Consider the following 57,671-nt stretch of genomic DNA (forward strand, 5'->3'; position numbering starts at 1 on the left):
ATTTTTCTTAGCACTGTGCGATGTGCTCAGTCGTTATGTAAATTATCCATACGAAACGCCAATTGGTGTATTAACAGCGCTAGTCGGTGTCCCATTCTTCTTATACTTAGTTCGTAAGCACGGAGGTGAAAAGCATGCATAAAAAAACTTCCCGTGCAGTCATTACGACTGTCGCTATCCTTCTATTATTTATATTAGGGGCAAGCTATCTCCATATTACGAATGGCGTTTTTGATATGTCAGTATTAGATGTACTAAAAACACTTTTACGTATTGAGCCAAACCCGAAATATGATCTTGTTATTTTTGAATTTCGTTTACCTCGAATTGTAATAGCAGCACTTGTTGGTGTGGGGCTAGGCATGGCAGGGGTTGTGCTGCAGGGCATTACACGAAATGGCTTAGCAGACCCAGGAATTTTAGGTATTAATGCTGGAGCGGGTGCAGCAGTAGTTATTTTTATGTTTTTCTTTCAATTCCGTCTTGTAACAGCGGATATTAGTAGCTGGTTATCTATTTTAATCATGCCGATATTCGGTTTTGTGGGCGGTACGATGGCCGCAGCTTTAATTTTTTCGTTTGCCATGAAAAATGGCCACCTAGATATGCAGCGACTGATCTTAACAGGGATTGCTATTAATAGTGGATTTGGTGCATTATCGCTATTTCTATCGTTGAAAATGAATGCGCAAGATTATGAATCGGCAGCAGTTTGGATGGCTGGTTCTATTTATAATGCCAATTGGATTTTTGTCGTGTCGATGTTGCCATGGCTCCTATTGCTAGGTTTTTATGTATATCGTAAATCGTATTTACTCGATTATTTTCAACTGGAAGAAGACAGTATTACAAGCTTAGGCATAGCGCTAGAAAAAGAGAAAATTAAATTATTATTGGCGAGTGTAGGCTTAGTGAGCGCCTGTGTATCTGTCTCTGGAAGTATTGGTTTTATTGGATTAATGGCGCCACATATTGCTAAACAACTTGTCGGTATTCAACATCGTTATGTAATGCCGGTGAGTGCCCTAATAGGTGCATGCCTGCTTGTATTCGCGGACTTTATTGGTAAAACTGTCTTTGCACCTTCAGAGCTAGCAGTTGGTATTGTTGTTTCAATTATTGGTATTCCGTACTTCTTGTATTTACTAGTGAAGTCAAAAGCATAGGAGGAAGTAGTGTGCAAACTGCATTTAGAATGGAAAATCTGTCTTCAGGTTATGAGCATGTTCGTGTATTTGAAGGATTGAACTTAACGATAGAAGAGGGAAAAGTGACAACTATTATCGGTCCTAATGGTTGTGGAAAATCTACCTTATTAAAAACAATAGGACGTATTTTAAAGAAACAACAGGGAACGGTTTATTTACAGGAACAAAATATGCAAAATTTGTCGACGAAAGAAATTGCGAAAAAGTTAGCAATCCTATCACAGACACCAATTGCACCAGGACAGTTGAAGGTAGAGGAGCTAATTGCATACGGTCGTTATCCACATCGTAATAATGTCAATCGCTTAACGAAAAAAGATGAAGAAATGATTGAATGGGCCTTAACGGTCACAAATACATTGGAGTATCGCAACCGAGAGCTTGCACAGCTTTCTGGAGGTCAACGCCAACGTGTTTGGCTAGCAATGGCATTAGCACAAGAAACGAGCATTTTGCTGTTAGACGAGCCAACAACTTATTTAGATATGGCGCATCAGTTAGAGGTTTTAGATATCGTAAAAAATTTAAATGAACAACACGGCTGTACGATTGTCATGGTTTTGCATGATATTAACCATGCAGCAAGATATTCTGATCATTTAATCGCTATGCGTCAAGGTGTTATTGTGGAAACGGGAACACCACAGGAAATTTTATGTGCGGACGTCATGCGTAAAGTGTTCAATATTACGGCAAGAATTATGGAAGACCCAGCAACAAACACTCCTGTATGTTATGGCTATGATGTTTTAAAGGAGGAAGATAAATGACTGTAGAACAAGCAATTAACGTAACAGATTTTATTTCTTATGAAATGAATTCGAAGTTTACTGATTATACGTATACAATAAACATCTATGTACCTCAAGGGGAAAAACCTCAAGGCGGCTTTCCAGTTTTATATGTATTAGACGGATCGTCATACTTCAATTTGGTGAAGGAAGCAATTCGCCTGCAAAGTCGTAATGCGCCCAAAACAGGCATCGTACCTGCTATTGTCGTCGGAGTAGGGCATGGGGCTGATATGCATGAACGACGTTTTTATGATTTTACAGCACCAGCCGAAACGTATAGCTATCCTGCAAGATTTAAAGGAAATGGATATGATAAGCATGGAGGTGCAGTGAGTTTTAGTCGCTTTTTACATGAGGAATTAAAGCCACAAATTCAGCAACAATTCCATGTAAATGAACAGCATCAAACTTTATTTGGGCACTCTTTAGCAGGCTATTTTGTGTTGTGGCAATTATTGAATGAAAAACATAGTTTCCAACGTTATATAGCTATTAGTCCTTCCATCTGGTGGAATGAACATGAATTGTTCCATAAGGCAAGCGTATTTATGGAAGAGCACAAGCAAGTGAACGAACAATTATTTATCGGTGTAGGGGAACTTGAAACATTTATGGTAGATGACGGACGACAAATGGCCAATGAGCTAATGCAAGTAATGAGTATTGAATTTTATGAAGCATTGAATGAAAATCATGCGTCTGTCGTACCCACTGTAATGAGTAGAGCAATACGTTTTGTGAATAAATATTAATTCAGTAACCGCATTATCTTTGGTAATGCGGTTTACTTATGGATAAAAATGCAATAATATGTATTTATAATTAAAAGGATGTGACTTAGATGGGAATTATTTTGGCAAATAGTAAGGATGCACAAGTAGTGCATAAATTAATGCTTCAGGCTTTTAAAGAATATGAACATGCAACGCCACCATCCAGTGCATTAAGTGAAACGGTAGAATCAATTGAACAGGCGCTCAATAATGGCGAGCAAGCGTTTATTAGTTATATGGAAGATCAACCTGTAGCAATGGTTCGATTTACGTTGAGTAATCAAGGCATTTATTTCTTTCGGTTATCTGTAGTTCCAGAAAAGCAAGGGCAAGGTTTGGCAAAAGCATTAATAGTTGAACTTGAAAATTATGCACGTGCACAAGGGAAAATGATTAGTGAATGTAAAGTCCGTATGAATGTACCACGTAATATTGAGTTATACCGCTCGTTAGGATATGTTATCACTAAAGAAACGATAGGAGAAAATCGTAATGGCTTTTCTCTTCCGATTGTAACAATGGAAAAGAAACTTTAGGGGGAGTGCATTTGAAGAAAAGAATAGGCTGTTTGCACGCACACTATTCCAATATAGACTACATAGAGCAGGCATTTAATAGCATACATGAATTAGAGCTTGAGCATTTTGTTGATCCGGGACTTATTCAGCATGTGGCAAAGGGTACTAGTGGTTTGTCATTAAAGGTGAAGGAGCAAGTAGAGTGGATAGCAAGTTGTAATGTCGATGCCATTTTAATTACATGTACAAATTATATTGCGTTGTTAAAGGAAGAAGAGTTGTCATTATCTATTCCAATTATTAAAATAGATGAACCCTTTTTTCAATCACTTTGCGAAGTGACGCAACCACAAATAATACTTTTTACAAACCCTGCAACGGTGGATGGCACGATGGAGAGACTCTACCAATATGCTAAGCTCCATGATAAAGCGATAGACGTTCAGGCGAAGGTTATAAACAATACATTTGAGCTTATTATGCAAGGGAAAAAGCAAGCATACAACAATGCAATTATACAATATTTCCGGGAAATAATGAGCGAAGGTCGGCTAATTTCTGTTGCCCAGCTATCGATGGTCGAAGCGGCACAACAATTTGAAAAGGATTTCGGGATTCCAATTATACATCCTTTGAAATTATTAGTTGGATTTGTTATGAAATAGGAAAATCGCCGATAAAAATGCCCGAATCGCCGATAAAAGTCGAGCAATCGCCGATAGAAGTGCTCAAATCGCTGATAAAACTCACGCAATCGCCGATAGAATTTTAAATTTAAATGAAATGAAACTTCTAAATTGGTAGTATAATGAAATTAGAAAGAGAAACGGGGGCGAGCTAAATGAACGATTTACGATATCCGATTGGACAATTTCAATTTCCAGAAGTAGTAACGGCACAGCAAGTACAGAAATGGATTGATGATATCCGTCTATTGCCGAGGCAATTAGCGGAGGCAATAAGTGGAGCAAGTGAACAATCATTAGCGAAATCCTACCGAGAGAATGGTTGGACTGTAACACAATTGGTCCATCATTTGGCGGATAGTCACATGAATAGTTTTATTCGCTTTAAATTAGCTTTAACCGAAGATACACCGACTATTAAGCCATACAATGAAGAGGATTGGGCAGTGCTTCCGGATTCTGATATGCCTGTCGCCACTTCCTATAAGTTACTTGAAAGTTTACATGAACGTTGGGTGTATTTGCTGACAAGCTTAACGGATGAGCAATTACAACGGGCTTTTCAGCATCCAGACAACGGGCTAATGACGCTTGAAAAAGCACTCGCTCTCTATGCATGGCATGGAAAGCATCATCTTGCCCATATACAAAATGCTCTTGCAAAATAAATAAAAAAGGCGACTTATCCTCACTTCTGAGGAAAGTCGCCTTTTAAAATTTTGACTATTCAAATGTGTGTGGATTTTTTAGTCGAATAAACTGGGACGTTAAAAAATAATTTATTGAATTGTAATGCCAGCACTTGCTGTACCAGTAAGTACTTGTGCAACAGCTACACCAGCTGTAGTCATAGAGTAGATCATTACTAATTTGTCACCAGCAGTGACTGGAACTGGTGCAAAACTGCCTGAACCAAATGCTGTAGTACCTATTGCTATTAAGCCTGTAAATGGTGGAGCTAAATTAACAGTAGCAGTTGTAGCTGTATACACCGTGCTTCCAGCAGGCGCACGATAGATTGTAGCAGTAACAGTAGTACTACCAACTAAAGTAACGGCAAGCGTAGCAGAGAATGATGCAGAAAGGCCTGTAATACTACCTGCGCGTGGTACAGTAAATGCCTCTGTTAATACGCCAGATAAATCAACTGTTTCTCCAACGAGCGTAACACCAGGAATTGCAGTACCGAATCCAATAAGGGATGGTGTAGCGATTAAACCAGTTACTAAAGAAGTTAACACAACAGGTGTAACCCCAGAAGAGAATGGAATAATGGAACCGTTAATAACAGGTTGTGATGGAGTGATACATGCAGCATCAATTGCTAAAAATGGGCCGAAATTTTGGCATTCCATATTGTTTGATCTAGATGAGCAACCACATCCACTATTAGACATAGGGTCAAATAAGAACATATTTACACCTCCTTTCTTCATTATTCTATTCATAGAAGAATAAAGAAAAAGGGCTATCAACTACATTCATAAAGCTATTTTTACAATACAAGAAAAAGAGAAAAATGCCTGTAAGTGCTACGGGTTAGTCTATTGTCTACTAGTGAAAATTTGAAAAACCACTATTACATGTTCACCGTGCTTAAAAGTTATTAAACGATACTTGCAAGCAGAATTCTAATATTATTGGACGTAAAAAAGTCCAATATGTATTTTTGGATACTTATTGGACATTTATCTATAGGAATAATGATGGTTGATTGTATAAGGTTTAATTGTTTTTCCTCCGAGAATTTCAAGCTAATTGCGTCTCCGAAATAGATTAAAAAATAAAGAATTTTTTTCTTTCTTCACTTCTTCCTCCACTACTTCTTTTATATCTTCAGTTTGGTTATTGAACTCCATTTGTGCAATGCTTTCTTCCTTTACTAGTTCTATGTTTTCATTCGATACGCTTAAAGAAGAAGGCTCAGCTTGAATAATTGAAGATGTAGGAACTATAGAAGTAGAGGTTTCTGTTATGTCCAAGTCACTTGCGTTAGGAGCGGAGGTTTCTGCTATGTCCACGTCGTTTGCGTTAGGAACAGAGGCTTCTGTTATCTCTAATTCATTTGCGAGAGGAGCAGAGGCTTCTATTATCTCCAAATCATTTGCGTTAGGAGCAGAGGCTTTTATTATCTCTAAGTCATTTGTAGTAGGAGCAGAAGCTTCTGTTATGTCCGAGTCATTTGTGATAGGTGTAGGGACTTCTTTTATTTCCAATTCATTTGTGGGAGGAGCAGAGACTTCTGTTATGTTCATGTCAGTAGCAGTAGGAGCAATAGCTTCCGTAGTCTCCTCTTTTGCTATAGGAGCTGTTAAACTATTTGCTTCTACAACGCTTACTGGGATTCCTTGCGTGTCTGCTGCATTTTTAAAATGAAAAGTTGATTCTGCTGTGGTGTTTCTATATAAACCGTTATAAATCTGACTTGGGTGTGTATTGATTGATTGAAAATAGTGCTGGTTAAAATGGCGTTCTTCTTGTTTTTGTACAGGATTATTATTAGGAGGAAAAGGTACTCCATTGTTCATATTAAAAGCTTTACCAGCCAAATCTTGAAGGAATTTATAACTTGGTTCAGTGGTAGGTAATGGTGGTTGTACAGTAGTTTGTTCTATTTTTTCTAGAAGTTTTCTCGAAGGAAGGGCTATATTTTTTACTGAACTTTCAACAACATTTGTTGGGAAATTGTCTGTTGGTATATTGGTTTCAACGGTTATTAATTTATTTAATACGGCTAAAATTTCTTGATTCATTTCCTCAATTGCTTGATTGAGGGATTCAATATGAATAGAAAGCTGTTTGACTTGCTCTTCATATTCTTTAATTTGCATACTGTGTTTACCATCAATTGTTTCTGTGAGTCCTTCTAAATGTACAATTTGTTTTTTAAGATCCTCAAACTCATTTTTCATAAATAAGTAATCCTCGATTGAAGTACCCATTTTTAATGTTGTTAACGTTTCTTTATAGCTATCAATTTTTTCTTTTAATTTTTCAATGTCTTGAGTGGAGTACAACTTTGAATCTTCCATTGCATTTCACCCCTTTCAGTCCATTAGTATTTTATTAAAAAACCCCACTTTCTGTTACAAATCATTTAATCCAACTCGAAAGGGGAGAAAAGTGTTCTTTAATAGTAAATAGCAATAACACTTGTTGAATAATTATCATGGTAAATTATTTGTTAGCCCATGCACTTAACGCTAAAAATCATATGCTACAAACGAAAGATAAAAAACTTATGGAGGTGTCAAAAGGATGCAAGATAATATGCCATCCCAGGCGCGCGAACTAATTTGTATAAACGTCGATAAAGTATATGACTGGATTGTAAAGGAAATGTCATTTGATATTTCTCCAACTGGTGCAATTACCTTCCCAGGCGTAACACCGGCGACGGTTTTAACAGGTGCAACTGTCACATGTAGAGTAACTCCGGCTGCGACAAACCCAATCGTAATTTTAAATCGTGAGAACCGTCAATTTTCTATTGATGGAGCAACAGTTTGTCTACAACACTTAAATATTCAAAAGAACTTCATTCTTACGATTGTTGTTACTTTACCAACTGGAGCTGTATTAACAAGTAGTGAGATTCCGGTATCACGTTGTGAACAAGTTACATTATGCGCACCTCAAGGAACAGATGTAGAAATCCTTTATACTGATTTAGATTGCTTCGTGTGTACAACGGGTACGCTTACTGCTGGTACTGGAACAATTACGTTTTCTGCGTTGACAATAACAGTAGCAGTTTGTCAAAGTATTCAATCTACATTCCCAGTTACTGTGGAATTCTTAGCGAATTACTGCGAGCCAAGAGCAGATTTACCATTCTCATGCCCGTCTACGGTTCGTCCAAAGCAATGCTCCGTTATTTTCCCAACTATGGGTTAAGAGTGCTAACACATAAACATATGTCATACCTTAAAGAGAGGGTTATCCTCTCTTTTTTTTATTTTTGTTACATATTATATAGGCAAGGGGGCACTAATTATGAGTACTCATAAAGATTCTGTCGAAGAAAAAATAAAGAATCTTAAAGAGCAAACGACGTTTTATGTCCGTGAAATAAAAAAGCTAGTGGAGGAACAAAATTTTCAAAAAAATGTAAGTGTTATTAGTTATTTTACGACTTCTCTTAATATTTCTTATGATTCAGAACAGGAGAGTCTATGTCTTGGTTCTTATCATATTCGCAATATAGGTAATCAACCAATAACAAATCCTTATTTGTGCATAAAGCTACCTGAAGATTCCCCGTTTTCCTTCTCAGGTAGATATGTATATGAGCATTTTAGTCAAAATTTAAAAACCGCGGGTAGCTGGGAACGAATAAATGATAGCTCTAACAATACAGAATTTTGGCTTAAACCAATAGGCGAAACAACAATTGAACCAAATGAGACGATTTCATTTACTAATTTCCAAATTAAATGGTCCCATAATTTATCCTATGCTGGTACAATAACGGGCTTTACATATTGTGATGAGCTACAAGACGGTGTCTTCGTACTAAATCCTATTAATCTCAATGGAATTAACGTTGTACAGGAGGATCAAGATGAGTGAAATAGAAGAACAAAAACTAGAGGCAGGTTTAGAACAAATCGTTCGTCATTTTATGAAGGATCAACTTAGTAATGTCACGGACTTTAGAAAGGGGGGAGATAATAGCTTTGCATTTCTTGAAAAAAGTACGTTGCATTTACTGCTTTCCTATTTATTATCTGGCGACAAGAGAGCACCAGAAGAGAATATAACTGGACAGTTTGAATTGCATCTCATAAAAGAACTTGATGATTTACTAGCTGATAATAAAGTGCAATTTGAGGAAATAATAGATTATTTGAAAAGCTAACGTGATAGGAGGTACTAACGTGGATAATCAAAGCGTTAAAAATAACGATCCTATACAGCTCCAGCAAATGATTATTTTTTTAAGAGCAGAACTTGCTAAATATAAAAATGAAATAAATAGACTTAGAGATAGCGATTATTATTCACTCGTACTTAGACTAGAGCGGGAAAATGTTCAATTGACGAAACGTAATAAAGAGCTTGCGATGGATCGGATGAAATTAAAAAGAACGAATGAAAAGGAATTAAAGGCTTATAATGAGGATATACAGAGAAGGGAAATTCAACGAAAAAAACACATTTCCTCGATAGATACATTATTAAGAGAAATTGAACATTTACGTTCTGAGAATAAAGAATTACGGCAAACTACAAACGCTAATAATAATGAACTGCTCGCTATTAAAAGAAATTATGTAGCGGAAGAAAAGCAGGCGATTGAAAGTCTTGAAATACAGCTAAGTACATTTACAAAAGCAGCGAATGAAAAAATGAATGCTATAGTCGAAGCCATACAGAGACATGACGAAAATAATGTACATGACTATTTAGTTAAAGAGTTAGTAGAAAGAGATAATGAAATAAATAGATTGTCCTTTGAGTTAATGGATATTAAAAACAACAACACAAGTGCTGTAGGCTTAAATGGCGAAAATATGGCTGTCAATTCGAAGGTGCTTTTAAATCTAGATGCTAAGATACAAAAAATAATAGCACAATCCAATGATTTTGAGGAGCAACTAGAGAAGAAAGTTCGTATCCTAGATGACTTAGAGCACCAATTGACTCAGCTCGCTATGGAGATTAATGTGAATAGGTCTATGTAAAACCAGGCTGTTTATAAGGATGGTATGAAGAGAAAAAGTGTTAGATTGACTACAATCAATCTAGCGCTTTTTTTTGCTGTAATCGTTACTTCGCTACTGCGGGCGCTTTCCGCTCAGCTCAACGTAAGGCGCAACACTCGAAAGTTTGTAGTTTGTTGCGCCTTACGTTCTGAGCAGGTGCTCCGAACTACTAGTGCTCACTTCTAAACTATATTGAAGCAAAATATTGAATTTTTTTATCTTACATAGCGGAACTTTTAAAACCTTTGTCAGGTTTGTTTAGTTGACGATGAATTTTATTATTTTGTTTCTCTGTGTAACGTTACGCGCTTTAAACGAGGAGAATATTTTTTTAACTCCAGTCTTTCTGGATTATTTCGTTTGTTTTTTGAAGTAATGTAGTTTTTATCTCCAGTTTCTGTACAGGCTAAAATAATTTGAACACGCATCCTATCACCTCTTTTTAAATAGTAATCATTACGCTTTATACAATATTATTTTTATTTTCTATTGTCAAGATGTAGCTACACAAAAAGTTAAGCATTGCATTTTCAGCTTTTCTATGATTAAATTACAACTTGTAAATAGTAATGATTACGATTTAAGGAGGTTGGAATATGACGACAAAGAAAATCCCAGTGACAGTTTTAAGTGGTTATTTAGGTTCAGGTAAAACAACGATGATGAATCATGTCCTACAAAATGAGAAAAATATACGGGTGGCTGTTATTGTCAATGATATGAGTGAAATTAATATTGATGCAGAACTTATTGCAAGTGGAAGTGGTATTTCTCGAACGGAGGAAAAATTCGTAGAGCTTTCCAATGGTTGTATATGTTGCACGTTACGTGAGGATTTATTACAAGAGGTTAAACGCCTCGCGGAGCTTGGAAATATAGATTATATTTTAATTGAGTCGACGGGTATTAGTGAACCTATTCCAGTGGCGCAAACGTTCAGTTATTTGGATGAGGAGCTTGGAATTGATTTAACAAAGTTTTGTCAACTCGATACGATGGTGACTGTAGTCGATGCACACCGTTTTTGGCATGATTTTCAGTCAGGCGAAAGCTTGTTAGAGCGTAAGGAAGCTGTTGGTGAATTAGATGAACGAGATGTGGCAGATTTATTGATTGACCAAATTGAATTTTGTGATGTTTTAGTATTGAACAAGTGTGACCTCGTAACAGAAGACGAACTTGAACGATTAGAACGTATTTTGCGTGCATTACAACCTGAGGCAACGCTAATACGTACAATTAATGGTGTAATCGAGCCAAGTGCAATTTTAAATACAGGACGTTTTGATTTTGAGCGAGTATCAGAATCTGCTGGCTGGTTAAAAGAGTTAGAACTTGGGCATGAAAATCATACACCGGAGACAGAGGAGTATGGCATTGCTTCATTCACGTATAAGCGTAAAATGCCTTTCCATCCGATGCGTTTTGTTGAGTGGTGTGATAATATGCCTCAATCCATTGTGCGTGCAAAGGGTATTATTTGGAGCGCAAAACATCAGGAAGTAGCGTTGTTATTGTCACAGGCAGGTTCCTCTGCAAAAATTGAACCTGTTTCCTATTGGGTAGCGGCATTACCAACAGCGCAGCAAAAGGATGTTTTTTTACAAAGCCCAGAGGTTTTGGAGGATTGGGATGAGGAATTTGGTGACCGTATGACACAGCTAGTCATTATAGGCATCGATTTAGACAAAGAAGCAATAACAAAGGAGCTAGATGCATGCTTATTGACGACTAATGAATTTACAGAGCCGTGGGGCAAGCTAGAGGATCCCTTTCATTGGGAGTGGAGTTAATGTAGTGCTGCTTGATTGTGAGTTAAGCCGCGCTAGCAAAAAGTAGTCAATTTGTAATGAAAATCGACCTTATTTACGATTTACGTAAAAAAGAATCTACCACATTATTTTTGTGGTAGATCCTTTTTAAATACATGATTATAGTTTGTCGCATCACGTAATGCTTTTTCCTCAATAGGAATCCGTACTGAAAGCATTGTAATGTTTAAGAGCGTAAAGCAAAATGCTGTGAAATAAGCTTGGAACATAATTGGTAGTAGAAGAATCTCCAAGCTAACAACGGCATAATTTGGGTGTCGCATAAATGTATAAGGGCCTTTACGTACAACTTTTGCGCCAGGTAAAATCAGTATTTTCGTATTCCAAAATGGTCCTAATGAACGGATACACCAAATACGCAAAGCTTGCACCATAAGGAATAATAAGAAAAATAACGGGAATAAGGACGATGGACCATTTTTATTTGAAACTACTTCAACAATTAAAAATAGAAAAAAGCTAACATGCATAGCAACCATATAGGGATAATGTGAAGCGCCGACTTCATAGGCTCCTTTTGCAAACATCCATTTTTCATGACGTTTTGCTATTAAAACCTCTGCTAATCTTTGTAGAATAACAAGAATTAAAATAATGTAAAAAAGCATATTACTCCCTCCATTTAAGTAATACAGCCTCTGCACAGAAGCCTGGACCGAGGGCGACTAGCAACCCAATATCATCTATTTGCCCTTCGTTTAACATAAACTGCTCTAGTACATACAAAACAGTAGGAGAAGACATATTACCGTGTTGACGTAATATTTCCCGAGAAATGTCGGTTTTTTGTTCAGCAAGATATAACGTATCCTCATACGCTTTTAACACTTTTTTTCCCCCTGGATGTGCAATAAAATGATCAAGCTGCTCACTGTAAAGTTGTTGTTCAACTAAAAATTGTTCAATGAAAGGACCAAGCCAATTTGTAATAATGGATGGAATACTTTTCTGGAAAACGACATGAAGACCATTGTTTTTTATATTCCAGCCCATTACATTTTCTGAATCGGGCATCCACTTAGAACCAGTTGAAACAATTGAAGGAATTGGTTTTTTTGTCGGAATTGCAACATCGTCTCCACAAACGAGTATGCAGGCAGCGCCGTCAGCGAATAGGGAGGCGCCGATTAAATTACTTTTAGAAAGATCGTTTTGCTGAAAAGTTAGGCTACAAAGTTCGACACATACAACAAGTACCTTTTCTTGAGGATGCGCTTTGCAATAATCATAAGCACGACTAACTCCAGCAGCTCCCCCTGCACAGCCTAACCCCCACAATGGTATGCGCTTTAACCTATCAGAAAAAGGCAGTTGATTCATGATACGAGCATCTATGCTTGGTGTAGATATGCCCGTACTACTCACGAAAATAATAGCATCAATATCTTTAGGGGAAATAGGTGCTTCTAAAAAAGATTCATTTTGTAAACAGGCTTGAATGACTTCAACGCTATATTGTGTTGCTAGCTCTATATACAGATTGTTACGTTCTTCGAAAGTATGCTCACTACGGTGCCACTCAGCGGGTACACAGAAATGACGAGTATCGATGCCACCATTATCAAATACTTTTAAATAACGCTCTAACTTTGGAATTTTTTCATAAAAGAGCTCCTTTGTTAACGCCTCTGCGTTCGCTTGTTGCAATGTGTAAGGTGGTTGATATGTGCTGATAGAAATAATTTTTGACAATTCAACATCTCCTTCGCAAATAGTGGTCTTGTACATTGTATGCAGATAGGAAGGGCGTACATGCTTCAATAAATTTATTTGACAATTATGAACAATTTAGATATATTGATAACATCTAAATTGGAAGTAGGTGATGTGACATGATGAATAGATCCGTTTTTAACGAACTGCAATTCGGTTTGTTCAATTTCACACGCCTAAAATATGCGATTTGACCTTGCCCGTAGAGTTAACGACTACTATGTGACAAAGGCTATTTGTGTATTCCCTTAAACGTGCCTGTGAAACCTTGTAACTGCCGAATTGCAGTTGCAAGGTTTTTTTATGCTTGTTTCGCACTTAGAGGCGTAATTGATAGACACATTTAGGAGGAATAACAATTGAAATTAACAACATTAGGGTTTTCAACTTATTTTGAAGAGCAAGTAACTGCGTTTAAAGAGGAATCAAAGTTAGCGAACTGTGTACCTGCACGAGTTACTTTGGAGCATAAGCATTCATATCGTGTACTAGCTGAAGAAGGTGAATGGTTAGCTACAGTCGCTGGACATTTTGCATATACATCGGTAGCAAGAGAGGACTATCCAGCAGTTGGAGATTGGGTATTAGTCGAGAAAATGGCGGGGGAAGAAAAGGCGATAATTCATAAATTATTTAACCGAAAGTCCGTTTTTTCTCGTAAGGTTGCAGGACAGGAAATAAAGGAACAAATTGTAGCATCAAATGTTGATATTGTGCTACTTGTAATGAGCTTAAATGCAGATTTTAATATTCGTCGTTTAGAGCGCTATTTAGTAGCCGCTTGGGATTCCGGTGCGAAACCAGTAATTGTACTGACAAAGGCTGATTTATGTGAAGATATTTCGAGCATGGTACGGGAAGTCGAGCTTGTAGCTTTTGGTGTGGATATTTTTGTAACTAGTGCACGATCAGGCGAAGGCATAACAGCTATTCAGAACCTCTTTACAGAAGGGGTGACAGGTGCACTGCTCGGTTCATCGGGTGCAGGAAAATCCACTTTAATGAATGCATTAAGTGGAGAAGAGCTTATGAAAGTTTCAGGTATTCGGGAGGATGATGCCAAAGGGCGCCATACGACAACACACCGAGAATTAATTGTATTGCCAAGTGGTGGCTGCTTAATCGATACCCCAGGAATGCGTGAGTTGCAATTATGGGATCAAAGTGAAAGTCTATCTTCTAGTTTCCGCGATATTGAAGAATTTGCAGCCGCATGTCGTTACAGAGATTGTACGCATCATATGGAGCCACACTGTGCGGTGCAACAAGCTATTAAAGATGGAGCACTTGAACAATCACGTTTGCAAAGCTATTTCAAGTTGCAAAAGGAGCTTGCTTTTATTGAGCGAAAAACGAATATGCAGGCAAAGCTGAATGAGCAACGCAAATGGAAGCAAATTGCGAAAGGCATGAAGAAGGGCAAAAAATAGTTAACAAGCTTTTAAGGGCAACTTCGCCATCGTGTTGCGAAGTTGCTATCTAATAAGCGAGTTAATCGGTAAAGGAGATGTACTATGGCTATACAAAATATTAACCATTTTTTATTTTCAGTGTCTAGTCTAGAGCAATCAATAGTATTTTACCAAAATGTTTTTGATGCCAAGCTATTAGTGCAAGGGAGAAGCACTGCTTATTTCGATTTAAATGGGCTGTGGCTTGCACTAAACGAGGAAGCGGATATTCCACGTAACGAAATACATCGCTCCTATACACATATTGCTTTTTCTATCGATGAAGAAGATTTTGAGAAAATGTATGACAAGCTTGTACGTTATAAGGTTAATATTTTAGAGGGCAGACAAAGAGATGAACGAGATAAACAGTCCATCTATTTTACTGATCCAGATGGTCATAAATTTGAGTTCCATACAGGTACGTTACAGGATCGCCTAGAGTATTATAAAAACGAAAAAACACATATGGAATTTTTCAATGATTAACAATGACTAAGGGGGTTATATTATGAAAAAAGCAATTATTTTCGATATGGATGGTACTTTATTTCAAACGAATCTTATATTGGAGCCAGCACTGACAGCGACTTTTGATGTGCTACGTACAAAGGGGTTATGGCAAGGGGACACACCGATTGAACAATACCGTGAAATTATGGGGGTTTCATTGCCTGTTGTATGGGAAACTTTATGTCCTATGCATACTTTAGAGGTCCGTGAAGCAAGTAATGCCCTATTTCATGACAAGCTTATTGAACTGATAATAAATGGCAAAGGCGCATTATATCCGAATGCAGAGCAAGCACTTGCTACGTTAGCAAACGACTATCATTTATACATAGCGAGCAATGGTCAAAAAGAGTATTTGCAAGCAATTGTAGATACATATAAGCTAGATCGTTATATAGAAGGGACGTATAGTATTCAGTCTATTCCAAGTGGTCATAAATCCGATTTAGTAAAAAGTGTAATCGAAGAAAATAACATTCAAACCGGTGCTGTTGTCGGAGATCGTGCATCTGATATCCAAGCGGCACTGGATAATCATCTATTTTCCATAGGTGTACGCTTTGATTTTGCGCAGGACTCTGAATTACAAAAGGCACATGTCGTGATAGATAATCTACATGATATTTCAAAGCATTTACCTACTATTTCTCACTAACTCGAAGCGAAGATAAATGTTTACATTGCATTTTATAAGGGGAAAGAGTAAAATAGTGCCAAACTATAACAAAGCGTTGAAAAGGAAAAGTAAATTGGACAAGCATTTAATAGAGAGCCTCTGTTGGTGGAAATGAGGTAAATGAACCCTTTTGAAAATGACCTTTGAGCTTCGTACCGAAAGCATTTTTGTGAGTAGATTACGACGAGATGGGCACTCGTTACAACAGCGGCAGTATCTCTTATATGAATGCAAGACGTACTGATTGAGGCAAATAGTGTGAGCTATTTGTAAATATAGGTGGTAACACGGGTATACTCGTCCTAATCAGTCATGATTAGGGCGTTTTTTTTATCTTCAAAAACGATGGATGCTAGGGAATATTTCTATTGTCCATTGAATGAAGAGAATGCCGCTGATAGCTGTCCGATTTTTTTCCGACAGCTTAAGAGTAGAATTTAATAAATTGAGGGGAGCAACTTAGGATGACAATAGTAATTGGAGGAGCTTGGCCATATGCCAATGGCTCATTGCATTTAGGGCATATTGCCGCATTATTACCAGGTGATATTTTGGCTAGATATTACCGACAAAAAGGTGACAAAGTATTGTATGTTTCAGGTAGTGATTGTAATGGGACACCAATATCGATTCGAGCTGCACAGGAAAATACGACGACAAGTGCGATTGCAGATCGGTATCATCAAGAATTTACGCAATGTTTTCATGATTTAGGATTTACTTACGATTTATATACGAGAACGGATGCTCAGCATCACCATGAAGCTGTACAGACAATTTTTTTACAGCTGATGGCAAATAATTATTTATACAAAAAGAAAATTGAGCAGGCTTATTGTGAAACGGACAAACAGTTTTTACCTGACCGCTTTGTGGAAGGTGTTTGTCCAAATTGTGGGGCAAAGGCACGTGGAGATCAGTGCGATAATTGTTCGAAAATTTTAGACCCACTTGAATTAATCGACAAGCGTTGTAAAATCTGTGGCAATGAGCCTGTTATTCGAGAAACTGAGCATTTTTATTTTACTTTTAGTCAATTTCAAGGAAGGCTAGAAACTTTTGTAGCTGAAGCAAAGGCGGAAAAGCGCTGGCGAGATAATGCAATAGGCTTGACCGAACGTTACTTAGCAGAGGGCGTCCCTGATCGTGCTGTTACAAGAGATTTGCCAAACGGTATTGATGTACCAGTACCGGGCTTTGAAGGGAAGAAAATTTATGTGTGGATCGAAGCCGTTGCAGGTTATTTAACAGCAAGTATGGAATGGGCAAAACAACATAATATTGCGATTGAGGATTTATGGAATGAAGAAACAATTTCTTATTATGTGCATGGCAAGGATAACATTCCATTCCATACAGTTATTTGGCCAGCGATATTGATGGGTATTGGTGCGAAATCATTACCAACACATATTGTCTCCAATGAATATTTGACTTTAGAAAAACGAAAATTATCAACTAGCCTAAATTGGGCAGTTTGGGTGCCATATATTTTAAGTCGTTATGATGCAGATTCTATTCGTTATTTTTTAACAACAAATGCACCTGAAAATCGTGATACGGATTTTTCTTGGCGAGAATTTATTTATAGTCATAATGGAGAATTGCTAGGAGCTTACGGCAATTTTGTCAATCGAACGTTGAAATTTATAGAAAAATCATTTGATAGCCAAGTGCCACAGGTCGATGTAGATGGGGCTGTAAGGAAACAGACGATACAGTTGTTTAGTGATGTTGGTGTGGCGATTGAAGCGGGACATTTTAAGCAAGCGTTAGAAGAAATTTTTGCTTACATCCGTGCGGCCAATCGATATTTTGACGAGCAGCAACCGTGGTTACAGGTGAAGGAGAATATAGCTGATTGTCATGAAACGCTTACAACGTGCGTCTACATGATTGCAAATTTAGGACAAGTGTTGCAGCCATTTTTACCGTTCTCCACAGAGAAAATTCGAGGCATGTTAGGCATAACAGAATTGATGTGGTATGAGCAAGTGGAGCTACCGAAAAGCATTGGCGAAGTGACACCACTATTTGAACGACTTGATGTGGGGCTAATTGAAGAAGAATACCAGAAGTTAGTTAATGACAGTCACTAGCAGCCGTTGATTTCTAGCATATTCAAATTGTGTGAGTGCCTGTCACTTTTTACTGCTCCGGGTGGTCGTTTATCGTGAGCACAAAGTAAGCCGCAACTCTCGCTAATGCACGGATTGTTGCGGCTTACATTTTGTATGTTCCCACAGGCGTCGACCCTGCGCTTTAAATCAACTAGTAGCGCATTCAAATTGTGTGAGTGCCTGTCACTCGCCCTAAGTTCCAATTAACGAAACAAAAGGCATCAAGAAGTTTATTCTTGATGCCTTTTATCGTTATACAGCTTTTTATAATTGCTTTTGAAATGTTAGTTCATAACAGGCGTTAATTTCGCCACAACAATGCTGTTGATTGCATTAATGTATGCAAGCGCACTAGCTTTTAAAATATCTGTATCTGCAGCTTTTGCGATATATTTTTCGCCCTCATGCTCAATCGTTATTTTAACTTTACCAAGTGCTTCCTTACCGCGCGATACGCTGTTAATATTATACTCTACTAGCTTCACATCAATTTTCACAATATCTGCAATGGCAGAATACAATGCATCAATTGGGCCTGAGCCAACAGCACTTGCTTTCAATACTTCTTCACCTTTGCGAATTTTTACACTAGCGGAAGGGAAGCTTGCGTTGCTGACGACTTGTAAATCTTCAATGTCAAAAAATTGCTCGCTATAATGAGTAGCATTGGCATGATTTGCGTCATGCTTTTCATAATAACTTTCTACAATAACATATAAGTCATGGTCATAAACTTCTTTTTTCGCATCAGCTAATTTGAGGAAACCATCGAAAATGCCTTCAAATTCCTCAGTAGAAAGATTAGAAAAACCTAACTTTTCAAGTGCATTTTTTACGGCATGGCGTCCTGAACGAGCTGTTAAGACAAGTTCCATATCATCTAGACCTACATCTTCTGGATGAACGATTTCGTAGGCATCGCGAGATTTAAGTAGACCATCTTGATGAATTCCTGAAGAGTGTGCAAATGCATTGTCTCCAGTAATGGCTTTGTTTACTTGTACGTCTAAGCCCATAAAGCTAGAAACAAGGCGTGAAGTGTTCATGATTTCTCTTGTATTAATGCGCGTCTCTGCATTATAAACAGAACTACGTGTTTTTAGTGCCATCACGACTTCTTCTAGTGCAGCATTTCCGGCACGTTCTCCAATGCCGTTAATTGTACATTCCACTTTGTCTGCACCGTTTTTAATGGCTGCAAGTGTGTTAGCTGTTGCCATACCAAGGTCATTGTGACAGTGTACACTTAATAAAACACTGTCGTTTAAGTTTTTCATACGGTCATTAAGCTTATAAATCATAGCGCCAAATTCCTCTGGTTCAGCGAAACCTACAGTGTCCGGCACATTTATCATTGTTGCGCCGGCCTTCATAACGGCTTCAATTGTTTTCCATAGGTATTCAAAATCTGAACGGGAGGCATCTTCTGTTGAATATTGCACTTGTGGTAAAAGAGTTTTTGCATATTTCACAGCATCTACGCCAATTTGTAGTATTTGGTCTTTAGATTTACTAAATTTCTTTTCAACATGTATATCAGAAGTGCCAAGCACCATATGAATCATTGGATTTTCTGCATATTTTACAGCGTTATAAACGGAATCAATATCAGCTTTTACTGCTCGTGCTAAAGCTGTAATCATAATGTCGTTCGTATTACCGACCTTTTGTGCGACAGCTTTTACCGCATCAAAGTCACCTTGTGAAGAAGCCGGGAAACCAGCTTCGATAATATCGACGCCTAATTTTTTGAGTTGCTGTGCAATCTCTACTTTTTCGTATAAGTTCAGTTTTGCTCCCGGCACTTGCTCGCCATCACGTAAAGTTGTATCAAACACCCAAATTTTTCTTCCCATTTTCAAACACTCCTTTTGTTGTAATAAAATAAAAAAAACCCGCCTCTATATAAAAATATAGAGACGAGTTATTTGCTCGCGGTACCACTCTAATTGACCTTCCCTTTAAAGAAAAAGCCCCCTTATCGACAGCTATCACTGTCTATCCCAATAACGGTGGAAACCGACATCCCTTACTTTTTAAACGGCATTCAACTCACTGCTTTAGGAGCAGGAGAATTGTACTGACTCGTTTTGGTTCAGGGAGTAGCTCATGGATGAGTTCAAAATGTGTGCCTACCGATTTACACCAACCATCGGCTCTCTACAAGTACACGGGCATTTTTACTATTTCCAATCTTTGCTTAACAATGTGTTGTTGAAAGCTATAATACGTTGATATTGTCAGTATGTCAACAATATTCTAAAAATTAATTGTTTTCAGTTTTAATCATTATAGTTTTAACGGTAGCTAGTAAGATGGAATGTTAAAATGTATATTTCACAAATATAGGCATTTATTTATGAGATAATGAGGATGGATTTTATACATAGAAAGTAGGTAGAACGGTGAAATTTGTATTTGATTTAGATGGTACGATTTGTTTTAAAGGTCAGCCTTTAAGTGCAGGAATAACGGCTGCATTAGAGGATTGTCTAAAGAATGGACATGAAGTTATTTTTGCTTCAGCTCGCCCGATTCGAGATATGTTACCAGTATTGCCAGAGTCAATGCGCACGTTTCCAATGGTTGGGGGAAACGGAGCTTTTATAGCCAACAATGGCGATATAAAAGAAATCGCAGCATTTGATGGAGAAATTATAGAAGCAATCAAACAAATTATAACAACCTATCAATTAGCGTATTTAGTAGATGGTGACTGGGATTACGCCTACACAGGTAGTGAATCACATCCGATTTATCAAAACTTAGATCCACTACAGCTTGCAAAACGAGTGGTACTGGAGGAACTAAAAGACATTGTTAAAATTGTATTATTCCCTGGTGAGCACCATCAAAATATTTTGGCACAGCTACGAAAGCTACCAATTTCGTTATATGAACATGCATCTGAAAACATTTTAGATATGAGCCCCAGTGGGATTGATAAATGGACAGGCTTAACGAAATTAGGGGTATTACAAAATCAGTTTATCGCGTTTGGCAATGATGCAAATGATGCTGCAATGTTTGAAAAAGCATTAGCGAGTGTTTGTGTTGGTGAGCATCCAGTAGGTCAGCATGCCACTGTACAGGTGCCATCTGAAGAAACAGCAGTAATCGAAATAATAAAGTGTCAGGCACTCAAACAATTTTGAATATTTTAACCAAGAAAAAACCCACTTAGACTCCTGCGGGAACGCACAAGAAGTAAGACGCAACAAGTCGCGTGTTTGCGACTGCTGCGGCTTACGATGCGCCCGCGGAAAGCGAAGTGGGTTAAAGTGCCAGGCACTCAAACAATTCTGAATATTGTAAGGTCAGTCGCTTAGCTATTGCACTTTAAAGCGAGAAACTTGTGTTTGCAACTCTTCAGCCATTGTCGATAAAGTTGCCGCAGAAGCTGCAACTTCTTCAATTGTCGCAAGCTGCTCTTCGGAAGCAGAAGCTACATTTTGAAGGTTAGAAGATGACGTTTGTGCAATTGTAGCTATTTCATCGAAGGATGCATAGATTTGTTCAGCACTAGAAGACATTTCCTCAGAAACAGTTGTTGCTTCTTGTATTTGTTTTGACACTTGCTCAATAAGGTCAACGATTTTTGAAAAACCTTCCTCAGCCACTTTAACAACCTGCATACCAACTTGAACCTCTTGTGTACCAGTATCCATTACTGTAACAGCACGGTTTGTTTCCTGTTGGATTTCTGAAATTAACCCTGAAATTTGTTCTGCTGACTTTTTAGATTGCTCAGCTAACTTTTTCACTTCGTTAGCTACGACTGCAAAGCCTCGACCATGATCACCCGCTCGAGCAGCTTCAATAGCAGCGTTCAATGCTAGTAAATTGGTTTGCTCAGCGATGTCAGTAATAATACTAATAATATTCCCAATCTCAACAGAATGGTTACCTAAATTTTTAACAACGTTAGCAGATTCTAAAACTGCTGTATTAATAGTATCCATCTGCGAAATGACGCGATGTAGCGACTCATTCCCCTTGTTTGCCTCAGTATTCGTTTCAATGGCAAGTTCAGAAACAGCAGCCGTTGTTGATGCTAATTGCTGAATGCCGTTAGTCATATTTTTCATAGCTTGTGAGCTTTCTGTAGCATTTTTCCCTTGTGCCTCTGAGCCACTAGCGACTTCTTGCATAGCAGATGTAATTTGTTCAGTAGCTTGGATTGTTTGATCTGCACTTGCAGTTAATTCAGCAGCTGAAGCACTTACTTGTGCTGTGTTTTGACTAACATTGGTAATTAAACTTTTTAGATTTAGAGCCATTTGATTGAAGGCAAGGGCTAAATCACCAACTTCATCGCGATTTTTAATGCGAATTTGTTCAGCTGTTAAATCACCCTCAGCAATTTTTTGCGCTGCTTTTGCCATCCCTTTAATAGGTCGAGAAATAATAGTTCCCATAATCATGGCAATTATCAGACTAATGATGACGGCAAACACACCAAGTGAAATCATGTTTAATTTAATAGCATCAATATCTTTTGAGGTAGTAGCTATTTTTGCTTCTACAGCTTCACTTTGATAGTTGGCAAGGTTTTCAACACGCTCGTCGAATTGTTTAAGAATAAGTCGACCTTGAGAGCTGTCTAATTTCTCATATTGTTCTGTTTCGCCAGCATCCTTTAAAGCAAACATACGATCAGCAAATTGCTGAACATTTTGCTCACTTTTATTGACAGATTCTAATAATTCAATTGATTTTTTTGATTCTAATGTTGCCATTAAACTTTCGGATTTTTCTTTAAATTCTTCACGAGCGGATTTATTACCATCACGATTTTGTTTATCTCCAAGTAAAAGATATCCACGCATACTTACAATTTCCTGTTTTGCAATTACTCTTAGCTCTTGAATGCTAATAGATTTTTTTGTCTGTTCTTCGAGTAACTCTTGATAAGTCCCGTTTACTGAATTAAGCTGCTTAAAGTTTAGAGCTATAGTGCCAATTAAAACTAAAATAACAATAAAAAAACCGAGAATTAATTTTTTGTAAATCGTAAATCGCATGTATTGTAAGTCCCTTCCTAGTAATTTAGTAGAAATGTTACAAAAAAGTGAAATATGTATATATACTTATTTATAGCAGATTATATGTATTTTAAAAAGCATTATGAGTTTATTCATAGTGAAAAATATGAAATAAGAGGGAATTTAGTTATAGTATGGACTCTTATAGGTGGCAATTTATGCACTATGTACTATGTGTTTACTTATGAAGAAGAAACTAAATTGTATCATGAAAAACGCGATTTATATAATGTTTGAAACCTAATTGTTGGAAGTAACGTAAATACAATTAACGATAAACGAGGATGTGGAGCAATGTATAGACCGGTTTTGAAATTACCGAAAACGAAGTATGAAAAATTTTTGGATATAGTTGGTGGCGGAATATTTATTGTATCCATCATATTTATTATTTCTCAATGGAACACCTTACCTGAAGAAATTCCAGCACATTTTAATGGTGCGGGAGAGGTGGATCGATGGGGTTCGAAAATAGAACTATTCATTTTACCGGGTATCGGAATTTTTTTGTGGATATTTTTAGGACTTCTTGAAAAAGTACCATATATGCATAACTACCCAGCACGTTTAAATGAGAGCAACGTCGAGGCCTTTTATTTAAATAGCCGTAAAATATTGAATGAAATAAAAAACCTTTGCTTAATTTTATTTGCAGTCATCTCTTTTGAAATTGTACTTGTTGCATTAGGAAAGGTAGATGGATTAGGTTGGTGGTTCTTGCCAGTTGTACTAATTGGTACAGGTATTCCGATTGTTAAAGGCTTAATTGCTTCATCGAAGATTAAGTAAACCGTATCCAAAGTGGGGAATTTTAAAAAAGTAACGATATGAGCAGGAGAATGAAGACGTAAATAGAATAACTTATATATTTACAAATACTGGAGGTCGCATTTTGTTACTATTCTTTTGATTTCTAGCAGCTAACTAATAGTTAAATAATATTAGGAGTTGATAGAAAAATGATTTATAAAAATTCACTCGAAGGTATTTCTTCAGATATGTTAAACGGTTTTTTTGTAGACTGGCCGAGTCCACCTAATCTACAAACGCATTTACGTTTATTGGAGAAAAGCAGCAAAATAGTTTTGGCGATTGATGATAATACAAACGAAGTGATAGGGTTTATTACCGCAATTAGTGATGGTGTTCTGTCTGCCTATATCCCCTTACTAGAAGTATTACCACAATACAAAAATAAAGGTATAGGCAAGGAGTTAGTAAGACGAATGCTTATAGAACTCGATAATATTTATATGATCGATTTATGCTGTGATGATGACCTCGTACCATACTATGAAAAATTCGGAATGACAAAAACAAACGGTATGGTTTATAGAAATTATAAAATGCAATCAGGAAGTTTATGAAAGACTAAAACGCTTGAGAATGTTCAAGCGTTTTTTGTATATATTTTGGACAATTAGAGTTAAATTAAAATTTTTTATGATAAATTTAATGTAAATAAATGCAAAAGGGTGCTGAAAAGATGCAGAAGAAATTCAAATTAAAGGATGGACTTTCTATTACAATTCACAATTTGCCAGACAAAGTGCTATTAGAGGAGATTTCGGATGTAGGACACGCACCTTACGATCGCGTCATTTCTTTTGTGTTTACAATTGATGAAATGTTAACGTATTTAAAAAGCACACTTAAACAGAACATGTTAGCAGAGCAAGGCTATTTATTTTTTGTTTATCCGAAAAAAAATAATAAAAAATACAAAGAATATATTCACCGAGATGACATTTTCCCAGCAATTCAGGTGGACGAGGCAAAATATATTGCGGGTAGCGATTATAAATTTTCAAGTCTTATGTCTTTGGATGATACGTTTTCCATTGTATGCATTAAACGGGATGCAAAGGGAAGAGGAAAGAAAAAAACAGCAAGTAGTCAATGTGTAAGTGACTATGAAAGTATGGTTCCTTTATTGCGAGATGAACTTGCAGAACATCCAATTGATTTAGCCTTTTACGATGCATTAACGCCAGGATATCAAAAGGATTGGGCTCGCTACATTTATAGTGCGAAAAAGCAAGAAACGCAGCTAGCTCGTTTAGTGGAGATGCGTGAAATTACAAGGGCTGGCTTTAAGACGAAGGAGCACTATCGAAAAGCGAAAGCGGAAGGCCAAGTATAAGAATATTTTCAGATGTAGTAGTTATCTGTTAAAACTTTTGTCGAATGTTGTAACAACGGAGCTTACGCTATTGCTAATAAATAAGCTTCATACTACTATTAAGGAATATTTTTAAATCGTGCAATGACACATTTTTAAAAAGTGGGGTGGAAGTTATGGAAGCATATATTGAACTGGTAGATGAAAAATGGCGTGATAGTTTTGCCAAGCTTGCGGACGTTATAGCAACGAATATTCCTGCTGGATTTGAACAAACAATGAATTACGACATGATAAGTTATGTAGTTCCGTTAACGTCATATCCAAAAGGGTATCATGTAACACCTAATACGCCCTTACCATTTATTAGCTTGGCAGCGCAGAAGCGACATATAGCTGTTTATCATATGGGCATTTATGCAGACAACGCTTTATTGTCTTGGTTTCAAGAGGAGTACGCCAAGCGAGTGCCAACAAAGTTAAATATGGGGAAAAGTTGTATTCGTTTTACTAGTACAAAAAATATTCCTTATGATTTAATAGGAGAGCTCGTTTCGAAAATGACTCCTGGGGAATGGATTAATAGATATGAAGGAGAATTAAACAAATGAAAAGTGCTACTACATTTTTAATGTTTCAAGGACAAGCTCATGATGCCTTGGAGCAATACAAGCAATGGTTTCCAGAATTAGCGGTTGAAACTTTGACATATGTGGAAAACACACAACAGGTTGCTATGGCAGAAGTCGATTTAAAAGGTTTGAAAATCAAGTTGAATGACAGTCCAATCAAACATAACTTTTCATTTACTCCAGCGATATCAATCTTTTTAGAGTGTGAGACGAAGGAAGAAATTGAAAGCCTTGTTGAGCAAATATTGGACGGTGGTCAAGCGTTAATGCCATTGGATAATTACGGTTTCTCTAAACAGTTTGCTTGGATTCAGGATCGCTTCGGTGTATCGTGGCAACTTACGTATAATTAATTATCAGGGGGAGTATATATGAACCGATGGATGGAGCGAGCAGTGGAGCTAGCTCTTCAAAATATAGAACAAGGTGGTCAACCATTTGGGGCTGTCTTAGTAAAAAATAATGAAAACATTGGTGAAGGTGTAAATGAACTGCACCTACGACCAGATAGTACGGGCCATGCCGAGCTGCTTGCTTTAAGACGAGCGCAAGAAAAGCTAGGCTCCACAGATTTACGCGGAACGGTGATGTATGCAAGTGGGGCACCTTGTCCGATGTGCTTTGGCGCGATGGCGATGGCCGGAGTGGATAAGGCTTATTTTGCAAACTCTTTAGCTGATGCCATTGCAGTAGGTTTAAGCCGCTCAAGCGAGGTCTATGCAGATTTACAAAAAATAGATGAAGAACGCGAGTTTCGAATGATTCATATGCCAGTAGAGGATGAAGGTAAAAATCCAATGCATGTTTGGTATAGTAAAACTTAATTGCGTAAAAAGGAGAAAAGGGTATGGCAGTAACTTTAGTGAAGCATGACATTAAATATGCTGAAGCAATGCATGCATTGTCTTCAATGCCACAGGTTCGGGATGCTCTTGGGTTACCTGCTGGGAAAGTAGAAGATACGATTAACTTTATAAAACGTGAATGTGTAGACGAGGAAGAGGGGAAAACTGTTCCTCGCGTTGTGCTCAATGAGGAAGGGCGACTCATAGGTGTAACAGCACTAATGTATATAGATCATGATAATAAAAACTGTCATATAGGATCTTGGTTAGGTCATGAGTTTTGGGGCCAAGGCTACAATGAAGAAGCGAAAAAGGCAATTTTAGAAATCGCTTTTTTTGATTTAGGACTTGAACGTGTTTTCGCAGGAGCTAGAAAGGTCAATATTCGCTCACAAAAGGCACAAGAAAAGTTGCCATTTATTCGTATTGGGGTAGAAAAGGATTTTCCACAGGAACATTCTTGGTTAGAACTGAAGGAAAAGCAACCGTGTGTATTAAATGTTTTTGAACGCAAGGATTTTGTTCGATACCATACATCTATTGAAAAGGTGCAGGGTGATCGTGAAAGCTATATGTCCTATCTATTACTAGCAGACGAAAGTGAAGTTGCCGTTCGTCAATATATGAATGACGGTGAATTATACGCAATTACATGTGGTGAGAAATTAGCAGGTGTCGCATTACTTATTGCACAGTCTGATACAACAGTAGAATTAAAAAATATAGCTGTTGTGCCAGCGTTTCAAGGTAAAGGTATCGGTAAGGAAGTTTTAAACAAAATTTATGCGGTTTGTGAAGCGCAAGGTTTTAAAAATATTATAGTAGGCACAGCCAATTCTAGTATCGATAATATTGCTTTTTATCAAAAATCGGGTTTTCGTATGGAAGCCATAGAGAAAGATTTTTTCAGTAATTATCCTGAGCCGATTTATGAAAATGGTATACGCGCATTGGACATGATTATATTTTCAAAGGCACTATAAAAGATACCGTAAAGTATTAATTATAAAGAAATACCCGACCAACAATTGTTGAGCGGGTATTTTTATTTGCCAAATAATAAAGCCATTAATTTTTCCTTTGAATGTAAAAAATCATCAAGGGAGTAACGATCAAGGACAGCCATATATGCTTGTAAGGCTTCATAAAGAACACCTTTTAATTGACATTCTGGTGCGATTTTACATAAGTTATTTTCTTTGTCGAAGCATTCAACAAGGTGAAAATCTTCTTCTGTATGGCGTACAATTTCACCAATAGTAATTGATTTAGGGTCAATTGCTAAACGGATGCCGCCACCTCTGCCTCGAATTGTTTCGATGTAACCAAGTAGCCCCAATTGGTGTGTCACTTTCATAAGATGGTTTTTTGATATATTATAGGCATCTGAAATTTCTTGAATGGTTGAGAGCTGACCCTCTTCTTTTGCTCCTAGATAAATGAGTGTCCGAAGGGAGTAATCTGTGTATAAAGTTAATCGCATTGGAACACCCTACTTTCTATATTGTCACTATAATAATTATATCATTTCTACAATAATTTATAGTAATACATTACTTTTTTAAAAGATGTATTTAAAATACATCAAATATGTCCATTTTGTTAAAGATGTATTTTAGATATTGCTTTAAGGAAATGAAAGCGTTATATTGTAATCACGAAAGGATGGTATGCGATATGTTAAAACAAGAAACAGTACAAATTATTAAAGCGACAGTACCCGTATTAGAAGTTCATGGGGTAGAAATTACGAAGACGTTCTATAAAAATTTGTTTCAAGCTCATCCAGAATTATTAAATATTTTTAACCACACAAACCAAGAAAAAGGTCGTCAACAAACTGCGCTAGCAAATACAGTTTATGCAGCGGCAGTTCATATTGAAAATTTAGAAGCCATTTTACCGGCAGTTATGTTAATAGCTCATAAACACCGTAGTTTAGGAATTTTACCAGAGCATTACCCAATCGTGGGTGAGTTCTTATTAAAAGCGATTAAAGAAGTTTTAGGTGATGCAGCTACAGATGACATTATCAATGCATGGGCTGAAGCTTATGGCGTCATTGCTGATGTTTTCATTCAAGTAGAAGAAGAGCTATATCAAAAAGCTGAAAATAATGGTGGCTGGCGTTTATTTAAACCATTAAAAGTAGCGAAAAAAGAAGTTGAGAGCGACCTCGTTACTTCTATTTACTTTGTAAATGAAGATGGCTCACCACTTCCTGAATACGAACCTGGCCAATATATTAGCATTCGTGTGAAAGTACCTGGTGAAGAATATTTATTGAACCGTCAATATACGCTTTCACAGGCTAGTGCAGAGGACGGCTACCGTATTTCAGTAAAACGTGAAAGTGAGCATACTCCGAATGGTAAAGTATCTAACTTCATTCATAATGTGTTACAAGTTGGAGATTTAGTAGATGTAAGCGTACCTGCAGGATTATTTGTTCTACAAGAAAGTGCAGCGCCAATTACATTCGTTAGTGGAGGTATTGGTGTAACACCATTAAACAGTATGCTGCAATCATTAAAAGATAATGCAGCAAATGAAGTTAATTTCATTCAATGTGCGCGTAATGAAAATGTAGTAGCTTTCAGTGATGACATTAAAGACAAAGTAAACATGCTTCCTAATGCATCGTATACTGCGCTTTATTCTGATGAGGACAAGTTACTGACAAAAGAATTATTAGCTGAGCAAGTAACGAACAATACGGACGTTTATATTTGTGGTCCGATCGGCTTTATGGAAGCAGTAATTAAAAATCTCCATGAAATCGGCGTAAAAGATGAAAAGATTCACTATGAATTCTTTGGTCCAGCTATGCAATTAGCAAACTAAAAAAATAATACCTAACTCTGTTATAAGCCACATTTTGTGCACTTGTAGCAGAGTTTTTTTATGTAAAAAAGTAAGAAAAACAATAATTAGATCTTTCGTGTTGACAATATACCTACAGGGGTATATTATAAAGCACGTAAGCAAGATGGATTATTAAATTGGAAGGGAGACGTGCACATAATGGCGTACGATGCTAAAACAGCCAATCGTATAAAGCGAATGGAAGGCCAATTGCGGGGAATTTTACGCATGATGGAAGAAGGTCAAAACTGTAAAGATGTGATTACACAGCTATCCGCCGTGCGTTCTGCAGTTGATCGGACGATAGGGGTTATCGTCAGTGAAAACTTGTTAGATTGTGTAACGACTGCCGATGGAGATTCAGAGAAAATGAATACTGCCATCCAAGAAGCGATGGATTTAGTTGTGAAAAGTAGATAATTTCATTATACCCTTTATAGTATGTGGATAGGAGGTAGTACACTTGGAAACATGGATTATTATTGCGATTGTTATTGGTTTTTTAATTTGGCGTATGAAGCCAGCAAAAGGGGTGCAGTCAATTTCAACAGCACAATTAAAAAATATGCTGAATGATAAGGATAAAGTATTTATTGATGTGCGAACACCTGCTGAGTACAAAGGTCAAAACATTCCTCAATTTAAAAATATTCCCCTTGGCTCTGGATTCGATAAATTACCGAAGGACAAAGAAGTTGTTGTTATTTGTCAAAGTGGTATGCGTAGTAGTCAGGCGTGCAAGCAATTGAAAAAACTAGGATATGAGCGTGTAACTAATGTCCGTGGTGGCATGAGCGCTTATTAGGAGGTAACAATCGTGAAAGAAATAGCAGTAAAAGAAGTTCAAGAGGCTTTGGCACAAGGCAAAACTTTAAAATTAATTGACGTACGTGAAGTAGATGAAGTGCAGGAAGGTCATATACCTGGTGTTATTCATATTCCGCTAGGCTTGCTGGAGTTTCGTATGCATGAGTTAAATAAAAATGAAACATATATTATGGTTTGCCGATCAGGTGCTCGGAGTGGTCGAGCTACTCAATTTTTAGAAAGCCAAGGCTTTGATGTGACAAATATGGTTGGTGGTATGCTTGCGTGGGAAGGTGAAGTTCGGTAAAAAATGTAGTGAAGGTTATGCAATGGCCAACTCTATATTTTTTTATTAAAAATAATACCCCTATAAGTATAAGGAGGAAGTTATGACAATTAAAGCAGATTTTCAGCTAGATGCTAAAGGGCTATCTTGTCCAATGCCAATCGTAAAAACGAAAAAGGCAATGGCGGAATTAGCAGATGGCCAAATTTTAGAAGTATCAGCAACGGATAAAGGTTCGAAAGCGGATATTGCTGCTTGGGCTGACTCTGTTGGGCATCAGTATATTGGAACGATAGATGAAGATGCTGTGCTGAAACATTATATTCGTAAATGTGCACAAGATGCAGTCGGTGAAAAAACGTTTGAATCCACAATTGAGTTGCAGCAAATACAAGGAAGAGATGGGCTTATTCTTGATGTGCGCGAGGAAGCGGAGTTTGCTTTCGGTCATATTGAAGGTGCTAAGTCGATTCCGATGGGTGAGCTTGAAGCGCGACTTTCTGAACTAGATAAAGAACAAGAAATTTATGTAATTTGCCGTACAGGAGCGCGTAGTGACTTAGCGGCGCAAAAACTTGAGGCAAATGGTTTTACAAAAGTATTTAACGTCCTACCAGGTATGACATCTTGGACGGGCGAATTATTCAAAACTATTTAAATTGGAGGAATTTATTATGTCAAACAAAGTAGCAATTATTGCAAGTAACGGTGGTCTTTTCGATGCGTATAAGGTGTTCAATATCGCGACAGCAGCGGCGGCTTCTGACAAGGAAGTAGCAATCTTTTTCACATTTGAAGGGTTAAATTTAATTCATAAGCAAGGGATGCATGCTTTACCGATGCCTGCTGGAGCAGAGCATTTTGCTGAAGGATTTGCAAAAGCGAATGTCCCTGCAATTCCGCAATTAGTGGAAACGGCACAGGAATTAGGTGTTAAATTTATTGCGTGTCAGATGACGATGGACGTCATGGGCTTAACGATTGAAGATTTCGTAGATGGTATTGAGGTTGGAGGGGCTGTTACATTTTTAGAATTTGCTAAAGATGCAGCACCATCATTAACGTTTTAACTTGCTTAAGATGAATGCTCATGATGCACGAATATTTAGTAGTGCTCAAATCTCGACTGAAGGAAGTTAAAGGTCACAGATTATAAGAGGCGTTTTTCAAGCGGGCTAGGGAAATAATGAATGCAATTATATCGTTGGGTAAATGATTTTGCTCAATAAAGCAAGTAAGCGGAGAGGCATGTCCTTTCCGCTAAAAAAATAAGTAATATAATACCTTAGGGGGTAATATTAATGTCACTATTAAAATGGAACGCTTCTGATGTAGCGAAAAAAGTAATCGAAAATGATGATTTATTTATTTTAGATTTACGTAATGCAGATGCATTTGCAGATTGGAAAATTGATGGGCATAAATTTGAGTACCTAAATGTTCCGTATTTTGCGTTATTGGATGGTGTTGAAGAAATTTTACCTAAAATCCCAGCGGATAAAGATGTATTAGTCGTTTGCGCAAAGGAAGGTTCATCGATGATGATAGCTGAGATGCTATCAGAAGCTGGACGTTCAGTTGCTTATTTAGAGGGTGGTATGAAAACGTGGAGTGAATATTTAGAGCCAATTAAAGTAGGCAATTTAACTGGTGGGGGCGAGTTATACCAGTTCGTCCGTTTAGGTAAAGGATGCCTATCATATATGGTTATTTCGGAAGGTGAAGCAGCAATTATTGATGCTGTTCGTTTCACAGATGTATTTACAAACTTTGCAAAAGAAAAAAACGTAAACATTAAACATGTCTTTGATACGCACTTACACGCTGATCATATTTCAGGTGGTCGTCATATCGCAGCTGCAACAGGCGCTGCCTATTACTTACCTCCGAAGGATGCAGAAGAGGTCGTATTTGATTATACGCCATTAATAGATGGCACTACTGTGCAAATTGGTGCATCGAAAATTGATGTAGGTGCACTTTATTCACCAGGTCATACGATTGGCTCGACATCGTTTGTTGTAGATGGTAAATATTTATTAACAGGTGACATTTTATTTATCGATTCGATTGGTCGCCCTGATTTAGCAGGACTTGCAGAAGACTGGGTTGGTGATTTACGAGAAACGCTTTATAAGCGCTACCGTGAATTATCGGATGATTTAGTTGTGTTACCTGCCCATTTTATGATTATTGATGAATTAAACGAAGATGGTACTGTTGCGAAGCGTCTAGGCGAATTATTTGCAGAAAATCACGGCTTAAATATTGATGATGATGAGACATTCCGCAACATTGTAACAAATAATTTACCGCCACAACCAAATGCATATCAGGAAATTCGCCAAGTGAATATGGGGAAAGTAACACCGGCATTAGAGGAACAAACAGAAATGGAAATCGGGCCGAACCGCTGCGCAGTTAGATAGAGTGCCAGGCACCCACACAATTTCCACACAATTTAAAAGGAGATTAACATGAACGCGAACTTACAATTAGATGCAAAGGGCTTATCTTGCCCAATGCCTATCGTGAAAACGAAAAAGGCTATTGATACACTGAAATCAGGTGAGGTTTTAGAAGTACAAGTTACGGATAAAGGAGCTTTAGCGGATATTCCTGCATGGGCTAATGCGGGAGGTCACACGATTTTAGATAAATCGGAAGAAGCTGGCGTCATTACATTCTTTATTCAAAAAGCGTAATGCGGGGTGAGTGTTCAAATGAGGACACTCACCTTTCATCTTCATTCTAAAATTCATTGGGATATTTGCCTTGATATGCCTCGTAATTAATAGAGGACAAGGTGTAAAAGACTTGAAAGAAGGAAAACTGAATGGCTATATCGTGGGTAATTACAATATTTATAATTGGCTTTGTAGGTTCTTTTGTATCAGGTATGCTAGGAATTGGAGGAGCCATTATTAAATATCCTATGCTTCTGTATATTCCCTCCTTACTCGGATTTACGGCATTTACAGCGCATGAGGTATCGGGTATTAGTGCTGTAGAAGTTTTGTTTGCTTCGATTGCGGGTGTATGGGCATATCGTAAAGGTGGCTACTTAAATAAATCGCTTATTATTTCTATGGGCGGAGCCATTTTAGTTGGTAGCTTTATAGGTAGCTTTGGTTCCCGATATTTATCGGAGGCGGGAGTCAACATTGTATATGGAATATTGGCACTCATTGCTGCAATTATGATGTTTATTCCTAAAAAACAAATTGATGAGAAGCCGATGAATGAAGTTACATTTAATAAGTCAGTAGCAGCTATTTTAGCATTTATCGTCGGTATTGGTTCTGGCATTGTGGGGGCAGCTGGTGGATTCCTTCTTGTACCAATAATGCTTGTTGTACTAAGAATTCCAACACGTATGACGATTGCTACAAGTTTAGCCATTACGTTGATCTCCTCCGTTGGGGGGACAACAGGAAAACTGATAACGGGTCAAGTCGATTATTACCCTGCGGCTATAATGATTGTAGCTAGTTTAATAGCAGCACCATTGGGGGCAAAGGCAGGTAAGAGTTTGGATACGAAAGTATTACAAGGAATATTGGCTGTCCTGATTTTAGCTACTGCAGTGAAAATTTGGATGGATATTTTATAGGAGGGATACTATGAAAATTGAAGTGTTTTCAGATTTCTCATGTCCATTTTGTTATATCGGGAAAAAAGAATTAGAGCACTCAATAAAAGAGGCAGGCTATACAAATCAAGTAGAAATAGAATATAAATCTTACCAAATTGATCCGGGCGCATCCAAAGAGGTTGGTCAAAATTATTATGAATATTTCATGGCACACCAAAAAGTAACGTTTGAAGAAGCCCAGCAAATGACTGAGGGCATAATAGACCGAGCGAAAGAAGTTAATCTAGCATATAATTTTGCTGAGATGAAAAAAGTGCATACTGAAAACGCCCATCGACTAGCAAAATGGACGAAACAATTTGGTAAAGAAGCGGCTTATACGGAGGCTTTAATGGCTTCTTATTTAATAGAAGGTAAAGATTTAAATGATGAGGCTGTTTTACTAGCAGTTATTAAAGAATTAAACTTGAATGTTGCTACAGCAAAAGAAGTGCTGACTAATCCAAACGATTTTATGGAAGAGTTGGATAAAGATCGCTATGATGCACAACAGATTGGCGTACAAAGCGTACCGTTCTTCGTCTTTGAAAATCGTTACGGCATTAAAGGTGCTGAGCCAAATGAAGTGTTCGTGCGTACATTGCATCAAGCAGCAGAAATTGCAGGCATTAAACCAACATTTAACCTAGTTGGTCATGGAGACGCTACCTGTGCTGATGGCGAATGTAAATACTAAGTAAGTGTCAGGCACCGAAACGATTTTGAATTTTCAGATTATTAACTTGTGAGTATGTAAGTAAAAATCACGTAGACTCCAGCGGGAACTACATAAGATGTAAGACGCAATAGACCAAGCGTAGCAAGGGTTGCGGCTTGTGCCCGACAGAAAGCAAAGTGGTTTTTTACAATATAGGAGACTATAGTATGCCAAGTGTTCTTGGCATACTATTTTTGTTGTTTTCTTATCGAAAACAGTGGGTTTTGCTATGTAGACAGCACAGTTTTTAGCAGAAAAAATTAGGTACTTCAAGAGGTATTAAGGATTGTTTCTATTGTTATAGAACAAAATATTTTGTATAATAATTCCATTTTTATCGTCTTTATGGTTCTATTCCTGTGAAGTGTGAGAAAAGTCACATCGTGCCATATATTATCTTGCTAGAATAAAATTAACATTCAAAGGGGGTATTGGTAATGAAGAAAATGGCTACTGGTATAGCGGGAACAGTCTTATTAGCCGCTACACTTTTTGTTGGGGCAGTGATCAGTGACGAAATTTTAGGTGATGCAAATGGTGAGACGCAAGAAGCGGCAGTACAGACAAAAATTCCAACAACGGCGGCTTCTCAAAAGGTAGTCTACGCTCCACCGAGTATCGAAGAAGTACCTGATGGACCGATGAAAGAAGCTATTTTATTTGGTTATGAGCTTGTAAATAATACGCACGTTGCTGCGGATGAATATGTAGGAAATCAGTTATCTTGCACAAGCTGTCATGCAGGTGCAGGCTATGATGAACAAGCCTCTTCTTTAGTTGGCGTTATGGCTAACTACCCACAATATATCGCTCGTTCTGGAGGAATTGTGACGATTGAAGAACGCATAAATGGCTGTATGGTAAGAAGTATGAACGGCAAAAAGTTTGAAATGAACAGCGACGAACTTGAAGCTATGGTTGCCTATTTTGCTTATATTTCACAAGGAGTACCGATTGGAGCAGAGCGTGAATGGGCAGGTACAAGTAATATGAAAAACATACCTGTTCCAGATGTAGCGAACGGAGAAGAATTATACGGACAATCTTGTATTGCTTGTCATGCTGCAGATGGCTCTGGTACTGGCGCTAACACAGGTCCAGCATTATGGGGCGATAATTCCTTTAATGATGGTGCGGGGATGGCGCGTATGTCCAAAATGGCTGGCTACATTAAAAATAATATGCCAGTTGGAGCGGGTGGAACATTATCTGATCAAGATGCTGCTGACTTAGCTGCCTACATTTTATCGCAGGATCGTCCTGAATGGGCCAACCACGATAAAGACTGGCCAAAAGGTGGTCGTCCTAACGACTTAATGGATAAAGAGAAGCGCGATCAAGTAAAAAATGGCACGATTGATTGGGTGCAAGTGCTTTCTACGAATTAAAAAAAAGTGCCAGGCACCGAAACAATTCTGAATATTGTCAGTGAAAATCCATGGAGATTTCTGCGGCTTACGAAAAGCCCGCGGAAAGCGAAGTGGATTTTTACGTTATAAGAAGTCCTATTATGCGTAAAAGAAAATAGTGGAACTGCCTCCAACTTATCTTGCTGTCCCTAGTAGTTCGGAAAAGAAAGTTAGTACATGAATTTGGTATACTAGCAGTATTAGGAAAAACAACGGGAGGTGGCGCTTGTTGATTTACTTGAAGTTACTTATTCAAATTATATTTGTTGCAGGAATTATTTATTTTGTAAGTGGTCGTTTAATAGGCTCAAATATTAACTTTGTACGAAGAGTACTGTCTGTTGTTATTAGTGTTACACTTACGTCCTTTGTTTATTGGTACTCCTATTTGCGTCATCGAGATTTTTTATCGGAGTCGATGATGCAAACCGTTACCGAGGTAAGTACGCTTATTTGGATAGGTAGTATGTTGCTTATCTCGATGTTACTCTATCTCGTATTCGAACTGTTTGATCCAATAGGGATTAAAGGTGGAGAGCGACGTAATGGGCAAAAATCAATATTGTTGAGATTACGTAGCTACTGGCGTCAGCAGAAGAGATTGCGTCAGGTGCTAAAAATAGCAGTAACAAATGGTATAGTGCAAACGATTAAATATGCAAGGCAGCGGGAAAATGAGAAGGAGCTTGCTGTTGCATTACGTACAACTTTGGAGCAATGTGGCGGGATATTCATTAAATTCGGGCAAGTACTTTCAACGCGCAAAGAATTATTTTCTCCTATTATTATAGATGAGTTAAAACATTTACAGCAAAGTGTAAAGCCTTTACCTCAAGAGCAAGTTACAAAGATTTTAGAGGAATCCCTACCAATGTCTGTAGATGATGTATTTACAAACTTTCAAATGGAGCCATTGGCAGCAGCTTCTATTGGACAAGTACATAAGGCACGACTGAAAAACTATGAAGAAGTCGTAGTCAAGCTATTGCGTCCAGAAGTAAAAGGAATTATGCGTGATGATCTTGATATTTTAGAGGAATTTGCAAATTGGTTTGCAAACAAGTCTACTTGGGCAGAGTCTTTAGGCTTCCGAGAATTAGCTGGAGCATTTGCAGATGGCTTAAGGGAAGAAATTCATTTAGATATTGAAGTACGCAATACTTTACAGGTAACGAATGCTCTTGCCAAAAGTGAATATAAAGTACGTATACCTAAAATATATACAGAGTTTTGTGATGAAGACATCATTGTAATGGAATACGTTCGTGGTAAAAGTGTGGCTGAGGGTTCATCTGAATTTAGACGATTGAATATTGATCGCAGACAATTTGCACGAACAATTTTGTATTCCTTTTTTGAACAAATGTTATTTTCAGGAATATTTCATGCAGATCCGCACCCAGGAAATATTTATATTGATGAGACAGATGGGGGACCAATTCTCCTCGATTTCGGAGCGGTGGGACGCTTAGGAGCTACTCAACAAGAGGGATTAAAGTTATTTTTATTAGGTATTCAACAAAATGATTCCAGTATTTTATACGATGGCTTAATGTTGCTAGTAGAAAATAAGGACCATGCGGATCGTGGTAGGGTAGAACAGGCAATGGACCAAATATTACTTAAAATATCCTATGTAGATCGTATTCCAACTGAAGAATTGATACATTCGTTGTTTACTGTCGTACGGGATTTTGGCCTTGCGTTTTATCCTTCTGTTGGTTTAGCGCTTCGATCATTAGTAACATTAGATGGGACATTACGTGTAATTGATTCGCAATTTGATATTTTTACAGAAGCTAAAGATTTTTCCGCATCTTATATGAGAGCTGCATTTTTAAGACCATTTAAAGAACCGATGGCGACAAAAGATCGAGTGCAGGAAGAACTGTCGATGCTGATTCCTACTTTACGAAAAATGCCAAGACGTATTGATCAGCTTATTCAAAGAGTAGAAAGCGGAAAAATTATATTGCATCATGATATTTTTTCAGATGACCATAACTCACGTTTCATTACCCAGCTATTTGCACGTTTTGTTTTATTACTTGTCGGCATTACATTTGGTATTATCTCGGTCGCACTACTAGCAATTTCTCAATTCATTCATGAGTCGTATGCAGTGTATTTGAATACTGCCGCTTATCTAGGGTTGTTCTTATGTGCAATTTTATTAGTAAGACTATCTATTCAAGCGCTACGCTCAATGAGGTAGGAGAAGACACTACAAAGTGCTGATTAAAGTATAAAGAAATTCACTATTACTGCAATTTGTCATTTAGTAGGCATTGGCTGCAATGCAATTTTGTTAAGCAACTTAAAGTCGTCGATCGCATATTTCCTAGTGTTCTTCACAATGTACATTTTCAGTTGATTGGAGCGGCAAGCGCTCGCCCGCAGCAGAAATCAATGGTAGTAGTTTAATTCTATGAGTTTGGATACAGTTTGAGGTAGGGGATGATTCTCCTACCTTTTTATATTACAAAAAGATTACAAATAACCAAGGCACAAGGTGCTGTTTAGAGAAATTTGTAGTAATTTGTAGCGTTATATTAACGTTTTGTAGAAAAATGTCGTATTAATTACAATGTTACAATTATATTTCGAGTTTTACTAAACTATTAAAACGGTCGGAAATAGTATAAAAGTTACGGCAATAATGCTAAACTTTAAAAGGCTAATAAAAACATAAGAATTTAAATTGATCGTTCATGTATTTACATAGGAAAATAAAGAGCGAAATTGATAGATGAAGGGAAATGAAGACCCATGGGTAAGCGTAATAAATGGCGTAAGTCGATGGTGCTAGCATTAGCACTTGCAGGCGGCCTATTATTTAATACAGTTCAACCGATTGAAGCACACGCTGAAGAAACGTCTCAGCATATGATAGATAAAAAAGCGAAAATTGATGCAGAAGTTAAAAGTTTAGAAAAAGAGTTAGACCAACTTCAACAAGAAATTGATCAAAAAGTTAAAGTATTTAACCAAGTACAAGCAGATATAAAAGAAGTAGATGCAGGTATTGTTGAAACTGAAAAACGTATTGAGCAACGTTCAACTATTTTAAGTGAGCGTATGGCTGCATACCAAGCACAAGATAACACAGTGGGTGTATACTTAAGCGTTGTTCTAGAATCGAAGAGCTTTGCAGATTTAATGGACCGTGTCGTAGCGGTAAAAACATTAATGGATGCTGACCAAGAGCTAGTAAATCAACAAGAAGCAGACAAAGCGAAATTAGAAGAACAAAAAGCAACATTAGATGAAAAACAAAAAGAGCTTCAAAAACAATTCCAAGAGCTTCAACAAAAAGAAAGCGAAATGGAAGTAAAAAAAGCTGAAAACCAAGCAAAATCACTTGCATTAAAGGCACAAATTGCAACGAAACAAGAAGAAGAGCGTCTTGAAGCAGAGCGTAAGGCAGCGGAAGAAGAAGCAGCTCGGTTACGTGCACTTCAAGCAGCTACACCTGTAGTTCATGTCAACAACAATAACAACAACACTAACACTAGCGGTAAAAATAACGGTGGTAGCAAACCTCAACCAATCATAGTTGGATCTGGTTCAGGTACTGCATCTTCAGGTGATGCTATTTCTACAGCGAAGCAATTCCTAGGTCGTTCATATGTTTGGGGTGGCAGTAATCCTACAACAGGCTTTGACTGCTCAGGTCTTGTACAATGGTCTTACAAGCAAGCTGGCGTATCATTACCTCGTACAGCATCACAACAATATTTATCAACAAAACGAATTTCAGCAAGTGAAGCTCGTGTTGGTGACTTAGTATTCTTCAGCTATGGCTCAGGCGTAGCGCATGTTGGTATTTACCTTGGTAATAACACAATGATTGATGCTCAAAATAAAGGGGTAGTCATTGAGTCACTTGATTGGTGGAACCAATATTTAGTAGGCTTCGGTCGTATTCAATAAGTCTATATTAGTTAGACGATTTTAATAGCAAAAAAGTTAAATAAAATAGCATTCATTATCAAGTAACGATAATGGGTGCTATTTTTATTTGAAAATCTATAAACATAAATCTGTATAACAGTTTTAAAAACTGTAACAGACACTAAGGAATTTAGTCCAAACAATTAAATTACACGGATAAAACGATTGCGCCAACTGCTTACATTACTTGTGTAGAAGAAGCAGTAATAATCAAACGCTTCTTAAAGAAAGCTGAGTCAATCAATTTATAACTTCATATTCTAGTAGTTGTAAATAGACAAAAATGTAAGGCACCCTCTGTTTAAAAAGAACCGAGAGTGCCTTTTGGTATTTATACGCCCATCAAATAGAATATCCCTAACTGCAGTATATTTTTTTCAATCTTATATTAAATTTTAAAATTGAATTTGATAATCCCTGTTTCTTTTAAGGCGAAGAGGAAGATGATAACAAATGGTCCTACGAGTAAGCCGATGACGCCAAACAATTGCAAACCGATAAACATCGCGATTAATGTTGGCAGAGGGGGTAAGCCGATATGTGCACCCATTACTTTAGGCTCGACAGTTCGGCGAATAATTAATAAAATAGCTGCAAGAACAAAGAGCTTAATGGCAATCGCTGTATTACCCAACAGGAGGTGATAAGTTCCCCAAGGTGCTAAAATAATAATTGAGCCAAGGAACGGGATAACATCAATAATCCAAATAATTATGGTCATTACTATCACATATTTCGGTTGAATAAGTAGTAAACCTACAAGTGTAACCCCAGCTATAATAAAGCTAACAAGAATCTGAGCCTTCATAAAACCGAAAAATGCATCTTTTAAACGATTAGTAATAATTTTCAATTTCTCTTCAGTTGTAGGCTTTAAAAATTTGTAAGTTGACTGTTTTAATTTTGGTAAATCTAGCATAAATAGAAATAGGGCGATCATATAAACAAGAAGACTTATAAAGAGGCTTGGAATTTGTGAAAAGAAGGTCGTAACTTTGGTATAATTAAAGAAGTTTAAAAAAGATTCTTCAACTTTCTCAATGAAGTCGGTTGTCGTTTTTTGAAGTGAAGCACTCACTTCAGTTGGAAAGTCTTCTGTATATTTTGAAATATTCTCTTGCATATGACCCCACATCTCGGATAATTTAGAAATATAGTAAGGTGCTTGCTTTGAAATGGAAATAATTTGCGACATTAGTTGCGTAATAGTAAAGTAACAAATAATAGAAATAAAAATAACACTTACTATGTATATAAAAGCAACAGCTATTTTTCGCGACATTTTCCATTTTCGTTTAAAAAACATAACAATGGGTTCTAATAAAAAAGCTGTAATACCTGCTAAAATAATTGGCACGGAGACAGGAATGATAAAATATAAGGCTATAAGTAGGCATATAATCGCTAGAGTTCGTATAGTCAACTTTCGAGTTATAGTTCTATTCATAAGCTCTCCTTTTATCGTTATTTTTAAGTAAAGTGTAACATAAAAAAATTAAAATTTGAAAACGTTCTGAAAGAATGAAGGTAGGGATAAATCATGGAAAAAGAGATTTTGCAACTTTTTAGTAATTTAACAGAGCGTGACCGTGAGATTGAATACGAGTCGTATAGAAGATTGATAAAAATTATGCAAGAACCAGTAGATTGGACATATGCAGTTTGGGAACAGCTTATTAAAGCCCTTACATATACAGATGGACATGCTCGTGCACGGGCAGCACAGTTTTTATGTGCATTAGCAGCAAAAAGTGACCCGGAAGAACGTGTTCTGGATGATTTTTTAAAAATTTGGGCCGTAACATACGATGAAAAAACAGTAACTGCAAGGCATGCTCTTCAAGCAATTTGGCAAATTGGGCTTGCTGGACAAGTTCAAAGGGATTTAATTGTTTCGTATTTAGCGAAAAGGTTCCAAACATGTATCGATGAAAAGCAACCATCGCGTATTCGATATGATATTATTGTCTCCTTCAAGAAATTGTTTGATGCTACGAATGATCAAAACTTACTGGATATTGCAAAGAGATTAATAGAAGAAGAGCAGGATATAAAATACAAAAAGAAATATAAAACAGCCATCCGTTAAAATAGCGAGATGGCTATTTTTATGCCCAAGTGTGTTATTTTGAAGAAAGAAAAGTTATTGATTATAATGAAAACAGGAGGATGGATTCAGTTTTTGATAGGTCTTATATACTGACGTAAGCTTTAGTATAAGTGAGAGCCAGAAACTATCTATAAAGAGGAAACACGTAAATCTGCAACTGTATATAGCATAGTAACAGTATAATTTTTGTAAATAAGAAAGGGTCGGGTCGAGAAAATGGGGATTTATAATTATTTAGTGAAAAAGCCAAATGGTGAAATTTTATCAATGGAGACATTTCGTGGAAAGACAATGTTAATCGTCAACACAGCCAACCAATGTGATTTTACATATCAATTTGAAGATTTACAAAAAATGTATAATAAATATGACAAGGAAAATTTCGTTGTTTTAGGTTTCCCATGTAATCAGTTTGGACAGCAGAACCCAGAAGATGGAGTTGAGACAACTCAACTTTGTCAACTTAACTACGGGGTAACTTTCCCGATTTTTGAACTAGTTCAGGTTAATGGAGAAGAGACACATCCGTTATTCAATTATTTAAAGCATGAAGTAGATTTTCGTGAATTCGGAAAGGCGAATATGCAGGAAAAGATGTTAGCTGAGGCTATTATCCAAATTGCACCTAGCTTTTTAGATGGACGTAACATTCGTTGGAACTTTACGAAATTTTTAGTAGATAATCAAGGTCATACAGTTGAGCGCTTTGAACCAACAGATTCACAATTAGATATTGAGCAAGCTATTGAAAAAATTTTATAGCTAGCTATTTTAATCAGAATTTTTAGGCTGGAATAACAAATAGCGGATCACTATGTAGAAATAGTGCTAAGTTTTGTATAAATATATTCGAATATTCCACAATCTCGCAACTACTCTTTCAAATCAATATATGATAAACTGCTAATCAAGTGAATAATTCTTGCAGAATAATGGTGCTAACTTTAGCATAATCGGGAATTCGGTGTAAAACCGAAGCTGTTTCCGCAACTGTAAGTACAAGAATCATAATAAATGCCACTGTCGAAAAGGGGAAGACCCAAGATGGGAAGGTTTTATGATATCGCTACTGCATTGGGTAGTGAGCTGTACGAGCCAGGAGACCGACCTTTATTTAATGTATAAAAACTCTTCGGAAGCTAGGAGGATATACGGCAAATACATAGGCAATGTCGCGTGAGGCGGCACTATATATGCTATTTTCGTCGTTCCCTAGGGAGCGGCGTTTTTTTATGCACCTGTAAAGCAAAATCTGTTCATGAAAGAAAGAAGGGACTAAGTATGAAAAAAGATGCCCGTTATTCTTGCTACCCGTTCATGCGTGAAAAAATATCTACAGTAGATTTTGAGATTCGTACGGATAGTTTAACAACTCATGTCGGTGTAGCATTGACGGCTGTAAAAGCTGAAAAAGTTGAAGTAGTGGCGACAGATTTATTGACTATTTTGCCAATGGCCTACCATGTAAATGGCTCAGTACGTGGCAAATTAGCGGTAACGGAAGAAGATTTGTTATGGCTTAGCGAGCGCTATGATTTTTATGTGGGGCATGTAAAGGAAGAAATCCAAAACTTTGTTTTACCACAAGGTACGGGGGCTGCAACTGCGCTTCATTTATGTCGTAGTGAGGCAAAAAAATCATACCGTGTTCTACATAAAGTTTCTGAGGAAAGAGAAGTACCAGCCATCCTTTTCGATTACTTAGGATTATTAGCTAATGTATTTTTTGTAATGGCTGTATACATGAATCAACAAGCTGGTATTGCTGAAATACCGTTTATAAGCAAATCATATCCGATGAAGAAAAAGAAGGAGAATGTGTAAAGTGAAGAAACTATTTAAATTCCAATGGCTTACAGTGTTAATGTTAGCACTTGTATTGGCAGGTTGCGGCACAGCAAATGAAGCTAAAAAGGACGATACATCGAAAACAGGACAACAAGCTGAGCAAACAGGCTACAAAGTGACAGATGATCGCGATGTAGAAGTAGCATTTGATGCAGTACCAAAAACGGTTGTGTCATTACAACCGAGTAACACTGAAGTTCTATTTGCACTAGGTGTTGGCGATAAAGTAGTTGGGGCAACTGAATATGATACTTACCCAGAAGAAGCAAAAAAAATCGAACGAGTGTCAGATTCTGTAACATTCAATAGCGAGAAAATTGTAGCGCTAAAGCCAGATGTTGTAATTGCTTATTACACAGGTAATGACGAGACACTAGATGCCCTTAAAGGTCTTGAAGATGCAGGCGTGAAAGTATTTGTTATTAAATCAGCCGCATCATTTGAAGATGTTTATGGAGATATTCAACAAATTGCTGAAGTGATGGGTGTTCAAGATAAAGGTGAGCAATTAAACAAAGATATTAAAGCGAAAATTGCGGATGTGCAAGCAAAAGTAAAAACTGTAGAAACACCGAAAAATGTTTATTTAGAAATTAGCCCTAAGCCAGATATTTATACAACAGCAGCTGGTACTTTCCAACAAGAGATTCTTGATGCAGCGAATGTGAACAATGTATTTGGTGATCAAACAGGATGGGTAAAAGTTTCTGAGGAAGATGTTATCGCGAAAAATCCTCAAGTTATTTTAACAACAGTAAACTATGTAGAAGACTCAGTAGGCGAAATTCTTGGGCGTGATGGATGGAATACAATTACTGCTATTCAAGATAAAGCAGTAAATTATATTGATACTGATATTTCCAATCGTCCAGGTCCACGTATTGGTGAAGCTGTTGAGATGGTAGCAAAAGCAGTATATCCCGAATTATTTAAATAAGGATAAATGGTGAAAGCCAACCATTAAAACTTGGGCAAAAGAGATAAAGTGTTAGATTGACTGCGATCAATCTAACACTTTTTTGCTTGTGAATGTTGTTGTCCGCTAAGTACAGGCTTCACGGTCTTCAACCTCCGATATCTTCAAGACAACCGATGATTCATAGACTTTGAATCTCTACTAAAAGGTTTTGTGAATAATTGGTATTATCTTCAGTTGTTCTATAAAATAGAAATATAAATGATTGCTTAAATAAGGGAGGCGTAGTGGATGACACAGTTTGACATGAAGGTTATTCCGTTTGAGGCAGTCTTAAATTTCCGCGATATGGGTGGCTATAAGACGCGAGATGGCAGAGTGGTTAAGAATGGATTGCTATATCGTTCGGCTGCACTAGGTAAGATGACACCGGCGGATAAGGAGCGCTTTGAAGCACTAGGAGTAAAAACAATATTCGATTACCGAGATCAACAAGAGGCTCAAAATAATCCTAATCCCACATTCAAGGGCGCAAAGTATATTCAAATTCCTGCAAAAGGCAACCACGCATTTGAGATGCCGACAAATACCGGCGGCCACAATTTTTATAAGGTTGTAAGCCCAGAGATGTTCCGCGATTTTTATGCACAAATGCCATTTAACAATGCTTCATTTAAAAAATTAATGTCTACAATTCAAAATCCAGATAATTTAGGCCTCGTCCATCACTGTGCCGTAGGAAAAGATCGAACGGGAATTGGCGGTGCGCTCATTTTGCTCGCATTAGATGTACCCGAGGAAACCATTATGCAAGACTATTTAGATACGAATATTTATTTACGCCCTATGGTAGAACGAATGGCACAGGCAATACAAAATACTTTTAATGACCAAGAGTTACAACAGTTCCATGCATTAATGTCAGCACGTGAGGATTATTTGCAAGCTGCCTTCGATGCTATAGATAGTCGTTATGGTTCGAAAACAGTATTTTTAGAGCAAGAGTTTGGTTTAACAACAGAAAAACGCCAGCAATTACAAGAAAATTGCTTATGCTAATAGGACGCCCTTTCACAGTAAGTTAGTGAGAGGGATTTTTTTGTAAGCTATTCAAAATATTTTTGTATTAGCTATCCTTTACAGTAGTAAATCTGTGATAAGATACAATAGATTTTTATGTAATATAGAGAGAAGTGAAGTTGTTGGGAAATGCGATTAGAGAGAAACATTCGGCAGACCAATTTAGTCTATTTCATTTAACATGGCCGATTTTTTTAGAAGTTTTTTTATTTATGTTGATGGGATTAGCCGATACATTTATGTTAAGTGCCTTATCGGATAACGCTGTATCAGGTGTGGGCGCAGCAAATCAATACATTCATATTGCGATATTAATTCTTGAAGTGGTAGGCAATGGTGCTGCGATAGTTGTCTCGCAATATTTAGGTTCAAAAAGATTATTAGAGGCTACAAAGATTTCAGCGTTAGCAATTACGATGAACTTAATTGTTGGGCTTATTATGAGTGCTTTGTTTTTCTTAGGCTCAAGCCATTTAATGACGATGATGAATTTGAAGGGCGATGTCTTACAATATGCCCAAAGTTATTTAGTCATAATTGGTAGTTTTATTTTTTTACAAGCTATTATTAATGCATTAGCGGCTATTATTCGTGTACATGGTTGGACGAAGCAGACAATGTATGTATCACTCGGTATGAATGTCGTTCACGTCGTGTTAAACTACGGTTTGATTTTTGGTAATTTCGGATTGCCGGAATTGGGTGTGAAAGGTGCTGCGATTTCCTCCATTATTAGTCGTGGACTTGCGGTTATTGTATTTGCATGGCTGTTGTATCAGGTAATGGAGATCCGTGTGAAAATCGAATACTATTTCACTTTTTCAAAAGAGTATGTTAGAAAAATTTTAAATATCGGGTTACCGTCTGCATTTGAGCAAGTGCTTTATCAATTTTGCCAAATTGTCTTCCTCTATTATGCAACTTATATAGGATCTGAAACGCTTGCAGCAAGACAATATGCAATGAATATTTCGATGTTTACGTATTTGTTTGCGGTTGCAATCGGTACGGGGACAGCTATTATTATTGGCCGCTATGTAGGCGCGGGTAAAAAAGATGAGGCTTATCATCAATTATGGATAAGCGTGCGCTCAGCTTTTATTTTTACAATACTAATGGTAAGTGTAGTGACGATTTTTAGAAAACAGTTAATGAGCATATTTACAGATAATGCAGAGATTATAGCCATTGGTGGGTCTGTATTAGCATTAAGTATTTTATTAGAAACAGGTCGTACGATGAATATCGTAGTTATTAATTCATTACGTGCTTCAGGCGATGCAAGATTTCCCGTGAAAATCGGCTTTTTATCGATGGTCTGCATGAGTTTGCCACTTGGCTATTTATTTGTATTTGTTTTAGATTGGGGACTAGTAGGGATATGGTTAGCTATTTCAGCAGATGAATGGATGCGTGCCATTATCGTATACTTTAGATGGAAAAGTCGAAAGTGGGAGCGTTTTGCAATTGTCTCACCTACTGAACAAAAGGAGGCGAATTAAATGGGAGCACTTTCTAAACGAGCTGCAGGAGCAGCGTTAATAGATGCAAATATCGGGTTATTTGCTTGTCCGATTTGTCAGGAGTCCATGCAGGTCTTTGATCAAGGGAGGCTTACATGTTCAGCAAACCATTCCTTTGATATTGCTAAGCAAGGTTATGTAAATATGCTGACGCATAGTGCAGCTTCTAAATATAGTAAAGATCTTTTTGAATCCCGTAAAACGATTATTGATAGTGGTCTATATGATCCACTAGAGGAGAAAATAGCAGAACTAATAGGAGAAGCCAAAACAGTGCTTGATACAGGCTGTGGAGAGGGATCACATTTAGCCCGTATACTGTCGCAAAAACAAGGGATAGGCATTGGTATTGATATTGCAAAAGAGGGTATTCTTGCAGCTGCTCGGCATTATCCAAAGCAAATCTGGTGTGTTGGTGACTTAGCAAAGAGTCCTTTTGCCAAGACAAGCTTTGATGTCATTCTAAATATTTTATCCCCAGCTAATTATGAAGAATTTAAACGATTGCTTACATCAAATGGATGTGTCGTAAAAGTGGTACCGCAAAGTGGCTATTTGCAACAATTACGTTCACAACTGTATGCTGATTCTGCAAAAGAAACATACTCCAATGAGCAAACTGTAGAACGCTTTCGTGAAAGTTTTTCAAATGTCACAGTAGAGCGTATAACTTATACGGTGCCACTTGCTTCTGTGCTCGTTCCTGCACTGCTTGAAATGACGCCCATGGGCTGGCATAAGGCGCAGCATGCAGAAGTGACTGTAAATGAAATCACGATTGATGTCGATGTCCTAGTAGGTCGGGTCTAAATCAAATAGATTTGACTTGGACAATTGCAGTATACAACACTTTTCGATTACAATGATAATAACTATTGAATAAGGTAGGAATAAAACAGTGTATAAATTTACGGCAAATCTTGTCAAATTGATATTAAAATTATCAGGTTCAAAAGCACGTGTATATGATGAGCAAAACTTACCGAAAGATGGTGGGTTTATTATTGCATGTACACATACAGGGTATGTGGATATATTAAACTTAGGTGTTGCAGTCTTGCCTCGTGAAATTCACTTTATGGCGAAAAAGCAATTGTTTGATATTAAGGGGCTTGGCTGGCTTATTAACCATTTAAACGCCTTTCCAGTTGACCGTGACAATCCAGGACCAAGTGTTATTAAAGTTCCATCGCAGTTGCTGAAGGAAGGGAAGATTGTTGGGATTTTCCCATCAGGTACTCGAAACTCAGAAGGATCTGATTTAAAGCAAGGTGCTATAACGATTGCACAACTGTCTAAAACACAGATTGTTCCAGCTGCTTACGTTGGAGCGCGAAATGCTGGCGATGTGTTTAAGCGTGGGAAAGGTTATCTCATCTATGGTGAGCCGTTTTATGTAACAGGCAAAGGAAAAGAAGGGCGTGAGGAATTTACACTCCATCTTGAACACGAGCTTATAGCCTTAACAGACGAATTAAATAAACGAATTGCAGCGGATAAAAAATAATACGGACAGCACTCAGAATCAAGTTGATTTTGGGTGCTTTGTCGTAGGGGGCATTTTTCATGATTAATGTACTTTTTGTTTGCCTAGGGAATATATGTCGCTCTCCAATGGCTGAGGCAGTTATGCGAGATTTAATAGAAAAAGAGAAGTTGCATGACAAAATTAAAGTAGATTCGGCTGCAACAAGCTCTTGGCATATTGGCGAGCCTCCACATCGAGGTACACAAGACAAGTTGCGAGAATATGGTATTTCGACGACAGGAATGCAAAGTAGACAACTACATAAGCATGATTTTGACCAATTCGATTACATTATTGGAATGGATGAAAATAATATTCGTAACATTTACACGATGCTTGGAAATCCCGATTCTCCAAAAATTTTTCGCTTTTTAGATTTAACGGACCATCGGATGGATGTACCTGATCCATACTATACAGAGGATTTTCAGGAAACTTATGATTTAGTGCTAGAAGGCTGTCGGGCTTTATTAGAAAAAATTAAGCAAGAGCAAAAGCTATGAACATGTAAGAACGATTAAGAGCCTTAAAATTAAAATATTTCATGCAACAACCTGTTTAGAAAACATTACGTTAGACATTGGTATATCTAGCTTTGTAAGCATCAATATGTTATTATTTGCAGAGTAAAGATACGAAAAGTATTTAAATACCATTTGCAGATGTGCAGTTGTACATCTATGATTTTTATAAACTTTATTTTCGAAAGAGAGTGGAAACAATGGGTCGTAAGTGGAACAATATTAAAGAAAAGAAGGCGTCAAAAGACCAAAGCACAAGTCGAGTGAATGCAAAATTCGGTCGTGAAATTTATGTAGCAGCAAAATCAGGCGAACCAGATCCTGAATCAAATCGCGCTCTTAAAGTTGTTCTTGAACGTGCTAAAACTTACAGTGTTCCTAAACATATTATTGAAAAAGCAATCGAAAAAGCGAAGGGTGGCGGCGATGAAAGCTTCGATGAACTACGCTACGAAGGTTTCGGACCAGCTGGAACAATGCTAATCGTTGATGCTTTAACAAACAATGTTAACCGTACAGCTTCTGATGTACGTGCGGCATTTGGTAAAAACAACGGTAACATGGGTGTAAGTGGTTCTGTAGCTTATATGTTTGATTCAACAGCAGTTATTGGTTTAGAGGGCAAGACTGCCGATGAAGTTCTTGAAATTTTAATGGAAGCAGATGTCGATGCACGTGATATTCTTGAAGAAGAAGAGACAGTCATTGTTTATGCGGAACCAGACCAATTCTTTGCTGCACAAGAAGCACTGAAGGCGGCGGGCGTTCAAGAATTCACTGTTGCTGAGCTTTCTATGCTACCTCAAACAGAAGTTGCATTAACAGGTGATGATGTAGCGAAATTTGAAAAATTAATTGATGCATTAGAAGAATTAGATGATGTACAAAACGTTTACCATAACGCAGATTTAGGTGAATAATTTTTTATTATAAGTCAGACCAGTAGCAATCCTTTGCTACTGGTTTTTTTAACTTAGGGGTAAAGAGCTATTACTGAAGTTATGATGGATACAGACCGTGGTTGAATCTAGTTAAAGGTTCTACCGGATGTCGCAGATTTAAGGAGGAGAATTGTGCAAACTTTTTTAGCTATCGTTATATTTTTAGTGACGTTATTTTTAGTAATTGTCCAGCCACGTAAATTATCTATCGGCTGGTCTGCATGTATAGGTGCAGCATTTGCCTTAATGCTCGGTGTCGTAACAATTAACGATGTCGTGGCAGTTACCGATATTGTTTGGAATGCAACGCTATCGTTTATAGGGATTATTATTATTTCCCTCATTTTAGATGAAATCGGATTTTTTGAATGGGCTGCATTGCATATGGCTCGACTTGCGAGAGGAAGTGGGATTCGGCTATTTATCTATATAGCCTGCTTAGGTGCGATTGTTTCTGCATTATTTGCAAACGATGGTGCAGCACTAATATTAACGCCAATCGTCTTAGCGATGGTAAGAAAGTTAAACTTAACAGAGCAAAGGGTATTTCCGTTTATCATTGCGAGTGGTTTTATTGCAGATACAACGTCATTACCACTAGTAATCAGTAATTTAACGAATATCGTGTCAGCGGATTATTTTAATATAGGTTTTATGGAATATGCAGTGCATATGGTCGTGCCTAATATCGTTTCTTTAATCGCTAGCATTTTCGTGCTATATGTTTTTTTTAGAAAAGTCATTCCGAAGCAGTATTCAATGGAAGCATTAGTTCACCCGAATGTCGCGATTCGAGATCAAAAGTTATTTAATATTTCTTGGTACGTTATCGCAGTATTATTACTAGGTTTCTTATCGAGTGAGTATTTTACTATTCCAGTGTCATTTATTTTATGTAGTGTTGCAATTATCTTTTTATCGTTGGCACGGAGAAGCAAAAGCATTGATACGAAGAGGGTTATTAAAGGTGCACCGTGGAGCATAGTGTTTTTTTCAATTGGTATGTACGTTGTTGTTTATGGTCTGAAAAATGTAGGTCTTACAGGTTTATTAGCAGATTTGTTAGAGCTTACTGTTCAGCACGGCTTGTTTGTAGCGACATTAACAATGGGCTTTGTTGCAGCAATTTTATCTGCAGTTATGAATAATTTGCCGACCGTTATGATTGATGCATTGGCTATTGCTGAAACAAGTGCAAGCGGAACAATTAAAGAAGGACAGATTTACGCCAATGTGATAGGTACGAATCTAGGACCGAAAATGACACCGATTGGTTCATTGGCAACATTATTATGGCTTCATATATTGGCACAAAAAGGTATTAAAATAAGCTGGGGGCAGTACTTTAAAATAGGTATTTTACTAACTATACCGACACTTTTCATTACATTACTAGCATTAATTGCTTGGTTAGTAATAATATCGTAGTATAAAAGTCAAAATAGTTGAAAAAATAAAATATTCAGTAATAATAAGTAATTAGTATACTAGTAAAATGAAGAAGGAAAGTGCTAATAATATGACAAGAACAAATAAGTTAAGTAATAAAATTATTTTAATGTTATTAATGACAATAGTCGCTTTATTGATTGGTTTTATAGTAACTACTATTTACACAGCAAAATCATCTGTAAATAAAACGATGGGCACACAGGCAGTTGCGATGGCAGAAAACATTGCTAAACAGTTAAATGTTGATGATTATATTGCACTTTCAAAAAGCCCATCGGAGTCTAAATTATACTGGGAGTTAAGAGAAGAGTTAAATGGTTTACGTGAACAAAATGGCGTTCTCTATGCTTACACATTTGCCGTACCAAAGGAAGATCAAAAAGTAAAATTTTTAGTAGATGGAATGCCTAAAGATGACCAAGAAAATGCAGGTATTATTAATACGGAATCATCTTCTACATACTATAAAGATATAGAAAAAGTAATGTCTACAGGCAGTTATTATTCAGCAATATTACATAGTGATTTTGGCGATTATTTATCAGGTACAGTACCGTTAAAAGATGCATCAGGTACTATCGTTGCCTTTGTTGGTGTAGACATTGATGCAACACAAGTAAGCGGCGTAACGAATACCGTATTATCTTCTGTTTTACCAGCTCTTATTGCAATTATGTTAATTTTAACGGCGATTGTTATGTACGTAGTGTATCGTTATGTAAATCGTTCATTAAAACCGTTAAGTTATTTAGGGGAAGCTGCAGAAAGCTTTGCGCAAGGTGATATTGAGGAAGCTACAAAAGCAGTGGAACAAATTCATTTTAAAAATAAAAATGAAATTACAGTTTTTGCACTGGCCTTCAAGGAATCACTAATAAAGTTAAAAGACACATTCCAAACTATTCAGCATCGTACTGTGGCATTGCAAGATGTTGTAGGCAAAATAGATGCTACATCACAGCAGGTTGAAACATCCAATTTGAAGATTGCAGACCGTATTATCGAAATTGCAACAGGCAGTGAGCAGCACCAGCAAAATAATAATGAGGTTGTGTTAACGATGAACGAAATGTCGATTGGCATTCAACGTTTAGCAGATACAACTTCGGAAATAGCCGAGTCTTCTACTGCGATGACAGGATTAGTCGAATCGAATGTAAACCATTCCCATGAGGTTGTTTCACAAATTCAAAGTGTAGAATCTTCAGTCTTACGTACAGCAGGACATGTGGAAGAGATGGGTAATAAATTTCAATCAATTGAAGATATGGTCCAGATTATTACAAATATCGCTGATCAAACAAACTTACTTGCGCTAAATGCAGCTATTGAAGCGGCGCGGGCTGGAGAAGCTGGGAAAGGCTTTGCTGTTGTAGCTGACGAGGTGCGTAAGTTAGCTGAAATGTCTAAGACTTCAGCCGATGATATTCAAAAGCATTTAATAAGTTTCAAAGATATTACGGAACGCGCCCTTTCTGAAATGGCGCGAAGTGCGAAGGATGTGCAGGCAGGTAATGTAGCAGTGCAACGTATCGGTACGAGCCTTTCTCAAATTTTACAATCCGTAGTGCTTGTTAATAATAAAATTCAGGATGACTCTGCAGTCATAGAACAAATGTCAGCAGGCTCAGAAGAAATATTAGCGACAATAGAGCAAATGCAAAGTATTGCACAACAAAGTGCCCTAGGAACTAAAGAAGTAGCAGCAGCTTCTGATCTTCAAGTGGCAATGGTTTCAGAATTAAATGAAGTTGTGGAAATTTTGGAACGTACATCAAAGGAAGTAATTGAAGCGATTAATACATTTAAATTATAAAGAAAATCAAAAAACTATTTTTCTACACAACGTATCCCTGTAGAAAGATAGTTTTTCTTCTGTGCGAAAAAATGTGTATATTAGCATATTTACTCGAAAATCTGAATATTCTACACATTTATTGTGAATTACCCATTGTGTAAACTGTAAAACCATTCCATAATATGATTAATGCATTAAACGATAGAAGTAAAAAGGGGTGTAAAGTATGAAATTTTTACGTTCAATACAGGGGAAATTAATTATCGTTTCAATGGCATTATTAATAGTGCCGAGCTTAATCATTGGTATAGTTAGCTATGGGAAAGCAAAGGATGGGATGGAAGGATTAGGTGAACAAGTCCTTCAAAATAGCGTTGAGTCTACTTTGCAATTAATCGAACTGGCAAATGAAAGTGTAGAAAAAGGCGACATCCCATTGGAGGTTGCGCAGGAAAAAGTACGTGAAGCGTTACTTGGTCCAAAGGATAGTGAGGGAAAGCGACCAATTAATTATCCTGGTAATTTAGGTGAATATGGGTATATATACGTGTTAGACGATAAAGGGACGCTAACAACACATCCTACTCGTGAAGGGGATAACTTGTGGGATGAACAGGATAGTAGTGGTACGTATTTTATTCGCGATGTAACTGAACGAGCATTAGAGGGTGGGGGCTTTACAAAATATGAATTTGCACTTCCAGGTCAGGATGTTTTAGCCGATAAAATCATTTACTCTACAAAAGATCCACATTGGGGATGGATTATAGCATCGGGTACATATATGCAAGATTTTAATAAGGAAGCTAATTCATTGTTATTAGTTATTGGACTGACACTATTAGGAGCCATTATTATCGGTACAGTTATCGTCATATTGGTTTCTAGACATTTGGCTTTGCCTGTTAAAAAATTGTCGACTCGTGTACGTGAAGTAGCGCAAGGTAATTTAACGGTGGAAATTGAAAACCTACAACGTACAGATGAGATTGGCCAATTAAACACGGGCTTTAATGATATGGTAGATCAATTGAAGACATTAATTACAAATGTGGAAGAATCAATCGCTGAAATTCAATCTACTTCGTCTAATTTAACAGCCGTTGCTGAGGAAACTAATGCGTACGGTGATGAAATTGTGAAAGCGATTAACGAGGTATCAAGAGGTGCAGTTAAACAAGCTTCAGATGCTGAAGATACGAATCATACAGCTATAGCATTTGCTCAGCAAATTGTAGGGCTGCATGATAAAAATGAATTAATGTTAGATGCTTCTCAAATTATGAAGCATTCCAATGAAGAAGGGCTTGTAAATTTAAATAGTTTGAAGGACACATCACAGGAATCGTCTACGCTTATTAATAGTGTACAAACAGTGTTTAATAGCTTAATTGTTAAAGTAAGAGAAATTGAAGGTATTGTGGGAACGATTAATGAGATTTCCGATCAAACAAACCTTCTTGCATTAAATGCATCGATTGAAGCGGCACGTGCTGGGGAGCATGGCAAAGGATTTGCAATAGTAGCGGAGGAAGTGAGAAAGCTAGCAGACCAAACTTCCGTTGCCACAGATTTAGTACGCACAACGCTACGTGGAATTGAAAGTGAAACGAATTTAGTGAACGATGAAATGCAAAAAACAAGTGCTATTGTTCGAGAGCAAAATAATTCAGTTGGAATAATGGAATCTTCATTTAATGAAATTGAACTAGCTGTTGAAAAAATTATAGCAATTATTGGAGACATGACTTCAGGTGTGGCATATTTAAATAGCTCTAAAGATGATATGATGCAGTCTATTGAAAGTATCGCTATGATCAGTGAAAAAAATGCAGCAGCTTCTGAGGAAGTAACAGCATCTGTTGACGAGCAACAAAGAGCTATACAACTTGTTAGCGAATCCTCCAATGATTTAACAGATGAAATCTCAGCATTACAGGAATCGATTCAACGCTTTACTATAAGATAGTTAATAAAGATGCTTGTACAGTAGCCAATATTTGTACAAGCATCCTTTTTATATTCTGGACGTTGTAAGTAAAAAGGGGTGTTGCATTTGAAAAAGTGGTTGGTGGGAGGAATCACAATTGTCGTTTGTATAGGTAGTGCCCTCTATATATGGTTAGGACAAGAAATGAAACGAGGGACACAGCCAGTTGCTGATGGAACTGCACAATATGCGATAGTGCTTGGGGCAAAAGTAAAGCCTGGTGGGATATTATCTCTATCTTTAAAAAATAGATTGGAAGAGACTGTAGCTTATCTAAATGAGTATCCGCACGTGAAGGTAATCGTATCAGGTGGTCAGGGAGCAGATGAGGATAGGACAGAGGCTTCTGCAATGTTGTCGTACTTGCAAGAGAAAGGGATTGACCCTGAACGAATTTTAGTGGAAGAACAATCCACATCGACATATGAAAACCTACTATTTTCAAAAGAATTACTTCCAGAGGGAACTAAGTATATTACAATCGTCTCGAATGATTTCCATTTGCAAAGAGCAAAGTATTTAGCGAATAAGCTTCAGCTAGAGGCGGATGTCGTTGTTGCAAAAACGCCAAAATCTGTAGAAGCGAAGTTAAGGATTCGTGAAAGAGCTGCATTGTTAAAAACATATATCATAGGACATTAATGGTATATTTACTTTCTTTCTTTAATATATTTGTCATATAATAGAAATATAATGAGTAAACGACAGAAAGAGGGTACTTCTATGACAACGTTTAAAGATTATAAATACAGCCGTCCAAACGTGGCAGCAATGAAAGAGCAGCAATTAGCTTTAATTGAGCAATTTAAAGAAGCGCAATCTGTTGAGGCGCAAAGCGAGCTAATTGAAAAGTTAAATGAATTAAGCAATGAGTTTGCGACAATGGCTAATCTCGTATATATTCGAGCATCGATTGATACGAACGATTCGTTTTATCAAGAAGAACGTGACTATTTTGATGAAGTAGGCCCAGAGCTTGAAGAGATTACAACAGAATACTATAAAGCATTAATAGTTTCACCATTCCGTGAGCAGCTTGAAGAAAAATGGGGCCAACAGTTATTCGACTTAGCGTCCTATCAAATTAAAGGGTTCTCTCCGCAAGTTATTGATTTAATGCAAAAGGAGAACAAGCTAGTTTCCGAATATAATAAATTAGTTGCCTCAGCTCAAATTGACTTTAATGGGGAAACATTAACGTTAGCTCAGCTAGGACCTTATGCAGAATCGACAGATCGTGAAATGCGTAAAGCGGCTACAGAAGCTCGCTTTGGCTTTTTTGCTGAGCATGAAGAGGAATTTGATCGGTTGTATGATGAGCTTGTCAAAGTACGCCATGAGATTGCTGTAAAGTTAGGCTATAAAAATTATGTAGAGCTTGGCTATATTCGTATGAACCGTATTGATTATAATGCGGATATGGTGAAAAAATTCCGTGACCAAGTGCGTGATTTAATCGTGCCAGTTGCAACAAAATTATTTGAGCGTCAAGCGAAGCGCATCGGCATTTCGGACTTAAAGTTTTATGATGAAGCGCTAAACTTCTTAACAGGAAATGCTACGCCAAAAGGTGATGCAGATTGGATTGTCGCAAACGGTAAAAAAATGTATGAAGAACTATCATCTGAGACTGGTGAATTTTTCAACTTTATGAT

General features: G+C 37.2%; 61 protein-coding genes, 1 riboswitch and 2 other annotated features (2 of these 64 only partly in view). Of the genes, 52 read left to right on the forward strand and 9 right to left on the reverse strand.

The genetic code is table 11. The annotated features are described in order from the left end of the window. The 7 genes from ACIP9G_RS19420 to ACIP9G_RS19450 form a co-directional block, all read left to right on the forward strand. Positions 1-142: the final stretch of a FecCD family ABC transporter permease gene (locus ACIP9G_RS19420; protein ID WP_340821879.1), read on the forward strand. It extends 866 nt beyond the left edge of the window; 142 of the gene's 1,008 nt are visible here — the last part of the coding sequence; the start codon falls outside the window, past its left edge; its stop codon occupies positions 140-142. Continuing rightward, a complete protein-coding gene (locus ACIP9G_RS19425) occupies positions 135-1,166 on the forward strand; it encodes a FecCD family ABC transporter permease (protein ID WP_340821880.1) in 1,032 nt (343 codons plus the stop codon). Before ACIP9G_RS19420 ends, ACIP9G_RS19425 begins: the two co-directional genes overlap by 8 nt. Positions 1,167-1,195: 29 nt before the next feature. Then, on the forward strand, positions 1,196-1,978 hold the full coding sequence (locus ACIP9G_RS19430; protein ID WP_401021749.1) for an ABC transporter ATP-binding protein: 783 nt from the start codon (positions 1,196-1,198) through the stop codon (positions 1,976-1,978). Positions 1,979-1,992: 14 nt separating this feature from the next. Continuing rightward, complete coding sequence (locus tag ACIP9G_RS19435; RefSeq protein ID WP_401021751.1) at positions 1,993-2,754, forward strand: alpha/beta hydrolase; 762 nt, start codon at positions 1,993-1,995, stop codon at positions 2,752-2,754. An 89-nt stretch (positions 2,755-2,843) separates the two neighbouring features. Then, a complete protein-coding gene (locus ACIP9G_RS19440) occupies positions 2,844-3,311 on the forward strand; it encodes a GNAT family N-acetyltransferase (protein ID WP_401021551.1) in 468 nt (155 codons plus the stop codon). A gap of 5 nt (positions 3,312-3,316) precedes the next feature. Then, complete coding sequence (locus ACIP9G_RS19445; RefSeq protein ID WP_401021553.1) at positions 3,317-3,958, forward strand: hypothetical protein; 642 nt, start codon at positions 3,317-3,319, stop codon at positions 3,956-3,958. Between the two features lie 176 nt (positions 3,959-4,134). After that, complete coding sequence (locus ACIP9G_RS19450; protein WP_401021555.1) at positions 4,135-4,647, forward strand: YfiT family bacillithiol transferase; 513 nt, start codon at positions 4,135-4,137, stop codon at positions 4,645-4,647. Between the two features lie 111 nt (positions 4,648-4,758). Here the strand turns inward: ACIP9G_RS19450 and ACIP9G_RS19455 are convergent, their stop codons facing one another. Both ACIP9G_RS19455 and ACIP9G_RS19460 read right to left on the reverse strand, forming a co-directional pair. After that, positions 4,759-5,394 carry an exosporium glycoprotein BclB-related protein gene (locus ACIP9G_RS19455; protein WP_401021556.1) on the reverse strand — a complete coding sequence of 212 codons (636 nt, stop codon included), beginning with the start codon at positions 5,392-5,394 and terminating at the stop codon, positions 4,759-4,761. A gap of 339 nt (positions 5,395-5,733) precedes the next feature. Continuing rightward, positions 5,734-7,011 carry a hypothetical protein gene (locus ACIP9G_RS19460; RefSeq protein WP_401021559.1) on the reverse strand — a complete coding sequence of 426 codons (1,278 nt, stop codon included), beginning with the start codon at positions 7,009-7,011 and terminating at the stop codon, positions 5,734-5,736. 226 nt (positions 7,012-7,237) lie between these two features. Here ACIP9G_RS19460 and ACIP9G_RS19465 point away from each other — a divergent pair, with 226 nt between their 5' ends. The 4 genes from ACIP9G_RS19465 to ACIP9G_RS19480 all read left to right on the forward strand — a co-directional run bounded on the left by ACIP9G_RS19465 (position 7,238) and on the right by ACIP9G_RS19480 (position 9,666). Next, on the forward strand, positions 7,238-7,876 hold the full coding sequence (locus tag ACIP9G_RS19465; protein ID WP_340821889.1) for a BMQ_0737 family morphogenetic spore coat protein: 639 nt from the start codon (positions 7,238-7,240) through the stop codon (positions 7,874-7,876). Between the two features lie 99 nt (positions 7,877-7,975). Then, a complete protein-coding gene (locus tag ACIP9G_RS19470; protein WP_401021562.1) occupies positions 7,976-8,551 on the forward strand; it encodes a hypothetical protein in 576 nt (191 codons plus the stop codon). Next, the gene (locus ACIP9G_RS19475) at positions 8,544-8,840 is read left to right on the forward strand and encodes a hypothetical protein (protein WP_401021563.1); all 297 of its coding nucleotides are present in this window, start codon (positions 8,544-8,546) and stop codon (positions 8,838-8,840) included. Before ACIP9G_RS19470 ends, ACIP9G_RS19475 begins: the two co-directional genes overlap by 8 nt. Before the next feature lie 19 nt (positions 8,841-8,859). Beyond that, positions 8,860-9,666 (forward strand): hypothetical protein, encoded by an 807-nt coding sequence (locus tag ACIP9G_RS19480; protein WP_401021564.1) that lies wholly within the window; start codon positions 8,860-8,862, stop codon positions 9,664-9,666. Positions 9,667-9,965: 299 nt separating this feature from the next. Here the strand turns inward: ACIP9G_RS19480 and rpmG are convergent, their stop codons facing one another. Then, positions 9,966-10,115, reverse strand: coding sequence for a 50S ribosomal protein L33 (gene rpmG / locus ACIP9G_RS19485; protein WP_340821894.1), 150 nt, complete (start codon positions 10,113-10,115; stop codon positions 9,966-9,968). 168 nt (positions 10,116-10,283) lie between these two features. Between rpmG and ACIP9G_RS19490 the strand changes: the two genes are divergently transcribed. Then, a complete protein-coding gene (locus ACIP9G_RS19490; RefSeq protein ID WP_401021568.1) occupies positions 10,284-11,480 on the forward strand; it encodes a GTP-binding protein in 1,197 nt (398 codons plus the stop codon). A 104-nt stretch (positions 11,481-11,584) separates the two neighbouring features. Here ACIP9G_RS19490 and ACIP9G_RS19495 read toward each other — a convergent pair whose 3' ends face one another. Together ACIP9G_RS19495 and ACIP9G_RS19500 are read right to left on the reverse strand one after the other, a co-directional pair. After that, entirely contained in the window at positions 11,585-12,127 is a 543-nt protein-coding gene (locus ACIP9G_RS19495) for an isoprenylcysteine carboxyl methyltransferase family protein (protein ID WP_340821897.1), read from the reverse strand. 1 nt (position 12,128) lies between these two features. Beyond that, on the reverse strand, positions 12,129-13,211 hold the full coding sequence (locus ACIP9G_RS19500) for a type III polyketide synthase (RefSeq protein WP_340821898.1): 1,083 nt from the start codon (positions 13,209-13,211) through the stop codon (positions 12,129-12,131). Positions 13,212-13,591: 380 nt separating this feature from the next. Here ACIP9G_RS19500 and rsgA point away from each other — a divergent pair, with 380 nt between their 5' ends. The 4 genes from rsgA to metG all read left to right on the forward strand — a co-directional run bounded on the left by rsgA (position 13,592) and on the right by metG (position 17,971). Beyond that, positions 13,592-14,662, forward strand: coding sequence for a ribosome small subunit-dependent GTPase A (gene rsgA, locus ACIP9G_RS19505; RefSeq protein ID WP_340821900.1), 1,071 nt, complete (start codon positions 13,592-13,594; stop codon positions 14,660-14,662). Between the two features lie 84 nt (positions 14,663-14,746). Next, positions 14,747-15,172: a FosM family fosfomycin resistance protein gene (gene fosM / locus ACIP9G_RS19510; protein ID WP_401021571.1), complete on the forward strand. Its 426-nt coding sequence runs from the start codon at positions 14,747-14,749 to the stop codon at positions 15,170-15,172. A 22-nt stretch (positions 15,173-15,194) separates the two neighbouring features. Beyond that, a complete protein-coding gene (locus ACIP9G_RS19515; protein ID WP_340821902.1) occupies positions 15,195-15,851 on the forward strand; it encodes an HAD family hydrolase in 657 nt (218 codons plus the stop codon). Positions 15,852-15,918: 67 nt separating this feature from the next. Continuing rightward, positions 15,919-16,180 (forward strand) — a binding site (T-box leader). A gap of 156 nt (positions 16,181-16,336) precedes the next feature. Beyond that, a complete protein-coding gene (gene metG / locus ACIP9G_RS19520; RefSeq protein WP_401021574.1) occupies positions 16,337-17,971 on the forward strand; it encodes a methionine--tRNA ligase in 1,635 nt (544 codons plus the stop codon). A 305-nt stretch (positions 17,972-18,276) separates the two neighbouring features. Here the strand turns inward: metG and ACIP9G_RS19525 are convergent, their stop codons facing one another. Further along, positions 18,277-19,848: a 2-isopropylmalate synthase gene (locus tag ACIP9G_RS19525; RefSeq protein WP_401021575.1), complete on the reverse strand. Its 1,572-nt coding sequence runs from the start codon at positions 19,846-19,848 to the stop codon at positions 18,277-18,279. 56 nt (positions 19,849-19,904) lie between these two features. Then, positions 19,905-20,198, reverse strand: a binding site (T-box leader). A 199-nt stretch (positions 20,199-20,397) separates the two neighbouring features. On the opposite strand from ACIP9G_RS19525, the gene ACIP9G_RS19530 reads away from it, so the two are divergent. Then, entirely contained in the window at positions 20,398-21,147 is a 750-nt protein-coding gene (locus tag ACIP9G_RS19530; protein WP_401021577.1) for an HAD-IIB family hydrolase, read from the forward strand. 174 nt (positions 21,148-21,321) lie between these two features. Here ACIP9G_RS19530 and ACIP9G_RS19535 read toward each other — a convergent pair whose 3' ends face one another. Further along, a complete protein-coding gene (locus tag ACIP9G_RS19535) occupies positions 21,322-23,016 on the reverse strand; it encodes a methyl-accepting chemotaxis protein (protein ID WP_401021580.1) in 1,695 nt (564 codons plus the stop codon). A gap of 315 nt (positions 23,017-23,331) precedes the next feature. On the opposite strand from ACIP9G_RS19535, the gene ACIP9G_RS19540 reads away from it, so the two are divergent. From ACIP9G_RS19540 to ACIP9G_RS19570, 7 genes are all read left to right on the forward strand, one after another. After that, positions 23,332-23,826 (forward strand): DUF1648 domain-containing protein, encoded by a 495-nt coding sequence (locus ACIP9G_RS19540; protein WP_401021582.1) that lies wholly within the window; start codon positions 23,332-23,334, stop codon positions 23,824-23,826. A 170-nt stretch (positions 23,827-23,996) separates the two neighbouring features. Continuing rightward, positions 23,997-24,404, forward strand: a complete 408-nt coding sequence (locus tag ACIP9G_RS19545) for a GNAT family N-acetyltransferase (protein ID WP_340821911.1) — start codon at positions 23,997-23,999, stop codon at positions 24,402-24,404. Positions 24,405-24,523: 119 nt separating this feature from the next. Beyond that, on the forward strand, positions 24,524-25,180 hold the full coding sequence (locus ACIP9G_RS19550) for a YdeI/OmpD-associated family protein (RefSeq protein WP_401021583.1): 657 nt from the start codon (positions 24,524-24,526) through the stop codon (positions 25,178-25,180). Positions 25,181-25,335: 155 nt separating this feature from the next. Then, the gene (locus ACIP9G_RS19555; protein ID WP_401021585.1) at positions 25,336-25,770 is read left to right on the forward strand and encodes a DUF1801 domain-containing protein; all 435 of its coding nucleotides are present in this window, start codon (positions 25,336-25,338) and stop codon (positions 25,768-25,770) included. Next, positions 25,767-26,144: a VOC family protein gene (locus ACIP9G_RS19560; protein WP_340821916.1), complete on the forward strand. Its 378-nt coding sequence runs from the start codon at positions 25,767-25,769 to the stop codon at positions 26,142-26,144. Before ACIP9G_RS19555 ends, ACIP9G_RS19560 begins: the two co-directional genes overlap by 4 nt. Before the next feature lie 18 nt (positions 26,145-26,162). Further along, complete coding sequence (locus ACIP9G_RS19565) at positions 26,163-26,615, forward strand: nucleoside deaminase (RefSeq protein ID WP_401021586.1); 453 nt, start codon at positions 26,163-26,165, stop codon at positions 26,613-26,615. 23 nt (positions 26,616-26,638) lie between these two features. Then, on the forward strand, positions 26,639-27,619 hold the full coding sequence (locus ACIP9G_RS19570) for a GNAT family N-acetyltransferase (RefSeq protein ID WP_401021588.1): 981 nt from the start codon (positions 26,639-26,641) through the stop codon (positions 27,617-27,619). A 62-nt stretch (positions 27,620-27,681) separates the two neighbouring features. Here ACIP9G_RS19570 and ACIP9G_RS19575 read toward each other — a convergent pair whose 3' ends face one another. Beyond that, positions 27,682-28,119, reverse strand: a complete 438-nt coding sequence (locus ACIP9G_RS19575) for an RrF2 family transcriptional regulator (RefSeq protein ID WP_069508058.1) — start codon at positions 28,117-28,119, stop codon at positions 27,682-27,684. Between the two features lie 194 nt (positions 28,120-28,313). On the opposite strand from ACIP9G_RS19575, the gene hmpA reads away from it, so the two are divergent. The 13 genes from hmpA to ACIP9G_RS19640 all read left to right on the forward strand — a co-directional run bounded on the left by hmpA (position 28,314) and on the right by ACIP9G_RS19640 (position 40,288). Continuing rightward, complete coding sequence (gene hmpA / locus ACIP9G_RS19580; RefSeq protein WP_401021590.1) at positions 28,314-29,480, forward strand: NO-inducible flavohemoprotein; 1,167 nt, start codon at positions 28,314-28,316, stop codon at positions 29,478-29,480. 180 nt (positions 29,481-29,660) lie between these two features. Further along, the gene (locus tag ACIP9G_RS19585; RefSeq protein WP_173479334.1) at positions 29,661-29,921 is read left to right on the forward strand and encodes a metal-sensitive transcriptional regulator; all 261 of its coding nucleotides are present in this window, start codon (positions 29,661-29,663) and stop codon (positions 29,919-29,921) included. 43 nt (positions 29,922-29,964) lie between these two features. Then, positions 29,965-30,306 carry a rhodanese-like domain-containing protein gene (locus tag ACIP9G_RS19590; protein WP_401021593.1) on the forward strand — a complete coding sequence of 114 codons (342 nt, stop codon included), beginning with the start codon at positions 29,965-29,967 and terminating at the stop codon, positions 30,304-30,306. Between the two features lie 12 nt (positions 30,307-30,318). Next, positions 30,319-30,615, forward strand: coding sequence for a rhodanese-like domain-containing protein (locus ACIP9G_RS19595; RefSeq protein WP_401021595.1), 297 nt, complete (start codon positions 30,319-30,321; stop codon positions 30,613-30,615). A gap of 82 nt (positions 30,616-30,697) precedes the next feature. After that, a complete protein-coding gene (locus ACIP9G_RS19600; protein WP_401021597.1) occupies positions 30,698-31,252 on the forward strand; it encodes a sulfurtransferase TusA family protein in 555 nt (184 codons plus the stop codon). A gap of 16 nt (positions 31,253-31,268) precedes the next feature. Next, on the forward strand, positions 31,269-31,664 hold the full coding sequence (locus ACIP9G_RS19605) for a DsrE/DsrF/DrsH-like family protein (RefSeq protein WP_401021599.1): 396 nt from the start codon (positions 31,269-31,271) through the stop codon (positions 31,662-31,664). Between the two features lie 231 nt (positions 31,665-31,895). Then, positions 31,896-33,023 carry an MBL fold metallo-hydrolase gene (locus ACIP9G_RS19610; RefSeq protein WP_401021601.1) on the forward strand — a complete coding sequence of 376 codons (1,128 nt, stop codon included), beginning with the start codon at positions 31,896-31,898 and terminating at the stop codon, positions 33,021-33,023. A gap of 48 nt (positions 33,024-33,071) precedes the next feature. Continuing rightward, positions 33,072-33,299 carry a sulfurtransferase TusA family protein gene (locus ACIP9G_RS19615; RefSeq protein ID WP_340821927.1) on the forward strand — a complete coding sequence of 76 codons (228 nt, stop codon included), beginning with the start codon at positions 33,072-33,074 and terminating at the stop codon, positions 33,297-33,299. A 131-nt stretch (positions 33,300-33,430) separates the two neighbouring features. Next, on the forward strand, positions 33,431-34,207 hold the full coding sequence (locus ACIP9G_RS19620) for a sulfite exporter TauE/SafE family protein (RefSeq protein WP_401021603.1): 777 nt from the start codon (positions 33,431-33,433) through the stop codon (positions 34,205-34,207). Positions 34,208-34,217: 10 nt separating this feature from the next. Then, positions 34,218-34,925, forward strand: coding sequence for a DsbA family oxidoreductase (locus ACIP9G_RS19625; RefSeq protein WP_401021605.1), 708 nt, complete (start codon positions 34,218-34,220; stop codon positions 34,923-34,925). Between the two features lie 458 nt (positions 34,926-35,383). After that, positions 35,384-36,334, forward strand: coding sequence for a c-type cytochrome (locus ACIP9G_RS19630; RefSeq protein ID WP_401021606.1), 951 nt, complete (start codon positions 35,384-35,386; stop codon positions 36,332-36,334). 250 nt (positions 36,335-36,584) lie between these two features. Further along, complete coding sequence (locus ACIP9G_RS19635; protein ID WP_401021608.1) at positions 36,585-38,570, forward strand: ABC1 kinase family protein; 1,986 nt, start codon at positions 36,585-36,587, stop codon at positions 38,568-38,570. 554 nt (positions 38,571-39,124) lie between these two features. Then, on the forward strand, positions 39,125-40,288 hold the full coding sequence (locus ACIP9G_RS19640) for a C40 family peptidase (RefSeq protein WP_340821934.1): 1,164 nt from the start codon (positions 39,125-39,127) through the stop codon (positions 40,286-40,288). A 409-nt stretch (positions 40,289-40,697) separates the two neighbouring features. Here the strand turns inward: ACIP9G_RS19640 and ytvI are convergent, their stop codons facing one another. Continuing rightward, positions 40,698-41,756 carry a sporulation integral membrane protein YtvI gene (ytvI, locus tag ACIP9G_RS19645; protein WP_401021610.1) on the reverse strand — a complete coding sequence of 353 codons (1,059 nt, stop codon included), beginning with the start codon at positions 41,754-41,756 and terminating at the stop codon, positions 40,698-40,700. Positions 41,757-41,849: 93 nt separating this feature from the next. Here ytvI and ACIP9G_RS19650 point away from each other — a divergent pair, with 93 nt between their 5' ends. From ACIP9G_RS19650 to ACIP9G_RS19720, 15 genes are all read left to right on the forward strand, one after another. After that, the gene (locus ACIP9G_RS19650) at positions 41,850-42,398 is read left to right on the forward strand and encodes a hypothetical protein (protein WP_340821937.1); all 549 of its coding nucleotides are present in this window, start codon (positions 41,850-41,852) and stop codon (positions 42,396-42,398) included. Positions 42,399-42,635: 237 nt separating this feature from the next. Continuing rightward, positions 42,636-43,181: a glutathione peroxidase gene (locus ACIP9G_RS19655; protein ID WP_340821938.1), complete on the forward strand. Its 546-nt coding sequence runs from the start codon at positions 42,636-42,638 to the stop codon at positions 43,179-43,181. 154 nt (positions 43,182-43,335) lie between these two features. Next, positions 43,336-43,545: riboswitch (cobalamin riboswitch) on the forward strand. Between the two features lie 155 nt (positions 43,546-43,700). After that, positions 43,701-44,243 (forward strand): hypothetical protein, encoded by a 543-nt coding sequence (locus ACIP9G_RS19660; RefSeq protein WP_340821939.1) that lies wholly within the window; start codon positions 43,701-43,703, stop codon positions 44,241-44,243. A 1-nt stretch (position 44,244) separates the two neighbouring features. After that, positions 44,245-45,204: an ABC transporter substrate-binding protein gene (locus ACIP9G_RS19665; protein ID WP_401021613.1), complete on the forward strand. Its 960-nt coding sequence runs from the start codon at positions 44,245-44,247 to the stop codon at positions 45,202-45,204. Positions 45,205-45,474: 270 nt separating this feature from the next. Beyond that, a complete protein-coding gene (locus ACIP9G_RS19670) occupies positions 45,475-46,242 on the forward strand; it encodes a tyrosine-protein phosphatase (protein ID WP_340821942.1) in 768 nt (255 codons plus the stop codon). A 143-nt stretch (positions 46,243-46,385) separates the two neighbouring features. Further along, entirely contained in the window at positions 46,386-47,765 is a 1,380-nt protein-coding gene (locus ACIP9G_RS19675; RefSeq protein WP_401021616.1) for an MATE family efflux transporter, read from the forward strand. Further along, the gene (locus tag ACIP9G_RS19680) at positions 47,766-48,596 is read left to right on the forward strand and encodes a putative RNA methyltransferase (RefSeq protein ID WP_401021617.1); all 831 of its coding nucleotides are present in this window, start codon (positions 47,766-47,768) and stop codon (positions 48,594-48,596) included. An 88-nt stretch (positions 48,597-48,684) separates the two neighbouring features. Further along, on the forward strand, positions 48,685-49,293 hold the full coding sequence (locus ACIP9G_RS19685; RefSeq protein ID WP_340821947.1) for a lysophospholipid acyltransferase family protein: 609 nt from the start codon (positions 48,685-48,687) through the stop codon (positions 49,291-49,293). Positions 49,294-49,352: 59 nt separating this feature from the next. Next, the gene (locus tag ACIP9G_RS19690) at positions 49,353-49,817 is read left to right on the forward strand and encodes a low molecular weight protein-tyrosine-phosphatase (RefSeq protein ID WP_401021619.1); all 465 of its coding nucleotides are present in this window, start codon (positions 49,353-49,355) and stop codon (positions 49,815-49,817) included. Positions 49,818-50,035: 218 nt separating this feature from the next. After that, positions 50,036-50,755, forward strand: a complete 720-nt coding sequence (locus ACIP9G_RS19695) for a YebC/PmpR family DNA-binding transcriptional regulator (protein ID WP_401021621.1) — start codon at positions 50,036-50,038, stop codon at positions 50,753-50,755. Positions 50,756-50,908: 153 nt separating this feature from the next. Beyond that, positions 50,909-52,204 (forward strand): arsenic transporter, encoded by a 1,296-nt coding sequence (locus tag ACIP9G_RS19700; protein ID WP_401021623.1) that lies wholly within the window; start codon positions 50,909-50,911, stop codon positions 52,202-52,204. 91 nt (positions 52,205-52,295) lie between these two features. Beyond that, complete coding sequence (locus ACIP9G_RS19705; RefSeq protein ID WP_401021626.1) at positions 52,296-54,044, forward strand: methyl-accepting chemotaxis protein; 1,749 nt, start codon at positions 52,296-52,298, stop codon at positions 54,042-54,044. 208 nt (positions 54,045-54,252) lie between these two features. Next, positions 54,253-55,995: a methyl-accepting chemotaxis protein gene (locus ACIP9G_RS19710; RefSeq protein WP_340821954.1), complete on the forward strand. Its 1,743-nt coding sequence runs from the start codon at positions 54,253-54,255 to the stop codon at positions 55,993-55,995. A 78-nt stretch (positions 55,996-56,073) separates the two neighbouring features. Then, the gene (locus ACIP9G_RS19715; RefSeq protein ID WP_483869666.1) at positions 56,074-56,658 is read left to right on the forward strand and encodes a YdcF family protein; all 585 of its coding nucleotides are present in this window, start codon (positions 56,074-56,076) and stop codon (positions 56,656-56,658) included. A gap of 81 nt (positions 56,659-56,739) precedes the next feature. Beyond that, positions 56,740-57,671, forward strand: partial view of a M3 family oligoendopeptidase gene (locus ACIP9G_RS19720; protein WP_340821958.1) — the 5' portion only. It continues 766 nt past the right edge of the window; only the first 932 of its 1,698 coding nucleotides appear in the window; the start codon lies at positions 56,740-56,742; its stop codon lies off the right edge, out of view.

This window comes from Lysinibacillus sp. NPDC093197 (assembly GCF_044754025.1).
Lineage (GTDB): Bacteria > Bacillota > Bacilli > Bacillales_A > Planococcaceae > Lysinibacillus.

What these genes read in the sequence shown, in the direction of transcription:
- ACIP9G_RS19425 (WP_340821880.1), top strand. Translation starts at nt 135, where the DNA reads ATGCATAAAAAAACTTCCCGTGCAGTCATTACGACTGTCGCTATCCTT.
- ACIP9G_RS19430 (WP_401021749.1), top strand. Translation starts at nt 1,196, where the DNA reads ATGGAAAATCTGTCTTCAGGTTATGAGCATGTTCGTGTATTTGAAGGA.
- ACIP9G_RS19440 (WP_401021551.1), top strand. Translation starts at nt 2,844, where the DNA reads ATGGGAATTATTTTGGCAAATAGTAAGGATGCACAAGTAGTGCATAAA.
- ACIP9G_RS19450 (WP_401021555.1), top strand. Translation starts at nt 4,135, where the DNA reads ATGAACGATTTACGATATCCGATTGGACAATTTCAATTTCCAGAAGTA.
- ACIP9G_RS19455 (WP_401021556.1), bottom strand. Translation starts at nt 5,394, where the DNA reads ATGTTCTTATTTGACCCTATGTCTAATAGTGGATGTGGTTGCTCATCT.
- ACIP9G_RS19460 (WP_401021559.1), bottom strand. Translation starts at nt 7,011, where the DNA reads ATGGAAGATTCAAAGTTGTACTCCACTCAAGACATTGAAAAATTAAAA.
- ACIP9G_RS19465 (WP_340821889.1), top strand. Translation starts at nt 7,238, where the DNA reads ATGCAAGATAATATGCCATCCCAGGCGCGCGAACTAATTTGTATAAAC.
- ACIP9G_RS19470 (WP_401021562.1), top strand. Translation starts at nt 7,976, where the DNA reads ATGAGTACTCATAAAGATTCTGTCGAAGAAAAAATAAAGAATCTTAAA.
- ACIP9G_RS19475 (WP_401021563.1), top strand. Translation starts at nt 8,544, where the DNA reads ATGAGTGAAATAGAAGAACAAAAACTAGAGGCAGGTTTAGAACAAATC.
- rpmG (WP_340821894.1), bottom strand. Translation starts at nt 10,115, where the DNA reads ATGCGTGTTCAAATTATTTTAGCCTGTACAGAAACTGGAGATAAAAAC.
- ACIP9G_RS19490 (WP_401021568.1), top strand. Translation starts at nt 10,284, where the DNA reads ATGACGACAAAGAAAATCCCAGTGACAGTTTTAAGTGGTTATTTAGGT.
- ACIP9G_RS19495 (WP_340821897.1), bottom strand. Translation starts at nt 12,127, where the DNA reads ATGCTTTTTTACATTATTTTAATTCTTGTTATTCTACAAAGATTAGCA.
- fosM (WP_401021571.1), top strand. Translation starts at nt 14,747, where the DNA reads ATGGCTATACAAAATATTAACCATTTTTTATTTTCAGTGTCTAGTCTA.
- ACIP9G_RS19515 (WP_340821902.1), top strand. Translation starts at nt 15,195, where the DNA reads ATGAAAAAAGCAATTATTTTCGATATGGATGGTACTTTATTTCAAACG.
- metG (WP_401021574.1), top strand. Translation starts at nt 16,337, where the DNA reads ATGACAATAGTAATTGGAGGAGCTTGGCCATATGCCAATGGCTCATTG.
- ACIP9G_RS19525 (WP_401021575.1), bottom strand. Translation starts at nt 19,848, where the DNA reads ATGGGAAGAAAAATTTGGGTGTTTGATACAACTTTACGTGATGGCGAG.
- ACIP9G_RS19535 (WP_401021580.1), bottom strand. Translation starts at nt 23,016, where the DNA reads ATGCGATTTACGATTTACAAAAAATTAATTCTCGGTTTTTTTATTGTT.
- ACIP9G_RS19540 (WP_401021582.1), top strand. Translation starts at nt 23,332, where the DNA reads ATGTATAGACCGGTTTTGAAATTACCGAAAACGAAGTATGAAAAATTT.
- ACIP9G_RS19545 (WP_340821911.1), top strand. Translation starts at nt 23,997, where the DNA reads ATGATTTATAAAAATTCACTCGAAGGTATTTCTTCAGATATGTTAAAC.
- ACIP9G_RS19550 (WP_401021583.1), top strand. Translation starts at nt 24,524, where the DNA reads ATGCAGAAGAAATTCAAATTAAAGGATGGACTTTCTATTACAATTCAC.
- ACIP9G_RS19555 (WP_401021585.1), top strand. Translation starts at nt 25,336, where the DNA reads ATGGAAGCATATATTGAACTGGTAGATGAAAAATGGCGTGATAGTTTT.
- ACIP9G_RS19560 (WP_340821916.1), top strand. Translation starts at nt 25,767, where the DNA reads ATGAAAAGTGCTACTACATTTTTAATGTTTCAAGGACAAGCTCATGAT.
- ACIP9G_RS19565 (WP_401021586.1), top strand. Translation starts at nt 26,163, where the DNA reads ATGAACCGATGGATGGAGCGAGCAGTGGAGCTAGCTCTTCAAAATATA.
- ACIP9G_RS19570 (WP_401021588.1), top strand. Translation starts at nt 26,639, where the DNA reads ATGGCAGTAACTTTAGTGAAGCATGACATTAAATATGCTGAAGCAATG.
- ACIP9G_RS19575 (WP_069508058.1), bottom strand. Translation starts at nt 28,119, where the DNA reads ATGCGATTAACTTTATACACAGATTACTCCCTTCGGACACTCATTTAT.
- hmpA (WP_401021590.1), top strand. Translation starts at nt 28,314, where the DNA reads ATGTTAAAACAAGAAACAGTACAAATTATTAAAGCGACAGTACCCGTA.
- ACIP9G_RS19585 (WP_173479334.1), top strand. Translation starts at nt 29,661, where the DNA reads ATGGCGTACGATGCTAAAACAGCCAATCGTATAAAGCGAATGGAAGGC.
- ACIP9G_RS19600 (WP_401021597.1), top strand. Translation starts at nt 30,698, where the DNA reads ATGACAATTAAAGCAGATTTTCAGCTAGATGCTAAAGGGCTATCTTGT.
- ACIP9G_RS19605 (WP_401021599.1), top strand. Translation starts at nt 31,269, where the DNA reads ATGTCAAACAAAGTAGCAATTATTGCAAGTAACGGTGGTCTTTTCGAT.
- ACIP9G_RS19610 (WP_401021601.1), top strand. Translation starts at nt 31,896, where the DNA reads ATGTCACTATTAAAATGGAACGCTTCTGATGTAGCGAAAAAAGTAATC.
- ACIP9G_RS19615 (WP_340821927.1), top strand. Translation starts at nt 33,072, where the DNA reads ATGAACGCGAACTTACAATTAGATGCAAAGGGCTTATCTTGCCCAATG.
- ACIP9G_RS19620 (WP_401021603.1), top strand. Translation starts at nt 33,431, where the DNA reads ATGGCTATATCGTGGGTAATTACAATATTTATAATTGGCTTTGTAGGT.
- ACIP9G_RS19625 (WP_401021605.1), top strand. Translation starts at nt 34,218, where the DNA reads ATGAAAATTGAAGTGTTTTCAGATTTCTCATGTCCATTTTGTTATATC.
- ACIP9G_RS19630 (WP_401021606.1), top strand. Translation starts at nt 35,384, where the DNA reads ATGAAGAAAATGGCTACTGGTATAGCGGGAACAGTCTTATTAGCCGCT.
- ACIP9G_RS19640 (WP_340821934.1), top strand. Translation starts at nt 39,125, where the DNA reads ATGGGTAAGCGTAATAAATGGCGTAAGTCGATGGTGCTAGCATTAGCA.
- ytvI (WP_401021610.1), bottom strand. Translation starts at nt 41,756, where the DNA reads ATGAATAGAACTATAACTCGAAAGTTGACTATACGAACTCTAGCGATT.
- ACIP9G_RS19650 (WP_340821937.1), top strand. Translation starts at nt 41,850, where the DNA reads ATGGAAAAAGAGATTTTGCAACTTTTTAGTAATTTAACAGAGCGTGAC.
- ACIP9G_RS19655 (WP_340821938.1), top strand. Translation starts at nt 42,636, where the DNA reads ATGGGGATTTATAATTATTTAGTGAAAAAGCCAAATGGTGAAATTTTA.
- ACIP9G_RS19660 (WP_340821939.1), top strand. Translation starts at nt 43,701, where the DNA reads ATGAAAAAAGATGCCCGTTATTCTTGCTACCCGTTCATGCGTGAAAAA.
- ACIP9G_RS19670 (WP_340821942.1), top strand. Translation starts at nt 45,475, where the DNA reads ATGACACAGTTTGACATGAAGGTTATTCCGTTTGAGGCAGTCTTAAAT.
- ACIP9G_RS19680 (WP_401021617.1), top strand. Translation starts at nt 47,766, where the DNA reads ATGGGAGCACTTTCTAAACGAGCTGCAGGAGCAGCGTTAATAGATGCA.
- ACIP9G_RS19690 (WP_401021619.1), top strand. Translation starts at nt 49,353, where the DNA reads ATGATTAATGTACTTTTTGTTTGCCTAGGGAATATATGTCGCTCTCCA.
- ACIP9G_RS19695 (WP_401021621.1), top strand. Translation starts at nt 50,036, where the DNA reads ATGGGTCGTAAGTGGAACAATATTAAAGAAAAGAAGGCGTCAAAAGAC.
- ACIP9G_RS19705 (WP_401021626.1), top strand. Translation starts at nt 52,296, where the DNA reads ATGACAAGAACAAATAAGTTAAGTAATAAAATTATTTTAATGTTATTA.
- ACIP9G_RS19710 (WP_340821954.1), top strand. Translation starts at nt 54,253, where the DNA reads ATGAAATTTTTACGTTCAATACAGGGGAAATTAATTATCGTTTCAATG.